The following is a 57,671-nucleotide window of genomic DNA, read 5'->3' on the forward strand; positions in this document are numbered from 1 at the left end:
CGTACGGCGGCTGGACGGCGGCGGGGCCACCCAGCACCGCCCGCCCCCCGGCGGCGATGGCCTCGTCGATGTGCCGGCGGATCACGTCGAGCTGGCTCGGCATGGTGATCGGGCCGAGGTCGGCGGAGTCCGCGCCGACGGTCAGCCGTTCGGCGCGGGCGACCACCCGGGCGACGAACTCGTCGTAGACCGGTGCCACCGCGTAGACCCGTTCGATGCCGATGCAGGTCTGGCCGGCGTTGGTGAGCGCGCCCCAGACGCAGGCGTCGGCGGCGGCGTCCAGGTCGGCGTCGGCGTCCACGATCATTGCGTCCTTGCCACCGGCCTCCAGCAGCACCGGGGTCAGCGACTCGGCGCAGGCCGCCATCACCGCACGGGCGGTCGCCGTGGAGCCGGTGAAGGCCACCTTGTCGACGCCCGAGCGGCACAGTGCCGCGCCGACGTCGCCCAGGCCGTGCACCGCCGTGAACACCGGCTGCTCCGGCACCACCTCGGCGAACGCGTCGACCAGCCACTGCCCGGCCACCGGGGTGTACTCGCTGGGCTTGAGGACCACCGCGTTGCCGGCGGCCAGCGCGTACGCGGCGGAGCCGACCGGGGTGAAGACCGGGTAGTTCCACGGGCCGATCACCCCGACCACGCCGTGCGGCTGGTATTCCAGGTGGCCGGAGAACTCGGCCAGGATCAACCGGGACCGGACCCGGCGCGGCCCCAGCACCCGGCGGGCGTTGCGGGCCGCCCAGTCGATGTGCTCGATGGCGGTGAGGATCTCGACGACCGCGTCACCGACCGGTTTGCCGCCCTCGACGTGGAGCAGTTCGGCCAGTTCCTCGATCCGCTGGGCGAGCAGGGCCCGCCAGCGTAGCAGGCGCGTCCGGCGGCCGTCGAAGCCGAGCCCGGCCCACCACTGCCCGGCCGTGCGGGCGCGGTCGACCGCGCGCTGCACCTCCTCGGCGGTGGCGACCGGCAGCCTGCCGGCTTCCGCGCCGGTGGCCGGGCTGGTCGAAATCAACTGACCATCGCTGATTACCGGGGCACCCGGGACCTGTACAGCCGTCATGGCGGAAGTCTAGACCCGGAAGCTACCGGCTGGTAGTTGTGAGTGCTGCTCGTCTATTGCTTCCGCCGCCGCCTGTTCGGTGGACGGTCGATGTCCGCCAGGGGTCGCGGAGGTGGCCGGGCGGGTGGTGAGCTGGTCACGCGGAGCTGGCAGGCTGGGCGCGAGGCGACGGCGGATGGGGAGCTGACTGTCCATGCAGGATCATCCGGAACTGATGCCGCTGTTGACGGTTGCCGGCGGGCCGATGCGGGGGGCGAGTTTCCGCGTCCGGCCCCGACCGCAGGTGATCGGCCGGGCGCCGGACGTCGACATCCCGGTGGCGGACGCGCACCTGAGCCGGCGGCACGCCGAGGTGCGGCTGACCGGGGACGGGGTGGTCCTGGTCGACCTGGGGTCGACCAATGGCACCTGGCTCAACGACCGGCGGATCACCGACGCCGAGCCGCTCACCGACGGCGACGTGATCCGGCTGGGCCGTACCGAGCTGCGCTACTTCGACCCCGGGCTGGCCACCACCGACCCGGTCGGCCTGAGCTTCACCGGGGGCATCGGCGGCCGTCGGGACCACCGGCCCACGCTGCCGCTGCCGCCGCGTGCCCCCGGCCCGGCCGACGCCGTGGCCGGTCGCCCCGTCGCGGCGGTACGTGGCGTCGACACCTGACCGCGGTGACACGGTCGACCGCCGGGCTTCCGCCGCCGGGCCGGCCTGACCGGTTGCCGCCTCGGGTTCGATAGCGCTACCCCGGCCGGTGCGACGGTGCGGCCCTGGCTGGTGCGGCGGCCCGGACTGGTGCGACGGCCCTGACCGGTTCGGCGGCGCGGCCCTGGCTGGTGCGACGGCACTGACCAATGCGGCGGCGCGGCCCGATGGGTTCGACGACGCGGCCCCGATGGGTTCGACGACGCGGCCCGACCGGTGCGGCGGGGCGGCCCCGGCCGGGTGCGGGAAATCTCCCAGGGCGTCGCGACGGCGCACCGCCGCGTGGCACACTCCGACGGATAACCTTAGCGTTCGTTCATGTGCGCAGCGTCCGTCCGTGTCGGCGGCGGCGGAGTCAACCAGGGGAGGCCGGTCGTGGCGCGGGAGTTCACCAGGGTGGGCGTGGTCGGTCTGGGCACCATGGGTGCCGGCATCGTCGAGGTGTTCGCCCGCAACGGTGTCGACGTGGTCGCGGTGGAGGTCTCCGAGCCGGCCCTGGCGCGGGGGCGGGCCACCCTCGCGCGGTCGACCGACCGGGCGGTGGCCAAGGGCAAGCTGGCCGAGACCGACCGGGACGCCCTGCACTCCCGGGTCGACTTCCAGGTCGGGCTGGAGGCGCTGCGCGCGGTGGACCTGGTGGTCGAGGCGGTGCCCGAACACCTCGACCTGAAGCGACGGCTCTTCGCCGAGCTGGACCGGATCTGCCGGCCCGACACCATCCTGGCCACCAACACCTCCTCGCTGAGCGTTACCGACATCGCGGTCGCCACCGACCGGCCCCAACAGGTCGTCGGCCTGCACTTCTTCAATCCGGCGCCGGTGATGAAGCTGGTCGAGGTGGTTCGTACGGTGGTCACCGCCGCCGACGTGGTCGACGACGTCGAGGCGCTCTGCGCCCGGCTCGGCAAGGTCGACGTCACGATCAGCGACCGGGCCGGCTTCATCGCCAACGCCCTGCTGTTCGGCTACCTCAACCAGGCGGTCGGCATGGTCGAGGCCCGGTACGCCACCCGGGAGGACATCGACCTCGCGATGAAGCTCGGTTGCGGCCTGCCGATGGGCCCGCTCGCCCTGCTGGACCTGATCGGCCTGGACACCGCGTACGAGATCCTCAACACCATGTACCGGCACGGCGGGCGGGACCGGCGGCATGCCCCGACACCGCTGATCAGGCAGATGGTCACCGCCGGGTTGCTCGGGCGCAAGTCCGGACGCGGCTTCTACACCTATGACAAACCGGGCTCTGCGAAGGTCGTACCCGACGGGCAGACGCCGGCCCCGACGCGGACGGTGCCCGACAGCGCGCCGGTGACCACGGTCGGCGTGGTCGGGGCTGGGGCGCTGGCGGCCGGCCTCGTCGAGGTCTTCGCCCGGGCCGGCTACCCGGTGCTCTCGGTGGACGGCGACACCGGCTCGTCGGCCGGGATCTCCGACGCGGTCCGGACCGCGCTCGACGAGGACGTGGCCCGGGGCGCGCTCGACGCGGCCGACCACGAGGCGACCCTGGCCCGGATCACCTGGTCGGCCACCCTGGAACAGCTCGCCGACGTCGACCTGGTGGTCGAGGCGGTGGCCGAGGAGTCGAGCGTCAAACAGGCCCTGTTCGCCCGCCTCGACGAGGTCTGCAAGCCGGGCGTGCTGCTCGCCACCACCACCTCGTCGCTGCCGGTGATCGAGGTGGCGATGGCCACCCAGCGTCCGGCCGACGTGCTCGGCCTGCACTTCCCCGACCCGGCGGCGAGGCGACCGCTCGTCGAGGTGGTACGCACCATCCGTACCTCGGCGGAGGCCACCGCCACCGCCACGGCGGTCTGCGCCGCGCTCGGCCGGACCACGGTGGTCTGTGGCGACCGGGCCGGCTTCGTGGTCGACGCGCTGCTCCTGCCCTACCTGAACGACGCGGTGCGGATGCTGGAGGCGGGCTACGCCTCCGTCGACGACATCGACCACGCGATGAAGCTCGGCTGTGGTTACCCGACGGGCCCGTTCGAGGTGCTCGACGCGATCGGCCTGGACGTGGCGCTGGCGGGCCAGCGGGCGGTGTACCGGGAGCAGCGCGAGCCGGGCCTCGCCCCCGCGCCGCTGCTGGAACACCTGGTCACCGCCGGTTACCTGGGTCACCGGTCCGGCCGGGGCTTCCGGGACCACTCCGGGCGCTGACCGGGGCGACGGTCGGCCACCCACCGCTGATCCGGGCCGCCGCACCGCTGTCGGGCCGGGCGGCGTACCTCACCGCGCAGCAGCCCGGGAACTGACCGTAACCTTGGCAAGGTGAGCCCCCGTCGCAACCGTCCCCGCCGCGAGGACACCACCCAGTTGGACGCCGACCGGGCCCGCCACGGCGTGGAATCGGTGCAGCAGTGGCGCGACGGCGAGTGGCAGGTACGCGGGATCAGCGGCGGGGCGTCGGTCAAGACGTACCGCTGCCCCGGATGTGACCAGGAGATCCGACCCGGGGTGGCGCACCTGGTGGCCTGGCCGGCCGACGGCGCGGGCGACCTGACCGACCGGCGGCACTGGCACAGCGGCTGTTGGCGGGCCCGGGACCGGCGGGGGCCCAACCTGCTGCGCGGCCGGGGCGCACCCCGCTACGGCTGACCGGCCCGGCCGACGGGCGCTGCCCGCCGGCCGGCGGATTCCCGGTGGGCGGCGGCCGGTGGGGCCGGTCGGGCGATCCTGGTCACCCCGGTTGCGCCCCGGGCGCGCGGCGGCGACGACTTCGCGGCAGACTTGGGCGGTGAGCACACCGATCCGCGCGTCGTCGATCCTGCCCGGCCACCGGGAGGACATCGAGCTGCACACCGCCGACGGCCTGCGCCTCGTCGGCGAGCTGGCCCGCCCGGCCGACCGGGACCCGGTGGGCACCCTGGTCTGTCTGCACCCGCTGCCCACCCACGGCGGGATGATGGACAGCCACGTCTTCCGTAAGGCGGCCTGGCGGTTGCCCGCCCTGGCCGACCTGGCGGTGCTCCGGTTCAACACCAGGGGCACCAGCAGCGTCCGGGGCACCAGCGAGGGGGCCTTCGACAACGCGGTGGGCGAGCGCTTCGACGTCGCCGCCGCGATCGAGTACGCCGAGTTCCACGAGCTGCCGAACGTCTGGCTGGTGGGCTGGTCGTTCGGCACCGACCTGACCCTCAAGTACGGCTGCGACCCGGCGGTGGCCGGGGCGATCCTGCTCTCCCCGCCGTTGCGTTTCTCGAACCCTGCGGACCTGGCCGTCTGGGCGGAGTCGGGCCGGCCACTGACCGCGCTGGTGCCCGAGTTCGACGACTACCTGCGCCCCGACGAGGCTCGGGAACGCTTCGCGGCGGTGCCGCAGGCCGAGGTGGTCGGGGTGCCCGGGGCCAAGCACCTCTGGGTGGGCGACGCCGAGCGGGTGCTGGACGAGATCGTCCGGCGGGTGAACCCGGCGGTGCCGCTGCCGCTGCCGACGAGCTGGGACGGCCCGATGGAGACCGGAGACGTCAGCGCGTACGCCGACCGCACGGTGGCCGCCTTCGCCGACACCCCCGTGCCGGGTCCCGCCGCCGGCTGAGCCCCCCCTCCCGCCGCCCCGCCTCCCGCCGTTCTTTCCCTCCTGCCGCCCTGCCCTCCTGCCGCCCGCTCCGCCTTCCCTGACCGCGTGCGGCGGTCCAAGGTCGTGCTCGATCCATGTTGTAGTGGCCTCCTGGCCGGAGGATGCCACTACAACATTGTTGTTGTGGCCGGAACCCGGCGGGCTGGGCGTGGGGGTTGTCCGGGTGGGGCGGGTCGGGGTGAGGTTGGTCAGCGGCGTTCCTGGCGGGGGAGCACCACCTCGCGCAGGATCAGTTGGAGGGCGGCCACCACCGGGATGGCGATCAACGCGCCGACCACACCCATCAGCGCCACCCCGAGCAGTGCGGCGAGCAGGGCGGCCACCTCGTTGACCTCCACCGACCTTCGCATGATCTTGGGGTAGATGAGATAGTTCTCCACCTGCTGGTAGAGCACGAAGAAGACCACGCAGGCGATGCCGACCGGCAGCCCGGTGGCGAACCCGACCAGGCTCACGATCACCGCGCCGAGGGTGGCCCCGATCTGCGGGATCAGGTCGGTCACCGCCACCACCACGGCCAGCGCGAACGGGTAGGGCAGCTCGACGACCAGGGCGAAGACGAAAGTGGTCGCGCCGGCCAGCACGGCGATGCTCAGCGCCCCCACCATGTACGCGCCGACCTTGGTCAGGATCTCGTCGCCGATCAGGCTGACCCGTTGCCGGCGGGACCTCGGCACCAGCGCGTACCCGAGGTCACGCAGCTTGTCGAAGTAGGCCAGGAAGTAGATGGTCAGCACCAGCACGGTGAGCACCCGGAAGAGGGTGCCGAAGATCAACTGGGCGCCGCCGAGGACCCCGCCGAGCGCCCGACCGACGGTGTCGGCGTTGGCCAGCTCCTGCACCCGCTGCATCACGTCGTACCGCACCACCAGGTCGTTGACGGTACGGTTGCGGCGCAGCTCCTCGACATAGCTGGGTAGTTGTTCGATGAACTGCCCGGTCTGGGTCACCACCGGCGGCACCAACGCCACCAGCCCCGCGATGATCAGCAGCACCAGGGTCAGCACCACCACCGTCACGGCCAGGCCGTGCGGCAGCCCCCAACGGCGCAGCCGCACCACCGCCGGGTTGAGCCCCACCGCCAGAAAGAGCGCGATCACCACCAGCACCAGGATCCCGCTGGCATTGCGGATGCCCAGGAACACGGTGTACGCCAGCAGCACGCCGAGCGCGCCGGTGAAGCCGACCAGGAAGCTGCTGCGGCGCAGTGGCCGGCCGGGCCGACCGAACCGTCCCGAACCGGTGGCAACCGACCCGGGTTCCCCCGGTTCGACCTGCTCCGTCGCGGCACCCGCCGCTGCCTTCGCCCCGACGGCGGTGCCGGTGTCCACGGCGGTGGCGGTGTCCCTGGCGGTGCCGGTGTCCTCGGTGGTGGTGGGGTCTTCGGTGGTGTCGGAAGCTGTGCGGGAGTCGGCGACCGGCCCGAGGCTCGCCGCGCCGGCCAGGGCGGTGGACGACGCCCCGCCCGTGATCTGGTCCGTCGTACCGGTGCGGTCCGCCGCTGGTACAGCCCTCGAACGGTCCGCGGCCGGTGCCACCCCCGAACGGTCCGACGGTCCGCCGGCAGGGAGGTCGTCCCCCGTCACGTCGTCGCGCGCCGGGTCGTGCTGTGCCACCGAGCCTCCCCATTCCGCCCCGGCGCTGCTCACCGGAGTGGATCACCATGCCGTCCGGTGAACACCTACCGTACGGGCCTCCGCCCGCAGGGTAGTGGGGTCCGGTGCCGCCAGCCACCCCGGGTCACCCGGCAGCGCACCTACGGTTCGTGGTCACCCGGTTCGCGGTCGCGCGGTTCGTGGTCACCCGGTTCGCGGTCGCGCGGTTCGTGGTCACTCGGACTCGACGGTCACCGTGCTCGGGGTGGCGCTGCGCTCGTCGGTGGTCGGCTTGGTGGGTCGCTTGCCGTTCTCACCGGTACTGGTGATCTTTGTCGGGGTGGCCTCCCGGCCGGCGGTGCCGGGGACCGCGGCGACGGTCGGTTCGCCGTCCACCCCGGCGCTGGCCGTCCCACCATCCACCGTGGTCACCGGCTCCGCCTTGGGCTTCGTACCCGTGCCATCCGGTCGGGTGCCGTTGGTGGCCGGGGCACCCGTCGGCTTCGTGACCGCCACGGCTGAATCCGGCCTGCCGCCGGCACCCACCGGCTCCGGTGCCGGCTCGCCGGTGCCAGGGGTCGGCTTCGGCTTCGGCTTCGTGCCGTTGCCGCGTACGCCAGCCCCGGGCCGGTCGCCGTCCGGTGACGGTGCCACCGCGTCGGGGCCCACCGGCGTCGCGGCGTGCATCCGGAGCGCGGTGACGTCCCGCTGCACCTCGTCGTGCTCCTGCCGCGCCTGCCAGGTTTCCTGACGCAGGTCGGCGAGCTGCTGCTGAGCCTGGGCGATCTCCAACATCACCCGGGCGAGCTGCTGCCGGCCGGCCGCTGCCTCCTGCTGGGTGGTGGCGAGGTGCTGCTGGGTGGTGGCGAGGTGCTGCTGGGTGGTGGCCGCGTACTCGTCGAACTGCCGACGCGAGGCGGCGACGTGCTCGTCAGCCTGGCGACGCTTGTCGGTGCTCTCCCGTTCGGCCCGGTCGAGCAACTCGGCGGTCTCCTGCTCGACCCGCCGACGCAGCTCGCCGGTCTCCTGCTCGGCCTGCCGGCGCAGCGTCGCCGCGTCCGCCTCGGCGGAGCGGCGGATCTCCGCCGCGCCCTGCTCGATCTCGTCACGCCGGGCGGCCCACTCCCGCTCCAGCTCCTCCTGCCGGGTCCGGTGCTGCTGCTCCAGCTCGTTGTGCCGGGTCTGGTGCTTGCGGTCCAGCTCGTCGCGGCGCTTGGCGAACTCCTGCTCGGCGGCGGCGCGACGCTGGGCCAGCTCCCGATCGGCGGCCTCCCGCCGGCCGTTGACCTCCTGCTCCACCCCCGCGCGCCAGGCACCCAGCTCCTGCTGCGTCTGGGCGCGGGACTGCTGCACGTACGCCTCGGTCTCGGTGCGCATCCGCTGCACGTACGCCTCGGCCTCGGCCCGGCTGCGCTGCGCCGCCTCGGTCGCCTCGGTGGTCAGCCGGTGCGCCTCCTGCTGGGACCGGGTCCGGGTCGCCTTCGCCGCCCCCTCGGCGTCGTCGGTGACCTGCTTGGCCTCCTGGAGCGCCTTGGCTCGGGTGGCCCGGCTGGCCTCGGTGGCCGACTCGGTGAGCCGCCGGGCCTCCTGCTGCGCCTTGGTGTGCACCTCCTTGGCGGCCTCACGCAGGTCGGTGGCCTCCTTCTGGGCTGTGGCCAGCGCCGCCTTGGCCGCCTCACGCAGCTTCGCGGCCTCCTGCTGGGCCCGGGTGTGGATCTCCCGAGCGGTGTCGCGCAGCTGGGTGGCCTCCTGCTGGGCGCGGCTCAGAGCCTCCTGGGCCGTGGCCCGCAGCCGGTTGGACTCGTCCTCGGCGGTGGCCCGCAGCAGAGTCGACTCGTCCTTGGCGGTGGCCCGCAGCCGGGCGGCCTCCTCCTTCGCCGTACGCACGGCGGCGTCCGCCTCGGCCTTGCGGGCCGTGGTGTGCCGTTCCTCCTCGGCACGCCGCGCGGCGAGGGCGATCTCGAAGTCCTTGAGCGCCCGGGCGGCCTGCTCACGGGCCTCGTCGATGATGTGTTCGGCGGCGGCCCGGCGGGCCTCGATCTCCTCGTTGGCGGCGGCCAGGATGGCGTCCGCCTGCTCTTCAGCGAGGGCGAGGATCTGCTCGACCCGGGGGCCGAGGTGCTTGAAGGAGGCCCGGTCCACCACGCCGATCTGCTTGCGCACCTGGGCGAGATCCCGCTGGAGATGCTCGACCTGGCCGGCCAGCTTGTGGATCTGGGTGTACGCCTGCTCCCGCTCACCCGTCAGGGTGGTGATCTCGTGCTCCGCACGAGCGACGTACCGGTCGACCTGTCGTTTGTCGTATCCACGCAGGGCGGACTCGAAGCTGGGCTCCGTCGTCACGTCCCCGCCGAGAGCGAACAGTTCCTCGCCGTGCGACATGCCCCCATCCTCACACGCATCCTGCCCTCCGGGGGCGATACGGACGCCGCTGTGGGGAGCTGTTTCACTGTGGTCGCGCGACAGGGTGTCACAGGGCCGGAACGCGTACGGCGCGGGGGTCCACCGGTTACCCGGTGTCATCCCGCGCCGTGACACATGCCCCGTCGGTGCAGCCGGTCAGCTGGCGGTCTCCGCGGTGGCCCGCGAGTCGGCGTCGGCCTTGGCCGGCTCCGACTTGGCCGGCGCGGCGGCCGGCTGCTGGGCCGGAACGCCCGGCACGATCCCGGCCAGGCCGGAGAGCATCTGACCGAGCTGCGAGGTGACCGCGTCCTTCTGGCGGGTGAGGTCCTCCACCTCGCGGCGGGCCGCCTGGGTGGTCAGGTCCGCCTCGGTGCGCGCTTCGGTGAGCAGCCGCTTCGCTTCGGCCTTGGCCTCGTTGAGGGTCTTCTCGGACAGCGCCTTGGCCTTGTCGACGGTCTCGTTGGCGGTGCGCTCGGACTCGACCCGGCGGGCCTCGGCGCGCTGCTCGATCTCCTTGGCCCGCTCCTGGGCGGCCCGGGCCCGCTGCTCAGCCTCGCCGACCAGCTTCTGGGTCTGCGCCACCTGGGCGGCGTGCCGCTCGGACTCCTCGCGCTCGGCCTTCTCCCGGCGCTCGGCGAGCTGGAGCTCCAGGGCCTGGAGGTCCTTGTCCCGCTTGTCACGGGCGTCGGTGAGCAGCTTCGTCGCCTCGGCGCGCTTCTCCTCGGCCTCCCGGGCGGCCTTCGCCCGTTGCTGGGTGATCTCCCGCTCGGCGGTGGCGCGCAGGGTGGCGACCTCCCGCTCGACGGTCGACTTCAGCTCGGCCACCTCGTGCGCGGTGACCGTACGCAGCTGCTTGGTCTCCCGGTCGGCGTCGGCGCGCAGCGTGTCGGCCTCCCGGCGGGCCTGCACCCGGGCCTCGGCGGCCTCCCGCTCGGCGGCGGTACGGACGGTGCCGGCCTCCCGCTCGGCGGTGGCCTTCATCGCGGCGGCTTCGGCGCGCGCCTTGTCGGTGATCTCCCGCGCCTCCAGCCGGGCAGCGGAGAGGATCCCTTCCGACTCGCGCTTGGCCTCGTTGCGGTGGTCGTTGGCCTGCTCCTCGGCCAGCCGGAGGATCTGCTCGACCCGGGTACCGAGACCGGAGAGGGTCGGCCGGCTGTTCTCCTCGAGCTGCTTGTTGGTGTCGGTGAGCTTCTGCTCGAGCGCGGCCTGCCGCTGCTCGGCCTGGCGAAGTCGACGCTGGGCGTCGTTCATCCGCTGCTCGGCCTCGGCGCGGGCCTGCTCCGACTGGGTCAGCGCGGCCGTCATCCGGCCGAGAAAGTCGTCGACCTGGTGGGTGTTGTAGCCGCGTAGGCCGACCGTGAAGTCCGGCTGCGAGTTCGCGTTATCGAAGAACGCGAGAGGGGAGGACTGCTGCTGGGGCATTGGGACATACTTGCAGACCCCCCGGGGTCGTTCGCAAGAGCGGTGCCGAGCTTTCGTGTCCTCTTTACAGGGTCCACCGGGTCGTCCCGTCGGCCCCGACCAAACGGCGATCTTGGCAGGTCCGGGCGGACCCGCCGTCACGCGAAGTAACGAAACTGAGGCCCCGCCCCCGCCCCCGGCGCCCTTTCCACCACCCCCAATTGGCAAGCCACCGCAATACGCCCACCACCCCCGCCCAAAACCCAATCCCACCCCACCCCACCACCCCACCCGGCCCCGCCCCCCCCGGCCCGCCCCACCCGGCCCGGCCCTGGTGATCAAGAGGTTTAGGTCAGTTTGATCTCCAGATCTGACGCAAACCTCTTGATCACCGGGGCGAAGTAGGCCAGGGCGGGGCGAGGCAGGGCGGGCCGAGGGCCGGGTGGAGCGGGGGAGCGGGGGAGCGGGGGCGGGGGAGTGAGGGGGTGGGGTTAGTGGGGGGTGGTGGCGGGTTGGACGAGTTCGACGAGGACGCCGCCGGCGGCCTTGGGGTGGACGAAGTTGACCCGGGAGTTGGCGGTGCCGCGCTTCGGGGTGTCGTAGAGCAGTCGTACGCCACGTTCGCGCAGGGTCGCGCAGGCCGCGTCGATGTCGGCGACCGTGTACGCCACCTGCTGCACCCCGGGTCCGTTGCGGTCGAGGAACTTGGCGATGGTCGACTCCGGCGACAACGGGGCGAGCAGCTGCACGCAGCCGCCCTCGGCGGTCGGGCCGACGGCCAGCATCGCTTCACGTACCCCCTGCTCGGTGTTGGTCTCCTGGTGTATGCAGCGCATCCCGAAGGTGCGCTGATAGAAGTCGATCGCGGCGTCGAGGTCGGCGACCGCGACCCCGACGTGATCGATACGGAGCAGCCCGATGTCTGTGACGTAGTCGGCAGCGGGCTCGACGGAGGAGTTTTCAGCCATGCCGCTAGTCTGGCCGAACAGGCGTTAAGGCGTACAGGTTGGTACCCCCCCTCGGAGGCAGGCAGTGGCATCGGTGATCGTCAGCGGCGCGCGGACCCCGATGGGCCGGCTGCTGGGCAACCTCAAGGACCTCCCGGCGACGAAGCTCGGCGGCATCGCGATCAAGGCGGCGCTGGAGCGCGCCGGGGTGGCCCCGGACCAGGTGCAGTACGTGATCATGGGTCAGGTGCTCCAGGCCGGTGCGGGGCAGATCCCGGCCCGGCAGGCGGCGGTGGAGGCGGGCGTCCCGATGTCGGTGCCGGCGCTGACCATCAACAAGGTATGCCTCTCCGGCCTGGATGCGATCGCCCTGGCCGACCAGCTCATCCGGGCCGGTGAGTTCGACATCGTGGTGGCCGGTGGCATGGAGTCGATGACCAACGCCCCGCACCTGCTGCTCGGCCAGCGCGCCGGTTACAAGTACGGCGACGTGACGGTCAAGGACCACATGGCCCACGACGGGCTCAGTGACGCCTGGGACTGTTGCTCGATGGGGGAGTCCACCGAGCGGCTCGGCGGACGGCACGGGATCACCCGCGAGGAGCAGGACGCGTTCGCGGCGGCCAGCCACCAGCGGGCCGCCGCCGCGCAGAAGAACGGTCACTTCGCCGACGAGATCACCCCGGTGGTCATCCCGCAGCGCAAGGGTGACCCGCTGGTGATCAGCGAGGACGAGGGCATCCGCCCGGACACCACCGTCGAGTCGCTGGCGAAGTTGCGCCCGGCGTTCGCCAAGGACGGCACGATCACCGCCGGCACCTCGTCGCCGATCTCGGACGGTGCGGCGGCCGTGGTGGTGATGAGCAAAGCCAAGGCGAACGAGTTGGGCCTGACCTGGTTGGCCGAGATCGGCGCGCACGGCAACGTGGCCGGCCCGGACAACTCCCTGCACTCGCAGCCGTCGAACGCCATCCAGCACGCCCTGAAGAAGGGCGGCCTGAGCGTCGAGGACCTCGACCTCATCGAGATCAACGAGGCGTTCGCCCAGGTCGGCATCCAGTCCACGCGGGACCTCGGCGTCAGCACCGACAAGGTCAACGTCAACGGTGGGGCGATCGCGCTCGGGCACCCGATCGGCATGTCCGGGGCCCGGCTGGTGCTCACCCTCGCGCTGGAACTCCAGCGCCGTGGTGGTGGCACCGGCGCGGCGGCGCTGTGCGGCGGCGGTGGCCAGGGTGACGCCCTGATCATCCACGTACCCGCCGACACCGGGAACTGACCGGCCGTCGGGCCGGATGGCGCGGAGCGTGGTCGTGGGTCCGGGTCGGTGCGGCGAAGACAACGGTCGGGGGCGGGAACTTCCCAGCTCACGGTCGTCGGGTGAGGTGGGCGTGTGAGTGCGAGGAGTGAGTGGGGTTGGCGAGCACCGCAGTCGTGGGCGAAGGTGACCCGGTGAGTGTCGAGAACGCCCCCACCCCCGCCGCTGTCCCGGTGCGCCGCAGTCGGGACGTACCGATGCTGGTGGAGAGGGCACGCGAGGGTGACCCCCGGGCGGTGGCCCGGCTGATCACCCTGGTCGAGTCCGGTGACGAGATGCTGCCGCAGGTGGCGGCGGCGCTCGCGCCCTATGCGGGGCAGGCCCAGGTGGTCGGGTTGACCGGCTCCCCGGGGGTGGGCAAGTCGACCACCACCAACGAACTGGTCCGGGCGTTGCGGGCGGGTGGGCACCGGGTCGGGGTGCTGGCCATCGACCCGTCCAGCCCGTTCACCGGCGGCGCGATCCTCGGCGACCGGGTCCGGATGCAGGACCACGCCACCGACCCGGGCGTCTACATCCGGTCGATGTCCAGCCGGGGGCACCTCGGTGGGCTGTCGTCGGCGACCCCGCAGGCGGTCCGGGTGCTGGAGGGCGCCGGCTGCGACGTGGTGCTGGTGGAGACCGTCGGGGTCGGCCAGGCCGAGGTCGAGGTGGCGTCGCTCGCCGACACCACGCTGGTGCTGCTCGCCCCGGGGATGGGTGACGCGATCCAGGCGGTCAAGGCCGGCATCCTGGAGATCGCCGACGTCTTCGTGGTCAACAAGGCCGACCGCGACGGTGCCGACAACACCGTCCGGGACATCCAGGGCATGATCGCGTTGGGCGAGCGCGGGCCGGGGCAGTGGCGTCCGCAGGTGGTGCGGTCGATCGCCGCCCGCGGCGAGGGGATCGACGACATCGCCGCCGCGATCGACAAGCACCGTGCCTGGCTGGAGCAGCACGACCAGCTCCGCCTGCGTCGGGAGAAGCGGGCTGCCGCCGAGATCGAGGCGATCGCGCTGGGCACCCTGCGCGCCCGCATCGGCTCCCTGCGCGACGGTACGGAGTTGCCGGCGCTCGCCGCGAAGGTCGCCGATGGGGCCCTCGACCCGTACGCGGCGGCCGACGAACTGCTCGCCCAGATCGGCACCTGAGCCGTCCACCCGGGGCGCGCGCCTGACACACGGTGGAATTCGGTGGTGCCCGGGCCACGCAAGATCTGACGCGGAAGTGGTCCGGCACGAGGGTACGGCCGATCGGTCGCCGGAGCATTTCCGGCCGATCAGCCGTACCCTCGCTGCATTTCTGCTTCCGCCGGCAATGATCTGCCAGGGTCAGCGGCCGGTCCTCAGGACTCGAGCTTCCATTCGTCGACCCGGGCGGTTCGGGGAGCGTTCGCGCTGGCTCCCGAATAGTTGGTGAGGAATTTGCACTGCGCGACGTTCCAGGTCTGCTTCTTCACCACAAAAGAGCGAGACTCCTGAAAGAGCCGCATCCTGCGACGTTGCCCACTCGGCACTTCCAGGGCGTAACTGAAGCCGGCAGTCCATGAGCGTCCGGCTGTCACCGACACCCCGATGGACGTGCTCGCCTTCGCGAAAACGACGCCGGCTTCGGCGGATACCGTCGCCGACGCCGTCGCGGCGACGTTGGCGGTCTCGTTCTCGCTGTAGGAGATGGTGCCGGGGCCAGTGATGTAGGCGCTGTAGACGTCGGTCGGCCGCGTCGACTTGCTGATGTTGGTGAAGGTGTAGAGCGGGTTCTCACCCTCGGCCGGGCAGCCCTGCGGACCTGCCAGGGCCGGGGCCTGGAGGGCCACCACGGGCAGCGGCAGAACCGCAATCGCCGACACGACACTCAACATACGTTTCCTGAAGTTCAAGCTGTCTCCCCGTGGATGCGCGGGGCGGCTCTTTGATTAGGCCGCCGCGAATGCCGCCAAGATATCAGGGGAAGGTCGGCATCGTTGTCCCTTGACTTGCTCAGGCCCATTCTGTATCATCGCGAAAAAGCTATTAATGCGAAACGGGTGACAATGAAAGACAGAGTTTCGGGGATCTTGCTTTTATTTGGATTGTCGCTTAGCGTCACCGTTTCCCTCGTAGGTTGTTCCGCGGGGCCGGAAGATGCTTCTCCTGATTCTTCGCCCGCCACGGAAGTCTCGGAGACTCCCCGGCAGGCGGTGTCCGAGGTCCCGAGCGAGCTTCCCGTCTTCGGCCCCGACGCCGTCCGTGTCGTGGCCGTGCGTAGTGCTTCGGCCGAAGTGCGCTTCGACGTGGTCGGCCCGAAGGGCGCCCGGTACGGCCTGCGCGACGCTGCCGGAAAGAAGGGTGAGTGCCGTCAGGTGGAGTTGGGTGAAGTTGCGTCCCGCCCGCCGGGCCTGCCGGCGACTTCCAACTGGCAGACGGAATTGATCTGTGCCGGCAGGGAGAAGGTCACGAAGGCGAGTCGGGTGCTCGTCAAGGTCGCGCTGGACAGCTTCACCTACGACTTCGAGGTGCCCGCACTGCCGGCGGCCTGACTCCGCTCGCCTCCCTGCACGGTGCTCGGCGGGCTACCGGCGGGTACGAGCTTCCTTAGCGATCGTTCAGGCTTCGTTCTACACTCGGGGTTCGGTCGAGGACTCGAGGAGGAGCCCCGCGGATGAACGCCGACGAGATCGCCGCCGGACGGGCACGCTGGCAGGCCCGGTACGACGCCGCGCGCAAGCGGGACGCGGACTTCACCACCCTGTCCGGCGTCACCGTGCAACCGGTGTACGGGCCGCCCGAGGGCACCGCCTACCCCGGGTTCGAACGGATCGGCTGGCCGGGCGAGTTCCCGTACACCCGGGGGTTGCACCCGACCGGCTACCGCGGTCGGGCCTGGACGATCCGGCAGTTCGCCGGTTTCGGCAACGCCCAGCAGACCAACGAGCGGTACAAGATGATCCTCGGCGCGGGCGGCGGTGGGCTCTCCGTCGCGTTCGACATGCCGACCCTGATGGGGCGCGACTCCGACGACCCGCAGGCGCTCGGCGAGGTCGGCCACTGCGGGGTCGCGGTGGACACCGCAGCCGACATGGAGACGCTCTTCGACGGCATCGACCTGGCCGGCGTCACCACCTCGATGACGATCTCCGGGCCGGCGGTGCCGGTGTTCTGCATGTACCTGGTCGCCGCCGAGCGGCAGGGCGTCGACCTGTCCCGGCTGGACGGCACGTTGCAGACCGACATCTTCAAGGAGTACATCGCGCAGAAGGAGTGGCTGTTCGACCCCGAGCCGCACCTGCGTCTGATCGGCGACCTGATGGAATACTGCGCCGCCGAGATCCCCCGCTACAAGCCGCTGTCGGTCTCCGGCTACCACATCCGCGAGGCCGGTTCCACCGCCGCGCAGGAGCTGGCGTACACCCTGGCCGACGGGTTCGGCTACGTCGAGCTGGGGCTCTCGCGGGGGTTGGACGTCAACGTCTTCGCCCCCGGGCTGAGCTTCTTCTTCGACGCACACCTGGACTTCTTCGAGGAGATCGCCAAGTTCCGGGCCGCCCGCCGGATCTGGGCCCGCTGGCTGCGCGACGTCTACGGCGCGACCAGTGAGAAGGCCCTCTGGCTGCGGTTCCACACCCAGACCGCCGGGGTGTCGCTGACCGCGCAACAACCGGTCAACAACGTGGTACGCACCGCCGTGGAGGCCCTCGCCGCCGTGCTCGGCGGCACCAACTCGCTGCACACCAACGCCCTCGACGAGACCCTGGCCCTGCCCACCGACGAATCGGCCGAGATCGCCCTGCGTACCCAGCAGGTGCTGATGGAGGAGATCGGGGTGACCAACGTGGCCGACCCGCTCGGCGGTTCCTGGTACGTCGAGGCGCTCACCGACGCCATCGAGGCCGAGGCGGAGGCGATCTTCGCCCGGATCCGGCAGCTCGGCGGCGAGGGCCCGCACCAGATCGGCCCGATGACCTCCGGCATCCTGCGCGGCATCGAGGACGGCTGGTTCACCGGGCACATCGCCGAGTCGGCCTTCACCTACCAGCAGGCGCTGGAAAAGGGCGACAAGAAGATCGTCGGGGTCAACTGCCACACCGGCACGACCGCCAAGGAGCTGGAGATCCTGCGCATCTCGCACGAGGTGGAGCTGGAGCAGCGCCGGGTCCTCGCCGAGCGCAAGGCCGCCCGTGACGACGCCGCGGTGACGGCGGCGGTGCAGCGCATGGTCGAGGTCAGCCGCACCGGCGGCAACATGATCCCGCCCATGCTCGACGCCGTCCGCGCCGAAGCCACCCTCGGCGAGATCTGCGACGCCCTGCGCGCCGAATGGGGCACCTACCGCGAACCCGCCCGCTTCTGACCCACCCCACCCCCGAGCCCACCCTCGGTCGATCATGGAGTTGTGGTGGTGGCATAGCCTCATAAAAGGGGCGCTACGCCCACCACAACTCCATGATCGACGGGGTGGGGGGCGGGAGTGGGGGGTGGGGGGTGGGCGGGGGAGAACGGGAGGTGAGAGTGGCAACTGTGGGCGTTGTGGCTGAGCCGGGGACGGTGGGGATCGTGCGAGACTAGATAACCATGAGCGACCCACGGATCACCTCGTCGATCTTCACCCGCGGCGCGGTCGACCTCAGCGCGCTGCGCGGCACCGCCCCGGCCAGTTCCCGTCCCGCCACACCGAGCCAGACCGGTGCCTCCACCGGCCTGCCGGGCGGTCCCGCCACAGGTGGCGCCGCCGCCGCGCTCGACGTGACCGAGGCGAACATCCAGTCCGAGGTGCTGGAACGGTCGATGACCACACCCGTGGTGGTCTTCTTCGGCGCGGCCGGCTACCCGGACAGCGACCAGTTCGCCCCGGTGCTGGAGCGGTTGGCGGCCGAGGGCGCCGGCCAGTGGGTCCTCGCCCGGGTCGACGTCCAGGAAAACCCGCGGATCGCGCAGATGTTCCAGATCCAGGCCATCCCCACCGTCTACGCGATCGTCGGCGGGCGGCCCATCGACGCCTTCCCCGGGGTGATCCCCGAGCCCCAGCTGCGCCAGTGGCTCGCCGCCGTGCTCAAGGCCGGTGGCGTCACCGTGGCCGAGCCGGAGGACCCGCGCCTCGACGAGGCCGACGACGCGTTGATGAGCGGCGACCTGGACGCCGCCGAGCAGGCGTACCGCAAGATCCTCGCCGAGTCCCCGGCGGACGCCGCAGCCGAGGCCGGGCTGGCCCAGGTCGGGGTGGCCCGGCGGGTCGCCGGCGCGGACCCGCAGGCCGCCCTCGCCGCCGCGCAGGCCAACCCCGACGACGTCGACGCCCAGCTGCTCGCCGCCGACATCGAGGTGCTCAGCGGGATGGCCGAGCAGGCGTACGCGCGGCTGGTCGGGGTGGTCCGGCGGACCGCCGGTGACGACCGGGACAAGGCCCGCCAACACCTGATCGCCCTGTTCAGCATCGCCGGCCCGGACGACCCCGCCGTGGCCTCCGCCCGACGCGCCCTGGCCAGCGCCCTGTTCTGAACCCCTGACACCCCCGCGCGGGCCGGCCCCCCCGGCCGGCCCGCCACCCATCGAGGACGGGAGCCTGTGATGCGCCGAATCGCCGTCCTCGACGCGCCGACCAACCTGGGTCTGCGCCCACCCACCTCCACCTCCGTCCCCGGCTGCGGCAAGGCCCCCGGCGCGCTGCGCGACCACGGGCTGCTGGCCCGGCTGGGCGCCCGGGACGCCGGCTGCCTCACCGCCCCCCGGTACGACCCGGGCGACTGGCGGCCCGGTGACGGGGTCTGCCACGCCCGGGAGATCTCCGGCTACTCGACGGCGCTGGCCGACCGGATCGGCGCGATCATCGACCGGGGCGAGTTCCCCCTGGTCCTCGGCGGGGACTGCTCGGTGCTGCTCGGCTCGGCGCTGGCCATGCACCGGCTCGGCGAGGCGGTCGGCGGACGGATCGGGCTGGTCTTCGTCGACGGCCACTCCGACTTCCGGCACCCCGGCAACGCCTCCTACGTGGGTGCGGCAGCCGGCGAGGACCTCGCCCTGGTGACCGGGCGCGGCCAGGCCGACCTGGCCGCCATCGAGGGGCGCCGACCGTACTTCCGGGACATCGACGTGGTGGTGCTCGGCATCCGGGCACAGGACGAGTACCGGCTCGACCTCCAGGCCGCCGGGATCACCACCCGACCGGTGCCGGCCCTGCGCGCCGAGGGCGCCGCCCGCAGCGCCCAGTGGGCGCACGAGCAACTGGCCGACTGCGCCGGCTACTGGGTGCACATCGACGTCGACGTGCTCGACCCGGCGGTGATGCCGGCCGTGGACGCCCCGGACCCCGGCGGGATCGCCTTCGCCGAGCTGGAGATCCTGCTCGGCGGGCTGGTGGACACCCCGCACTGCCTCGGCGTCGAGCTGACCGTCTTCGACCCCGACTACGACCCGGACGGTGCGTACGCCGCCGAGATCGTCAACACGGTCGTCGCCGGACTGGCCCCGGTGGTCGCCACGGACGCCGTCGCGCCCCGACTGCTGCCACCCCAGCCACACCCCACCGACCCCGGCCCGTCCCACTCCGGACGAGCCGTCCCGGGGCCGTCCGTCCCCGAGCCCTTCGCCTCCGGGCCGGCTGTTTCCGGGCCGGCCGACGTGCCGGGGCGTGCCGAAGAGCCGGTCGCCTGAGCACGATCCCCGGAAGGGTCGACGTTGCGCTCCACCGCCCCGACAACGCCCGCCGGGGCGGGTCAGGGGCGGGCGCGCAGGAAGCGTTCGACGATCGGGACGGCGCTGGCCGTACTCGACCCGCCCTGCTCGACGAAGACGGCGAACGCGACGTCCCCCCGCCACCCGACGAACCAGGCGTGGGTGTGCGCCGGGTCGTTGTCGTACTCGGCGGTGCCGGTCTTGCCGTACACCGGGCCACCGGGCACGTCGGACAGCGCCTTGCCGGTGCCGGCCGTGACCACCTCGCGCATCATCGTCTTGAGCCCCGCCACCGACTCGGCCTTCAACGGCGGGCCGGCCTCGGCGGGTGCGGCCGGGGCCGGGTCGAGCACCAGCTTCGGCTGCTCCCAGCGGCCCCGGGCGACGGCGGCGGTGGCACCGGCCATGGCCAGCGGACTGACCACGGTGGTGCCCTGACCGATCGCCGCGGCGGCCTGCTCGGTGGGGGCGCCGCCGGTGGAGACCTTGCCGGTGAAGACGTCCGCGCCGAGGTCCCAGCTGCCCTCCAGGCCGAGGGTGCGGCCGGTGGCGGCCAGCCCGTCCGGGCCGAGTTGCGGGGCCAGCGCCACGAAGGCCGTGTTGCAGGACTTGGCGAAGTCGGTGCGGAACGGCACCTTGCCGAGGACGAAGTCGTCGGAGTTCTTGAACGGCCGACCGTCCACCGCGCGGGTCTTGGGACAGTCGACGATGGTCTGTGGGGTCACCGCGCCCTTGTCCAGCAGGGCGAGGGTGCTGACCGTCTTGAAGGTGGAGCCCGGCGGCACCTGGGCGGTGAAGGCCAGGTTCTCCCCGGCCGCTCCGGGGCCGTTGGCGGCGGCGAGCACCGCGCCGTCGCTGATCCGCACCGCGACCAGGGCCGACCGTCGCTTCTCCGCCCGCAGTGCGCCGTCGGCGGCGTTCTGGACGGCCACGTCGAGGCTGGTGCGGACCGGCTCACCGGCGGTCGGTTCCTGTCGGAACGCCTCGGTGACGACGGTGCTGCCGCCCTCCGGGGTGGGTCGGCGGATCTCCACGATGGTGCCGGGAGCACCGCGCAGCCGCTCGTCGTAGCGGCCCTGCAGACCACCGTGGCCGACCAGGTCACCCTTGGCGTACCGGTCGGGGTGGGCGGCCAGGTCGTCGGCCTGCGCCTGGTCGACCGTGCCGAGCAGGGCGCGGGCGAACTCCCGGGTGGGGGCCAGGTCGAGCTTCTCGGCCCGGAACTTCGTCCCCGGCAGGTCGTAGATCCGGGGCCGGATCTGCCGGTACGCCTCGTCGCGTAACGTCACCACCTCGACGAAGGCGCCCGGATCGGCGTTGCGCAGCCGTTGCGGCAGGTCGCTGAGGTCCACCGGTGGGCTGATCGGCGGCTTGACCGCCTTGAACGCGGCATCGAGCCCTCCCACCAGGGCCTTGGCGTCGGTGACCTCGCCCGGCTGCACGCCGATGCGGACCACCGGGCGGGGCGCCACGATCGGCTGCCCCGCGCCGTCCAGCACCCCGGCCCGGGGCGCGGCGGTCCGCCGCAGCGCCAGCCGGTCGCCCTTCTCCAGTTGCTCGTGCAGCACCTGGGGTTCCCAGATCACCTGCCACCGGTCGTCGCCGCTGTTCTGCCGCAGCCGGACCGGCCGCTGGTAGGCCCAGGTGGCCCCGCCCGGCAACGCCCAGCTGATGTCGACCTTCGCGGTGGCGAGGTTCTTGGTGACCTCGGCGTCCCCGGCGCGACCCAGGGTGGGCGCGGTGGCGGCGAGATCGCCGGAGAGTGCCTTGATCTGCTCGGTGACGGTGGCGGCGGGCACTCTCGCCCCGGTCGGGTCGACAAATCCCACCTTGTCCAGCTTGCCGCTGCGCCAGCCGGCGAGGAACGCGTCCACGCTGCCCGCCAGGTCGTCGTCGCCGGAGCAGCCGACGAGGGCACCGGCCGCCAGCACCGTGGCCGCCACGGCCGCGAGAGCCCGCCGCAGGGGAGTGCCGGGGCGGTGGTACGGGTACGACAGGGGCATGGAGCTGGCACCTTCCGGGTGGCGGGCTGCCCTGCACGCTAGTACGCGGCGGCCGCCCGTACCGCCCCGCGCGGCCGGACCGGATCGCCGGGCGGGAGCGGTCGACGCCCTTCCCGCCCCGGTGGGCAGGGCGAAGAGGTGGGCCCCCGGGTGTTGTGAACATCCCACAGCGGGGTACTCGGCAGCCGGCCGACGTGGATCTGCAACAGGCGACCGGCCCAGAGTCGCGGACCGGACGTCCGGCCGACGGTCCGCCGACCGATGACCGGAACGGCAGGGCCTAAGGTGGGGCGGCAGAGTGACCCACAACGCGGTGGGTCGTCGAGGGGAGTGGCACCCATGGACCGGCGTCCGGCGATCAAACCGGGACCCGACCTCCGGCAGACTGACACCGGCCGGGACGACAGCTTCGATTCGGCGACCGACGGGGACAGCCCGCCGATCGACGGGGACGGCTACGGTCGACTCGACACAGGAGTGACCGGGTTGACCGGTTCCAGCATCGACACCCTCTACGACCTGGGGCTTCCGGTGGAAGCGCTCGGTGACGACGTGGAGGACGCCGAGCTCGACGAGCCGGTGCCCAACGCGGAGCGCCTGGTGGCCCAGGCGGTGGCGTTGGCCGGTGACGACCACGACGCGGCGACCCTGGTGGGCCGGTTCTGGCGGTTCGCGCCGGACGAGGAGCTGATCGGGTTCACCGCCGAGGAGATGCTCGACGCCGCCCGGGCCCACCGTGACCTGGCCCAGCAGCGGGTGCCGGGTGAGCTGAAGCTGCGCATCCTGCCCCCCGACGCCGACCAGCACCACACCGTCGTCGAGATCGTCACCGACGACATGCCGTTCCTGGTCGACTCGGTGACCGCCCTGCTCAACGCACACCACCTCGACGTACACCTGCTGGTGCACCCGTTGGTGGTGGTGCGGCGGGAGCCGCTGGGCCGGCTGACCGAGGTCTCCGCCGACGTGGAGCCGGACGACGCGATCGCCGGTGACCTGGTCGAGAGCTGGATGCGGATCGAGATCGACCCGGTCCGGGACGCCGACCAGCGGGACAAGCTGCGCCGCGAGTTGCAGCGGGTGCTCACCGACGTGCGGGAGGCCGTCGAGGACTGGCCGAAGATGCGGCAGCGGGCCCTGGCGCTCGCCGACGAGCTGTCCACCGCCCGGACGGCGAACGACCGCCCACCGGTGCCGGAAAAGGACATCACCGACTCGGTGGAGCTGCTGCGCTGGCTGGCCCACGACCACTTCACCTTCCTCGGCTACCGGGAGTACCGGCTGGTCGACTCCGGCGGGCAGGGCGGCCCGGCGCTGGAGGCGGTGCTCGGCACCGGCCTGGGCATCCTGCGGTCGGACTCGCCCGAGGCGCGCGCGCTGTCGTCGATGACGCCGGAGGCGCACGAGAAGGTGATGGAGAAGCGGCTGCTGATCATCACCAAGGCGAACTCCCGGGCCACCGTGCACCGCTCGGCCTACCTGGACTACATCGGCTTCAAGATCTTCGACGAGGCCGGCCGGGTGGTCGGCGAGCGGCGGTTCCTGGGCCTGTTCTCCACCGCCGCCTACCGGACCAGCGTGCGGGAGCTGCCGGTGGTCCGCCGCAAGGTGGCCGAGGTGCTGGACCGGTCCGGGCTGAGTCAGCGCAGCCACTCCGGCAAGGACCTGCTCCAGATCCTGGAGACCTACCCGCGCGACGAGCTGTTCCAGATCAAGACCGACGACCTGTACCACGCGGTGGTCGGGGTGCTGCGGATGGCCGGCCGCCGGCAGCTGCGGGTGTTCCTGCGCCGCGACGCGTACGGGCGGTTCATCTCCTGCCTGATCTACCTGCCCCGGGACCGGTTCACCACCCAGAACCGGCTGCGCATGCAGGACATCCTGCTGCGTGAGCTGAACGGGGTGGGGGTGGACTACACCACCCGGGTCACCGAGTCGATGCTGGCCCGGGTGCACTTCATCGTCCGGACCGACCCGAACCGGCCGCCCGGGGAGATCGACGCCGACCTGCTCGCCGAGGAGCTGGCCGACGCCACCCGGCTCTGGGACGACGACTACCGGCTGGTGCTGGAGCGCAAGCTCGGCGACGAACAGTCCAAACGGCTCTTCGTCCGGTACGCCGACGCGTTCCCGGAGGGTTACAAGGACGGGCACACGCCGTACGAGGCGATGAAGGACCTGGCCAAGCTGGAGCTGCTGGAGGAGCCCGGCCAGCTGGAGATGCACCTGTTCCGTAAGCAGTGGGCGCCCCGGCCGGGGCAGCGCGACGCCGGGGCCGACGAGGCGATGGACGTCCGGTTCAAGGTCTACCGGTACGGCGAGCCGATGATGCTCTCCGCCGTGCTGCCGGTGCTGCACTCGCTGGGCGTACGGGTGGTCGACGAGCACCCGTACGAGGTGGACCGGATCGACGGCCGGGTCTTCCTGTACGACTTCGGGCTGCGTCTGCCCGAGGGGCACCAGGAGCTGGCCGAGGTGCGCCCGCACGTGGAGAACGCCTTCGCCGCCGCCTGGCGGGGTGAGGCCGAGGTGGACGGCTTCAACGAGCTGGTCCTGCGCGGCGGCCTGACCTGGCGGCAGGTGGTGGTGCTGCGGGCGTACGCGAAGTACCTGCGGCAGACCGGGGCGGTCTTCTCCCAGGAGTACATGGAGCAGACCTTCATCGCGTACCCGCGGATCGCCGCCCTGCTGGTGGAACTGTTCGAGGTGCGGTTCGCCCCGGACGGGCGCGAGGCGGAGCAACGCCGGGAACGCAGCGGCGAGCTGGTCGACGCGATCGGTGTCGCGCTGGACGACGTGGCCAGCCTCGACCAGGACCGCATCCTGCGCGCCTACCTGACGTTGATGCAGGCCACCCTGCGGACCAGCTTCTACCAGAAGCGCGCCGACGGGCGACCCAAGCCGTACGTGGCGTTCAAGCTGGACCCGCAGGCCATTCCGGACCTGCCGGCGCCCCGACCCAAGTTCGAGATCTTCGTCTACTCGCCCCGGTTCGAGGGCGTGCACCTGCGCTACGGGGCGGTGGCCCGGGGCGGGCTGCGCTGGTCCGACCGGCGGGAGGACTTCCGCACCGAGGTGCTCGGCCTGGTCAAGGCGCAGATGGTGAAGAACGCGGTGATCGTGCCGGTGGGTGCCAAGGGCGGCTTCGTGTTGAAGCAGAAGCCGGGGGACCGGGACGAGGCGGTCGCCTGCTACCAGGAGTTCGTCGGCGCGATGCTCGACGTCACCGACAACATCGTCGCCGGGGACATCGTGCCGCCGGTGGACGTGGTGCGGCACGACCCGGACGACCCGTACCTGGTGGTCGCGGCGGACAAGGGCACCGCGACGTTCTCCGACATCGCCAACCAGATCTCGGCGGCGCACTGCTTCTGGCTGGGCGACGCGTTCGCCTCCGGCGGTTCCGCCGGCTACGACCACAAGAAGATGGGCATCACCGCCCGGGGTGCCTGGGAGTCGGTCAAGCGGCACTTCCGCGAGCTGGGCCACGACACCCAGACCGCTGACTTCACCGTGGTCGGCGTCGGCGACATGTCCGGCGACGTGTTCGGCAACGGGATGCTGCTCTCCGAGCACATCCGGTTGGTGGCCGCGTTCGACCACCGGCACATCTTCCTCGACCCGGACCCGGACGCCGCGACGTCGTTCCAGGAGCGCAAGCGCCTGTTCGACCTGCCCCGGTCGTCCTGGGAGGACTACGACCCGAAGCTGATCTCCGAAGGTGGCGGGATCTTCCCGCGCGGGGCCAAGTCGATCCCGATCACCCCGCAGGTGCGCGCCGCCATCGGCCTGGCCGACGACGTCACCCAGCTCAGCCCGGCGGAGCTGATGAAGGCGATCCTCACCGCGCCGGTGGACCTGTTCTGGAACGGCGGCATCGGCACCTACGTGAAGGCGTCCAGCCAGACCAACGCCGAGGTGGGCGACAAGTCCAACGACGCGATCCGGGTGGACGGCAAGAGCCTGCGCTGCCGGGTCGTCGGCGAGGGCGGCAACCTGGGCTGCACCCAGCTCGGCCGGATCGAGTACGCAATGACCGGCGGCCGGATCTACACCGACTTCATCGACAACGCGGCCGGGGTGGACTGCTCCGACCACGAGGTGAACATCAAGATCCTGCTGAACACGGCGGTCGCCGACGGGGCGCTGGACGTCCCCGCCCGTGACGAGCTGCTGGCCCAGATGACCGACGAGGTCGCCGAGCTGGTCCTGCGGGACAACTACGACCAGGCACGGGCGATCAACAACTCGCAGGCCCAGGCCGCCTCGCTGCTGCCGGTGCACCGCCGGATGATCAGCGAACTGGAGCGGGCCGGTCAGCTCGACCGGGCGCTGGAGGCGCTGCCCCCGGACGAGGAGCTGGCGGTACGCACCGAGTCCGGGCTGACCGCGCCGGAGTTCGCGGTGCTGCTCGCGTACGTCAAGATCGTGCTGGAGCGGGAGATCCTCGCCGAGGGCCTCGCGGACGAGGAGTGGACGACCAGGGTGCTGGTCGACTACTTCCCGACGCCGATGCGCGAGCGGTTCGCCGACCGGATGGCCCAGCACCGGCTGCGTCGGGACATCGTCACCACGGTCCTGGTCAACGAGGCGATCAACCGGGGCGGCATCTCGTTCGTCTTCCGGGTCGTCGAGGAGACGGCCGCGTCGGCGGCCGACGTCATCCGGGCGTACGTGGTGGTCCGGGAGGTCTTCGGGCTGCGGGAGCTGTGGGACGCGGTCGAGGCGCTGGACAACCAGGTCTCGCCGGAGTTGCAGACCAGCGTCTACCTCGACACCCGGCGGCTGCTCGACCGGGCGGTGCGCTGGCTGGTGACCAACCGGCGCTCGCCGATCGACGTGCCGGCCGAGATCGAGCGGCTCCGCGACGGGGTGGCCCGGCTACTGCCCGACCTCCAGGACCGGTTCCACGGCAGCGAGCGGGAGTCGTTGCGGGAGCACATCGACGCGATGACCGCCCGGGGGCTGCCGGCCGACCTGGCCGAGCAGGCGACCCGGCTGATGTACAGCTTCGGTCTGCTGGACGTGGTGGAGACGGCGCGGACCAGTGGCCGCGACGTCGGTGAGGTGGCCTCGGTCTACTTCGTGCTCTCCGACCGGTTCCGGGTCGACTCGCTGCTGTCGAAGATCTCCCTGCTGCCGCGCGAGGACCGCTGGCAGACGTTGGCCCGGATGGCGCTGCGCTACGACCTGTACGCCGCGTTGGCCGCGCTCACCGGTGAGGTGCTCGACTCCACCTCGGGTGACCTGCCGCCGCAGGAGCGGGTGCTCCAGTGGGAACAGTCGAACGCCACCTCGATCCACCGGGCGCACCGGGCGATGGGGGAGTTCGACGAGTCGCGGGCGGACCTCGCCTCGCTGTCGGTGCTGCTGCGGCAGATCCGCACCCTGGTCCGGACGTCCGCCGCCGCCTGACCGTGACACCGGCCGCGCCTGCGGGGGGATCCTCGTCCCGCCGCAGGCGCGGCACCGGTGTGGTCGGCCGGCGGTGTCCCGCCGGGAGGTGCGGTAGGGGTCAGGACGTCAGGGTGGCGAAGACGATCACGTTGTCCTGGTAGCTGCCGGCCCCCTGGTCGAACTGGCCGCCGCAGGTCACCACCCGCAGTCCGGGTCGGTCGTTCGGGCCGTACACCAGCTCGGTGGGGAACTGGTCCTTGGGATAGGAACGCACCTCGTCGACGGTGAAGATGGCGACGCCGCCGTCGGCCCGGGACACCGTGATGGTGTCGCCCGGCAGGAGCGCGCCGAGTTGGAAGAAGACCGCCGGCCCGAGCTTCGCCGAGTCGACGTGCCCGACGATCACCGCATTGCCGGTCTCCCCGGGGCTGACGCCCGGCTCGTACCAGCCGGCGCGCTGGGCCTGGTCCAGCGGGGGCACCTGGACCGTGCCGTCCGGGTTGGTGCCCAGCGGCATGATCTCCGCGTCGACCCCGATCCGCGGGATCACGATGGCGGTGGGGGCGGCCCGGAGCAGCGGATCGGGGCCCGGTGGCACGCTCGCGTCGGCGGGGACCTGGGCGTCCGGGTCGTCGACCGGCCCGGTCTCTCCGGCGGGGGTGGTCGCCGGGGTGGTCTGCGGCGCGGCCTGGGCCGCCGGCTGTGGGGGACGCGGCGGGGGCGTGGTGCGCAGTGACGCGCCGACCATGCCGGAGCCGGCCATGGCGAGCAGGACGACGACGGCCGCGCCGGCGGCACGCCACGGTCTCCCGTGACGGCCGCCGGCCCGTGTCGCCGTCGGGTCAGCCGAGCTCATCGGCCCGACGCCGACGCATCAGCACGATGCCGCCGAGGGCAGCCGCGCCGATCATGCCCGCTCCGCCGACGGCCATGCTCCGGTCGGCGGCGGTGGTGGTCATCCCACCGTCACCGCCGTCGACGTGGCCCTTCGGCAGGACGACCAGTTCGCCTTCGCCGCACGAGCCCTTCAGCTCGTACCGGCCCGGACGGGCGTGCTCGGAGACCTCGGCCTCGCCGTAGTAGACGAAGTCCTTCTTGTGCTCCCAGCCACCCTCGTCCTTGCCGTATCCGTACTCCTCGTCCTGGCCGTACTCGTCGTGGCCCAGCCAGTCGTCCTCGTCGGACTCCTCGCCGTAGCCCGGCTTGCCGTGCTCGCCGGACTCCTCGCCGGGCTTGCCGTGCTCCTCCTCGGCGCCGGGCTTGCCGTGTTCGCCGGACTCTTCGCCGGGCTTGCCGTGCTCTTCGCCGGGCTTGCCGGACTCCTCGCCGGGCTTGCCGTGCTCTTCGCCGGGCTTACCGGACTCTTCGCCGGGCTTGCCGTGTTCGCCGGACTCCTCGCCGGGCTTGCCGTGCTCGCCGGGCTTGCCGTGCTCCTCGCCCTTGCCCTCGTCGCCCTTGTCGCCCTGGTCCGGCCCCTGGTCGGCGGCCATGAAGCCACCGCCCCGGCCGTCGGCCGGGGGCTGCCCGCCGTCAGCCGGGGGTTGGCCACCCTCGGCCGGCGGCTGCGGCTTGGGGCCGTTGTCGTCGGGGCCCTTCCCGTCGGGGCCCTTGCCGTGGTCCTCGCCCTTGCCCTCTTCGCCCTTGCCGTGCTCGTCGCCCTTGCCCTCTTCGCCCTTGCCGTGGTCCTCGTCCTTGCCCTCTTCGCCCTTCCAGCCGCCGTGGTCCTCGCCGCGGCCCTCGGGCTTGAGCTTGACCTTTCCGGTGACCTTGGACCAGACGAAGGCGTGTTCCTGTGCCTCCGGGCAGATCTCGATGAGCTTGACCTCGTCGCCGGGCTTGACGACGTGTGGCTTGGCGATGACCTTGCCGTCCCGGCTCTCGCCGTCGTGGTGACCGTCCGCGAACGCGATCCCCGGCGTGAACACCAGAAGGGACGCGCCACCGAGAGCGGCACCCGCGACAACCTTCCCGAGCATCTTGTTAGCCATGACCTGCGTCACTCCATCCCCTGTTGTCCTGAGCCCGACGACAGTCGAGCTATGACCGACGTTAGACCGTTTCACGACTTATTCGGGGAAAGATTCGTGTTTTCGGCTTTACCGATGATGCGGGGCTTAAGGGAGCTAGAGCGCTTGTGTCGTCATTTGCCGCCTCGGTGGGTGGTTGGTGCACTGCCGGCCGAGCTGGGCGGGGATAGGCTCGCCAGGGCCCGAGTGTCGGTCCGGGCGTTGCCGCCAGGTTGCCGCGAAGTATCGAGCCATTGCCATGGAAGCGCTCCCATGCAAGAATCGCTGCACGCGGTTCGGGGAGCCACACCGCGCACGGCAGATGTCGAGGGCAACCGGTGCACCGGACGACGTCGCCGCCGACCGGTCCCACGGGGCCGGTGCAGCTCGCCACCACCATGCCCGCCCTCCGGGTCGGGCACCCCCCGAGATGTCCCGTTGGCGCCGGGGTCGTCCGTACCCCAGGACGCTCACGCGCCACTTGCCGGTCCCCACGCGGTGCCGGTCTCGCCCAAGGAGTGCAAAAGGCATGAATCTGTGGAGAAGTCTGTCCGCCCGACGCCGGGCGTTCGCCCTCACCGGGGCGAGCGTGCTGGTCGCGGGCGGGCTGGTGACCATCCCGGTCACCGCGGCGCAGGCCGCCACCCAGTGCAGCATCGACTACAGCACCAACGACTGGTCCGGCGGTTTCACCGCGAACGTCACCATCCGCAACGTGGGTGACCCGATCAGCAACTGGACCCTCGGCTTCACCTTCCCCAACAGCAGCCAGCGGGTCACCCAGGGCTGGTCGGCCAAGTGGTCGCAGAGCGGCCAGAACGTGACCGCCACCAACGAGTCCTACAACGGCTCGCTGGGTCGCGGCGGCAGCACCACCCTCGGCTTCAACGGCTCGTGGAGCGGCAGCAACCCCAAGCCGGCCTCGTTCACCCTGAACGGGGTGGTCTGTGGCGGCGTCACGCCGACGACGCCTCCGCCCACCACGCCTCCGCCGACGACGCCGCCGCCCACGACGCCTCCGCCCACCACCCCGCCGCCCACGACGCCTCCGCCCACCACCCCGCCGCCCACCACGCCCCCGCCGGGGCAGAAGGTGGACAACCCCTACGTCGGGGTCAAGGGCTACGTGAACCCGGAGTGGAAGGCCAAGGCGGACGCCGAGGCCGGTGGCAGCCGGGTCTCCAACAACCCGACCGCCGTGTGGCTGGACCGGATCGCCGCGATCAACGGCACCACCGACAGCAGCTCCAACGGTGCGATGGGCGTCAAGGACCACCTGGACGCGGCCCTGGCCCAGGGTGCCGGCTACATCCAGTTCGTGATCTACAACCTGCCCGGCCGGGACTGCTCGGCGCTCGCCTCCAACGGTGAGCTGGCCGCCGACGAACTGCCGCGCTACAAGGCGGAGTACATCGACCCGATCGCCGCGATCCAGAGCCAGGCCAAGTACGCCAGCCTGCGGATCGTCAACATCATCGAGATCGACTCGCTGCCGAACCTGGTCACCAACACCTCCGGCAACGCCGGTGGCACGGTGCAGTGTGACGTGGTGAAGGCCAACGGCGCCTACGTCAACGGTGTCGGCTACGCCCTGGCCAAGCTGGGTGCGATCGGCAACGTCTACAACTACATCGACGCCGGTCACCACGGCTGGCTGGGTTGGGACACCAACTTCGGCCCGACCGCCGACATCCTGAAGACCGCCGCCGTCGCCTCCGGCAGCAACGTGAACTACGTGCACGGCTTCATCACCAACACGGCGAACTACTCCGCCCTGAAGGAGCCGTACATCAAGATCACCGACACGGTGAACGGCCAGACCGTCCGCCAGTCCAAGTGGATCGACTGGAACTTCTACGTCGACGAGCTGTCGTTCGCCCAGGCGTTCCGCACCAAGCTGATCTCGGTCGGCTTCAACAGCAACATCGGCATGCTGATCGACACCTCCCGTAACGGCTGGGGCGGCACCGCCCGGCCCACCGGCCCGGGTGCGACCACCAGCGTCGACACCTACGTCAACGGTGGTCGTGTCGACCGTCGCTTCCACGCCGGCAACTGGTGCAACCAGGTCGGTGCGGGTCTCGGCGAGCGGCCGAAGGCCAACCCCGAGCCGGGCATCGACGCCTACGTCTGGGTGAAGCCCCCGGGTGAGTCCGACGGCTCCAGCTCCCTCATCCCGAACAACGAGGGCAAGGGCTTCGACCGGATGTGCGACCCGACCTACACCGGTAACGCCCGTAACGGCAACAGCATGAGCGGCGCCCTGCCCAACGCGCCGATCTCCGGCGCCTGGTTCTCCGCCCAGTTCCAGGAGCTCATGAAGAACGCCTACCCGGCGCTCTGACGAACCAGCCCGCCGCGGCTGGAGTGAGGCACTGACGCGGCGGGCGCACCCGGGCCCCCGGTCCGACCGCGAGGTCGGGCCGGGGGCCCACCCGTCTCCCCGGGCCCCCGGTCCGGGACCGGACGGTCGTCATGTGGGGCCCGTGGTCTCCCGGTCCCCGGTCTCCCGGTCCCCGGTCTCCGGTTCGCCGCACACCCCACCGGGCGCGAGGCGACCGCGGCGGAACTCAGGGCACGGTACGTTCCACCGCCGCCCGACCCAACTCGGCCAGGTCCCGGCGGGCCCGCTCCAGGTTCTGCGGCGTCAGGTCCTGCCCGCGCGCCATGACCAGGTCCTCCGGCTCCCAGGGCTGCTCGGCCCCGGTGCGGATGTTGTCCCCACCGGCCCCCGTGCCGGTCCCGGTGGCCCCGGTGCCCGCCGCGTACGGGTCACCGATCAGCTCCTCGGTCGACGCGCCGGGCTGGTCACCGGGCGCGACGAACGACGGGTCGGCCGGCCCACCGCCGCCCCGGGCCAGCTGCGGCACGGTGGAGTCGTCGTCCACCGCGGCGGCCACCTCCGGGCGTTCCTCCAACGGTCGGTTCGGGTCACGATCGGTCATGGTGCCGCCCTCCTATCCCAGACGCGTTCCGCGCCCCGGGTACCCCGTCCGGGCGACCCCATGCCGGAGCGGATCAGACCTCCCGGGCCTCCTCGGTGGTGGGCGGCACCACCGGCCGCAGCCACTGCCAGGCCAGCATGAACAGCCCGAAAGCCAACATCGCCAGCCCGGCCCACAGGTTGATCCGGACGCCCTGCGCCTTGTCGATCTCGGCAGCCGAGTCGAAGAGACCGACCAGGCCGACGATCACCCCGTACACCACGAAGAGACCGCCGATGACCCGGCGGATGTCGAACAGCCGGGCGGCGGCGGACCGCTTGCGCTCGTTCTCCGTCTCGACGACCTGCGGGTCGTTCGCCCGCTCGCTGTGCTGGTCCACGCCTGCGCCTCCCTCTCGTGACGGACCGGGCTCAGAAGACCGGGATGTAGAAGAGCACGGCCAGCACCAGCGCGATCGCGCCCAGCAGCACCGGCGAGCGCCACCAGACCTGGTCCCCGGCGAGCACGTCGCCCTTCAGGTCGATCCCGCCCATGCCGTAGACCAGACCCTGCAACTCCTCGGCCCGCTTGGGTCGGGTCAGCGGGGTGACCACCGCCGCCACCACGGCGACCGTGACGAAGGCGATGCCCGCGCCCCAGAAGCTCTCCTCCAGGTCGGAGTTGAAGTGCACCACGCCGGCCTTGTAGAGCAGGTAGGTCGCCAGCGCGGCCAGGGTGCCCGCCAGCAGCGACCAGAAACCGGCCAGGGCGCTCATCCGCCGCCAGAACATGCCGATGATGAAGGTGGCGAACAGCGGGGCGTTGAACAGGGAGAACAGCGCCTGGATGTAGTTCATGATGTTGCTGAACCCGGCGGCGATGAACGCGGTGCCGATGCCCACCACCACCCCGGCCACGGTCGCGATCCGCCCGATCCGGATGTAGTAGTCGTCGGAGCGCTCCTTGCGGACGTACGCCTGCCAGATGTCGTAGGTGAAGACGGTGTTGAAGCCGCTGACGTTGGCCGCCATGCCGGCCATGAACGAGGCGACCAGGCCGGTGACCGCGATCCCGAGCACCCCGTTGGGCAGCAGGTCGCGCATCAGCAGCGGAATCGCGTTGTTGTAGACCAGGTCACCGGACTCGGCTCCCAGCCCTTTGACGGTGACAAGCGCGATCAGGCCCGGGACCACGGTCACCACCGGGATGACCAGCTTCGGGTACGCGGCGATGATCGGCGTACGCCGGGCGGCGCTCATGTTCTTGGCCGACAGCGCCCGCTGCACCTCGGCGAAGTTGGTGGTCCAGTAGCCGAAGGAGAGCACGAACCCGAGCCCGAACACGATGCCCAGCCAGTGCGCGCCGAGCGGGTTGGCGGTGCTGCCGGTGCCCTCCCAGGCGTGCAGCCCGGCCTCGCCCAGCTTGGAGTCGCGGACCGAGTCCATCAGGCCGGCCCAGCCGCCCACCTTGACCAGGCCGATGACGGTGATCGGCACCAGCCCGGCGATGATGACGAAGAACTGGAGCACCTCGTTGTAGATCGCACCGGTCAGCCCGCCGACGGTGATGTAGGCCAGCACGATCGCCGCCCCGATGACGATCGCCAGCCAGAGCGGCCAGCCGAGCAGCGCCTGCATGATCAGCGCCAGCGCGTACAGGTTGACCCCGGCGATCAGCACCTGGGCCACCGCGAAGCTGATCGCGTTCAGCAGGTGGGTCGGCCGGTTGAACCGCAGTCGCAGGTATTCCGGGACGCTGCGCACCCGGGAGCCGTAGTAGAACGGCATCATCACGATGCCCAGGAAGATCATCGCCGGTACGGCGCCGATCCAGTAGTAGTGGACGGTCATGATGCCGTACTGCGCGCCGTTGGCGGCCATCCCGATGATCTCCAGGGCACCCAGGTTGGCCGAGACGAAGGCCAGGCCGGTCACCCAGGCGGGCAGCGAACGCCCGGAGAGGAAGAAGTCGACGCTGGTGCGGATCGCCCGACGGGCGGCGAAGCCGACCCCCAGCACGGTGACGAAGTAGAGCGCCAGGATCCCGTAGTCCAGCACGTTCATGTTCAGTCTGAGCCCGGCACCGTCCATCGCCCGCCACCCCTCTGATCGCGCCGTCGGCACCCGCCGAGCGCGCTATTACCCACCGTGCGGGGTTTCACACCGTCCGTGTGGATTCGGCGGGTGGTTCCGACGACGCCCCGGCCGGAGTGCTCCGGCCGGGGCGTCGAGTGGTGCCGCGGTGGTCGTCAGGGTCGGCGGTGGTCGTCATGGTCGGTCGGTGGATCGGCCCGGGTGGACCGGCGCCGTCGGGGCGTAATGGTCCGCGCGGGGCGACAGCCGGCTGTCCCGGGTCGGCTCAGCGACCCAGCACCCGGTCCAGGAAGTCGCGGTACTGACGGACCGCCACCCGGAGCTGCTCGGTGTCGGCCTCGCCGGCACCCTGCCAGCCCCCCAGCTTCTCCTTCTGCGCGGCGAGCGCTTTGGACAGCGCCCCGATCGCCTCCTCGACGAGCGACTGCGCCTCGCCGGCGGCCGCCCGGGGATCGTCGACGAACCGCAGCTGGACGTCGCGCCAGCGGTCCCGGAAGCCCTGCGCGGCGTCCGCCTCGAACAGCGTGGCGGCGTCGCTGGGCACGGTGCTGTTCGCCGACCGGCCGGCGTCGGCCGAGGCGACCGCGCCGGCCGCGCCGCCTGCTGCTGCCGCCGTCACGACGCCGCCGGCCGTGGTGCCCGGCTCGGTGGTGGTGTCCGGGCCGGTGGTGGTGTCCAGGTCGCCCGTGATGTCCAGGTCGGCGGTGGCGCGGTCCGTCGTGGTGTCCGGGTCGGCGGTGGTGGCGTGGTCGGCGGCCGGGAGGTCGGTGTCCTCGGCGGTGGGGTGCGGGTCGGTGGCCCCGGACGACCAACGGTCCCGGTCGTGGATCCGGTCCGCCGCGGTCGGGTCGGCCCGCTCGTCGTCGAACGGCCCGGTCTGCCCCGGCGCCCCGTCGCCGGGCGCGACGGTGTCCTCGTCCCGGGCGTCCCGCTCGTCCTGCGGTCGCCCGCCGGCCAGGGCCGAGGCGGCCACCGCGTCACCCACGCTGGTCGCGCCGAAGGCGGTCGGCAGGGGCGCCGGCTCGTGGAACTCCGGCCGCCGGTCACCGTCGGGACCGGTCACGTCGTCCCGGTCGGTCAGCGCGTCCCGGTCGCTCACGTCGTCCCGGTCGGTCAGCGCGTCCCGGTCGTGCCGGTCGTCCAGCCCGTCCCGGTCGGCGTCGCCCACGGGGTACGGGCGGGTGGTGTCCAGGTCGTCGTCGGCCTCCGGGTCGTCGAAGGTGCCCCGGTCGTCGAGCGCGTCCTCGGGCGTCCCGGCGTGCCGGTCCCGGCCGTGCCGGCCGGCGGTGTCGGTGTCCTCCGCGTCCGGGGGTGGCACCGCCACCGGGGTGGACCGGACGACCTCCGGGTGGTCGGTGTGGAGCTGCTGCTCGTCCTGGCGCATGGTGGGGTTCTCCTCAGCGAGTGGTGGCGTCCTGCGGGCGGTCCGGGTGCTGCTGCTGCGCCGGGCGGTGCCCGACCGGGTCCTCGCCGAGCAGGTCGGCGAAGAGCGCCCGGTAGTGGACGACGGCCTGGCGGAGGTCCTCGGTGCCGGCCTCACCGCGCTCGTTGCGCAGCCGGATCTCGTGCGCCTCCCGGAAGTGGGTCAGCGTGCGGGCGTGCTCCACGGAAAGGTGGGCGACCTGCTCGGTGAACTCGCCGGTCGGGTAGCCCCGGTCGGCGATCAGCTGGCTGACCAGCTCGTCGGCGTCGCCGACGGTCTCGGCCGGCGAGTCGACGAAGCGGACCTGCAACTCTTCCCAGGCGGCGGCGTACCGGGCCCGGTCCTGCGGGCTGAGCGGGGTCAGGGTCAGCTCCGCGTGCCGGCGCTCCCGCTCGCGCAGTTCGCGTTCGGCGGCGCTGCGGCTGTCCTGTTCCGCGACCACCCGGTCGTACTCGGGGCCGAACCGGGACCTGAGGGCGCGTCGTCGGTTGGCCACGACGGCCACGGCGACCAGCGCCGCCACCACCAGGACGACGAGAACCAGTAGGACTATCTGCGTGGGCGACATGGCCTCCTCCTTCACCCTCCGGTATTCCCTCCCCGCACTGATCACCAATCCCGATCCGGCGAATTTCCTTCGCCGGTTCGCACCGGACCGTGACGAACCGGTCACGTCGTACGTCCGGGGTCGATCGGGGCGGGCGGTCCGGTCACGTTTTTTCCGCCGGTCCCCGGGGCCGGCCGACGGGTCGTCGGTGGTCGTGGTGGGTGTCGTCGATGCCTGATCAACCCGGGTGCGACCCGGTCCGCCGGGCCGCGACGGCGGGTCCGGCGGCGGCGACGCAGCGGTGACGGCGGGAGACGCACGGTAGTGCTGAGCGTCAGGATTACGTATCCTGCCCAAGGCGCCGTGCCGGTGCCCGGCGTCGATGCCGGACCGCCCGGCCGGTACCGGCGTCACCGCCGACACTCCCGCCCGGGCGAGGAATCATGGACACCCGCGACTGGCCGATCCGCGCCAAGCTGACCGCCCTGGTCGTCACCCCCGTGGCCGCCCTGCTGGCGCTCTGGATCTTTGCCACGACGTTGACCTTCGGGCCGGCTCTCGACCTGCTCGCCGCCCGGACCCTGCTGTCGGACTTCGGTCGGCCCGGCGAACAGGTGGTGGCCGAGCTGCAACGGGAGCGCCGGGCCTCGGTGATCCACCTGGCCGGCACCGACACCCTGCCCGCCCTGGCGCAACAGCGGCGACGCACCGACGAGGCGATCGTCGAGCTGCGTCGGCTGATGGCCGGGGAGCAGCTACGGGACGCCGCAGGCGACCTGCTCAACGCCCGGCTGGACGCGCTCGGCGCCGCCCTGGAGGCGCTGCCCGCCGGTCGGGGGTTCATCGACCGGCGGCAGGTCGACCGGGCCGGCGCGATCGGGCTCTACAGCGGCATGATCTCCTCGGCGTTCCAGGCGTTCGCCGCCACGGCGGCCCTGCCCGACGCGGAGCTGAACCGGCAGGCGCTCGCCCTGACCGCGCTCGGCCGCTCCCGCGAGCTGCTCGGCCAGACCGACGCGGTGCTGGCCGGTGCGTTCGTCACCGGCCGGTTCACCGAGGGCGAACACCTGCGGCTGGTGCAGACCATCGCCAACGAGCGGTTCGTCGCGGAGTCGTCCGTGGCCGACCTGCCGGCCGCCGACCGGGCCGCCTACCAGCGGTTGGTGGAGGGGGAGGCGTTCGTCCGGCTGCGCACCATGCAGGAGCAGCTGCTGACCGTCGGGCCGTCCGCCGTCCCGCCGATCGACGCCCGGACCTGGCAGGCCAGTCAGGAAGCGGTGCAGCAGGAGCTGCGCGACTTCGAGCTGAGCCAGGCCGACGGGCTGGCCGAGCGTTCGGTGCCGGTCGCCGTCACGATCCTGGCCCGGCTCGGTGTGGCCGGGGTGCTGGGGCTGGCGGCGATCGTGGCGTCGCTGCTGGTCGCCGTCCGGGTCGGCCGGACGCTGGCCCGCCGGTTGTCCGCGGTCCGCGCCGCCGCGCTGGAACTGGCCGAGCACCGGCTGCCCGACGTGGTCACCCGGTTGCGCCGGGGTGAGCAGGTCGACGTGGCCCGGGAGGCCCCGCCGCTGTCCTACGGCGCTGACGAGATCGGCGACGTCGGTCGGGCGTTCACCGAGGTCAGCCGGGTGGCGGTCCGGTCGGCGATCGACGAGGTGACGCTGCGACGGGGGTTGAACGAGGTCTTCCTCAACCTGGCCCGGCGCAGCCAGGGGCTGGTGCACCGGCAACTTGCGGTGCTCGACCGGATGGAACGCCGCGCCGAGGACCCGGACGAACTGGCCGAGTTGTTCCGCGTGGACCACCTCGCCACCCGGCTGCGCCGGCACGCCGAGGACCTGGTCATCCTGGCCGGCGCGGCCCCGGGGCGGGGCTGGCGGCAGCCGGTCGCCCTGCTGGACGTACTGCGCGGCGCGATCTCCGAGGTCGAGGCGTACGACCGGGTGGACATCGGCCGGGTCGGGCCGGCCGGGCTACTCGGCCGGGCCGTCGCCGACGTCATCCACCTGCTCGCCGAGCTGATCGAGAACGCCACCGCGTTCTCCCCGCCCGAGCGTCGGGTCGAGGTGACCGGGACGCCCGTCGTCGACGGCTACCTCGTCGAGATCACCGACCACGGGCTGGGGATGTCGCCCCAGGCGATCGAGGACGCCAACCGGCGGCTGGCCACCCCGCCGGAGTTCGATCCGGCCGACAGCGCCCGGCTCGGCCTGTTCGTGGTGTCCCGGCTGGCCGCCCGGCACGACGTCAAGGTCACCCTGCGGGCCGGCACGCCGGTCGGGCTCACCGCGCTGGTGCGTATCCCCGCCGACCTGGTCACCGAGGAGCCGCCGATCGCCGCGCCCACCCGGGACCGCCCGGCGGCGTCGGTGTCCCGGCTGACCACGCTGCCCCGACCACGGACCACCCGGACCACCCGGGAACGGCCGGAGCAGACCGTGCTGCCGTTCGCCCCGGCCCGTACCTCGTCGGTGGAGGCCGCCCCCGACGGCGACGGTCTGCCCCGTCGGGTCCGCCGTCGGGGGCCGGCCGCCCACCAGCTGCCCCCGGCCAGTCAGGACGCGCCCGCCACCCGCTCTCCCGAGGAGGTACGCCGGCAGATGTCGGCCCTCCAGGCCGGTACCGCCCGGGGGCGCCTGGACAGCAGCGGCGTCCACCCGGCGCCGCCGGCCCGGCCCGACCCGACCGCCGGCGACGAGCCGGGACGGACCGACGGCGTCGGGGTGCCACCGTCACCGGCCGGCCCGGCGGCGACGTCCGATTCGACCGCGACTGAGAGGGACGCCTAGTGGTGCACACGACACGGCAGAACGCTGATCTCGGCTGGTTGCTCGACGAGCTGGTGGAACGGGTGCCGGCGGCCCGGCAGGCGGTGATCCTCTCCGCCGACGGCCTGCTGCTCGGCGCGTCCGCCGAGTTGGACCGCTCCGACGCCGAGCACCTCTGCGCACTGGCCTCGGGCTTCTCCAGCCTGGCGAAGGGGGCCAGCCGGCAGTTGGCCGCCGGTGGCGTCCGGCAGACCGTGGTGGAGATGGAGGAGGCGTACCTCTTCGTGACGGCCGCCGGTCAGGGGGCCTGCCTGGCGGTGGCCTGCGCGGCGGACGCGGACATCGGCCTGGTGGCGTACGAGATGGCGATGCTGGTCGTCCGGGTCGGCGAGAACCTGACCGCGCCGGCCAGGGCGGCGGCGGGGATCGCCGATGCGGGCTGAGCAGCCGGGTCACCAGCACGAGTGGTTGGACGGCGCAGCCGGGCCGGTCGTGCGCCCGTACACCCTCACCGGTGGTCGGGTGCGGCCCGCCGTCGGCGGCTTCGACCTGGTGGCCTTCGTGCTGGCCGCGGCGGGCGTCGACCCGTACGGCCAGCCGGGGTTGCAACCCGAGCACCGCCGGCTGGTGGAGTGCGCCCGGCAACCGGTGGCGGTCGTGGATCTCGCCGCCGACCTGGACCTCGCCCTCGGCGTGGTCCAGGTCCTCCTCGGTGACCTGCTCGCCCGTGGGCTGGTCACCGTGCACGAACCGCCGGCCGCCGCCGGCCTTCCCGACAACGACATTCTCAAGGCGGTGGTCAGTGGACTACGTGCGCTCTGAGCGCGACCCCTCACCGGCCCGGTTGCCCCTGGCCCTCAAGATCCTCATCGCCGGTGGCTTCGGTGCCGGCAAGACGACGCTGGTGAGTGCGCTCAGTGAGGTCCGGCCGTTGCAGACCGAGGAGGTGCTGACCGACGCCGGCATCGGCACCGACGACCTCTCCGGGGTGGAGGGCAAGTCGACCACCACGGTGGCGATGGACTTCGGTCGGATCACCATCACCGACGACCTCCAGGTCTATCTGTTCGGCACCCCGGGGCAGGACCGGTTCTGGTTCCTCTGGGACGAGTTGGCCTTCGGCGCGCTCGGCGCGGTGGTGCTGGCCGACACCCGCCGGCTGCCCGACTGTTTCCCGTCGATCGACTACTTCGAGCAGCGCGGCATCCCGTTCGTGGTGGGCGTGAACTGCTTCGAAGACACCCGTCGGTTCGGCGCGGAGGCGGTCCGGCAGGCGCTGGACATCGAGCCGGAGGTGCCCGTGGTGCTCTGTGACGCCCGGGACCGGCAGTCCGGCAAGCTGGTGTTGATCTCGCTGGTGGAGCACGTGGCCCGCCAGCGTGGGGAACCGGTGCCGGTGGGCTGAACCGGCCGGCCGGGTCCCGCCGGCGAGGAAAACCCGGAAATCAGGGGTGACGGCCGGGGATTGCGGGAAGCCTGGAGATCGACGGCGGATTCGGCGGAGGGTGGTTCGGTGACGGGCACGATCGTCCACATCGGCGGTTACACGGCACGGTCGGGCGGGCGCGGGGAGGGCATCGTCGCCGCCCGACGCGATCCGGAGTCGGGGCAGTTGACCCTGCTCGGCACGGTCGCGTCGACCCCGTCACCGTCCTTCCTCGTCCGCCACCCCACCCGGCCGGTGCTGTACGCCGTCAACGAGTTGCCCGAGGGGCAGGTGAGCGCCTTCGACGTCGGCCCTGACGGCGGGCTGAGCCCGCTGGGGGTGTGGTCGACCGGGGGTGCCGAGCCGGCCCACCTGGCGGTCGCCCCCGACGGCGGGCACCTCTTCGTCGCCAACTACGGCGGGGGCAGCGTCGCCGTCCTGCCGCTGGACGGTCGGGGGGTGCCCGGGGAACGCACCGACCTGGTGATCCACCAGGGGCACGGTCCGGACCCGGAGCGGCAGGAACAGGCGCACTGCCACATGGTGTCGCCCGACCCCGGCACCGGCCCGCTGCTCGTCGTCGACCTGGGCACCGACTCGATCTACCGGTACGACCTGGACGCGGCCTCCGGCCGGCTGACGCCGCGGGCCCCCCGGGTGCGGACGGCCCCCGGCACCGGCCCCCGGCACCTGGCCCGGCATCCCGACGGGCGGCGCTGCTGGCTCGCCGGTGAGCTGGACGCGACGGTGACCGCCTACGAGGTGACCGCCGAGGGGGTGCTGCACCAGCGGGGCCGGGTGGACGCGAGCGCGCGGGCCGGCCACGTCCAGCCGTCGGAGATCACCGTGGGGCCGGACGGCCGGTTCCTCTACGTGGGCAACCGCGGGGTGGGCACGGTGGCGGTCTTCGCTCTCGACGGGGATCTGCCGCGGCTGGTCGACGAGGTGGACACCGGTGGGGAGTGGCCCCGGCACTTTACGTTGAGCGGGCGGCACCTCTATGTGGCCGACGAACGGGCCGACATGATCCGGGTGTTTTGGGTCGACCCGGACTCGGGCGTGCCGTCGCCGGTGGGTGAGCCGGTGTCGACCGGCAGCCCGACCTGCGTACTGCCCTGACAGATGCCGGTTGTCCAGGGTGGATTCGGGCCACGTCACGAAACGGTCTGATTACGCAGAGTGCGGAAATAGTGATCAACTGTTTCTCCTGCGTAACTTTCGTCCGAACGGTTGTGGCAGTAAGCGCACGAGATACGCAAGATGGTCAGCGTGTCTGGCCGCCATCGCATGCGTTCAAGTATCCGTGGAGCGGGCGCCGCCGCGGCGGCGACCGCGCTCGTCGTCGTGGTCGGCGGCTCCTGGGTCGGTTACCAGCAGCTGGCCGGACCGTCCTGCTCAGGGGGGATCCAGCTCGGCGTGGCCGCCGCGCCCGAGGTGGCACCGGCCGTCGAGGCGGCGGCGGCCCAGTGGGTGGCGGACGGCGCGGCGGTCGGTGGCACCTGCATCAAGGTGAACGTCGTCGCCTCCGAGCCGGTGGAGGTGGCCGCCGCGGTGGCCAGTAAGCACGGGGCCAGCCTCGCCGGGGTGGGACAGGCCAGCGGCACCGCGGTCACCCCCGACGTCTGGATCCCGGACTCGTCGACCTGGCTGCTGCGCCTCAAGAGCGGCGGCGCCACCGCGTTCGCGCCCGGCAACGGCGCCTCCATCGCCCGCAGCCCGGTCGTGGTGGCCATGCCGCAGCCGGTCGCCACCACCAAGTTCGGCTGGCCGGACAAGAAGCTCACCTGGAACGACATGCTGCGCGCCGTCCGCAGTGACAAGCCGCTGCGGGCCGGCATCGTCGAGCCGACCCAGGACGCCGCCGGGCTCTCCGGCCTGCTCTCCCTGACCGCCGCCGCGAGCGGCGGAGGCGGCGACGCCCAGCAGGCGACCACGGCCGCCCTGCGGGCGCTGGCCACCGGCCGGTCGGCGCTGCGACAGGACCTGCTGGCCCGGTTCCCGCGCTCCAACGACCCGACCTCCATCGCCAGCGCGCTCGGCGCCGCCGCGCTGTCGGAGGAGGACGTCATCGCCTACAACAACACCAAGCCGCCGATCCCGCTGGCCGCGCTCTATCTGGAGCCGTCGCCGATGCCGCTGGACTACCCCTACGCGGTGCTGCCCGGGATCGACCAGACCAAGGCGTCGGCGGCGAAGGTGCTCTTCGAACTGCTCACCACGCAGGGCTTCAAGAACCGGCTGGCCGTGCAGTCGCTGCGTGCCCCGGACGGCAACTGGGGTGACGGCTTCAAGGCACCGCAGGGTGCGCCGAGCCCGGCCGGCGGCGGTACGGCGGTGCCGCCGTCCGGCGGGACCGCCGCGGGTGGCCTGGACCCGGTGGCGATAGACCGTGCGGTCTCCGGCTGGTCGATCGCCACCCAGTCCGGGCGGATGCTCTGTGTCATCGACGTCTCCGGGTCGATGAAAGCCCCGGTCCCGTCGGCCAACAACGCCAGCCGCGAACAGGTGACCGTGGCGGCGGCGAGCCGGGGGCTGAACCTCTTCGACGACTCCTGGTCGATCGGGCTGTGGACGTTCTCCACCGAACTGGTCGGTTCGCGGGACTGGCGGGAGATCGAGCCGATCAACCCGCTCTCCGGCAACCGGGCCAAACTGGAGCAGGGGCTCGCCGGCATCCGTCCGTCCAGCGGCGACACCGGCCTGTACGACACCATGCTGGCGGCGTACAAGACGGTCCAGGACGGTTGGGAGCCCGGCCGGGTCAATTCGGTGGTGCTGTTCACCGACGGTAAGAACGAGGACAAGAACGGCATTTCACAGAGTGCATTGATCACCCGGCTCAAGCAGCTCAACGATCCGGAGCGTCCGGTGCAGGTGGTCATCATCGGCATCGGCAGCGAGGTCTCCAAGACCGAACTCCAGTCGATCACCAGCGTCACCGGTGGTGGCGCCTTCGTCACCGAGGACCCCTCCAAGATCGGTGACATCTTCCTGAAGGCCATCGCGTTGCGTCCGAACGCGCCGCGTTGAGCCATCGCACAGGGCAAACAAATCGCTGCATTCGGTGAGAAATAATGCGGTGATGGGATTCCACCATCTCGGCGGCGAAAGAAAACTGACAGTAATGCGTCCGAAGCAATAGGTGAGCATCATTGTGGGGCAGGATGTCGGGAGCGCTCCGGCCGGCAGGCCCCGCCAGCGGTGAGCATCGGGCTCGGAGCCGACAAGTGTGATGTGGGGGAGGTTGGGTGACCTCGGCAACGCTGTCCACGCCCGTCCGTACCCCGCCGTCGGCGCCAGGTCGCCGATCGGCGGGTACCCGTTCCCAGGCCAACCAGCGGGGCTACGTCCGCACCCTGGTGGTGCTGGACACCGCCGTGCTGTCGCTGGCGGTCCTCGCCGGCTACGCCACCCGCTTCGGCGACGCGGTGCCGCGCGGCTCCGAGATCCCGTACGTGGTGGTGGCACCGGCCCTGGTGCTGGTCTGGTTGGTCTCGCTCAAGGCACTGCGCTGCTACGACGACCGGGTGCTCGGCTACGGGGCCGACGAGTACCGGCGGGTCAGCGGGGCCAGCCTGCGCCTGGCCGGTGGGGTCGCGATCGCCGGTTACATCTTCGACGTCGGGGTCTCCCGGGGTTTCCTCGGCATCTCCTTCGCCGTCGGCACGGTCGGGCTGGTGGTCACCCGGTTCGCCGCCCGTAAGGCGCTGCACCGGGCCCGCTGCCGGGGCGACGGATGGTCCCGTCGGGTCCTCGTCGTCGGGGACACCGCGCACGTGCTGGAGTTGGTGCACACCCTGCGTCGGGAGCCGTACGCCGGCTACCACGTGGTCGGCGCGTGCATCCCCGACGCGCTGCTCGCCCCCGTGCCGCAACGGCTCAGCGACGTGCCGGTGGTCGGCTCCCTGCGGGGCATCCCGGAGGCGGCCGCCGCGATCGGCGCGGACACCGTCGCGGTCACCGCGTCCGGCGAGTTGACCGCGACCCGGCTGCGCCGGCTGGGCTGGCAGTTGGAAGGCACCGGGATCGACCTGGTGGTCGCCCCCGCGCTCACCGACGTGGCCGGGCCGCGCATCCACACCCGGCCGGTGGCCGGCCTGCCGCTGATCCACGTCGAGGCCCCCGAGTTCCGGGGGGCCCGCAAGCTGGTCAAGGAACTCGTCGACCGGTCGGCCGCCGCGGTGGCGCTGGCGCTGCTGCTGCCGCTGGTGGCGGTGATCGCGCTGGCCGTCAAGCTGGACAGCCGGGGCCCGGTGCTGTTCCGGCAGACCCGGGTCGGGCAGGGCGGCCAGGAGTTCGGGGTGCTGAAGTTCCGCACCATGGTGGTCAACGCCGACGCGCTCCTCGCCGAACTGGCCGCCCGCAACGAGACCAACGGGCTGATGTTCAAGATGCGCGACGACCCCCGGGTCACCCGGATCGGCCGGCTGCTGCGGAAGTGGTCGGCCGACGAGCTGCCCCAGCTGGTCAACGTGCTGCTCGGGCAGATGAGCCTGGTCGGCCCCCGTCCGCCGCTGCCCTCCGAGGTGGCCCGCTACGACGGCGACGTGGCCCGCCGCCTGCTGGTCAAGCCCGGCATGACCGGCCTCTGGCAGGTCAGCGGCCGGTCCGACCTGAGCTGGGAGGACGGCATCCGGCTGGACCTCTACTACGTGGAGAACTGGTCACTCGCCGCCGACCTGACCATCCTGTGGAAGACCTTCGGCGCGGTGCTGCGCGGGCGCGGGGCCTACTGACCCGGCCCCCGCGGCCCGGCCCGCACTCCGATTCACGGGTGCGGGCCGGTCCAGTCCAGGCAGACGACCACCGCGTCGTCGACCAGGTCACCGGCCACGAAGGCGCGCAGGTCACCGATGAGCGAGCGGACCGCGTCCAGCGGCGTCATCGGTCCGGTACGACGCAGGAAGCGCTCCAGCGCCGTCTCCCCGTACCGGACGTGCCGGTCCGTCGCGTCGAGCACGCCGTCACTGAGGACGAAGAGCCGGTCACCGCGGCGCAGCTCGAAACGCTGGTGCTGGTAGTCGGTGCCCTCGAACATGCCCAACGGGAACTGTTTGTCCAACACCTGCTCGGTGACCTCGCCGTCGCGCAGCAGCATCAACCGGGGTGACCCGGCGTCCACCGCGGTCAGTACACCGCTGCCCAGATCCAGCTCCATGACCAGGGCGGACAGGTGCTGCTCACCCCCGTGCAGGGCATAGATCGCCTGGTCGGCGAGGGCGACCTGGTCGGCGAGGCCCAGTCCGCCCCGGCGGGCGTTGCGCAGCGCGTGGGTGGCCAACGCGGTGAGCATCGAGGCGGCCACCCCCTCACCCGTCCCGTTGATCGTCGACAGCCACAGCCGGTCACCGTCGTCGGACCAGTCGAAACTGTCCCCGCGCACCGCGTACGCCGGTTCGAGCTGGCCGGCGAGGCGGAACGACGGCCGGTCCCGGCTGCGCCCCGGCAGCAGTTCCCACTGCATCTCGGCGGCCAGGGTGAGCCGGCGGGCCCGGCGCGAGGTGCGGTACACGTCGGTGCCGGCGGTGACGGCGGCCAACTCGTGCCCCAGGGCGGTGGCGATGCGGGCCAACTCGTCGACGGTGGCCCGGTCGTCGGGCACCGGGGTCAACCGCAGCACCCCGCGCCGTTCACCCCGCATCCCGACGGGGAACCAGCCCACCCCCTCGGTGAGCACCGGCTGCTGGTGGTCGAAGCAGCGCCAGGCCGGGTGACCGGGGCCGCTCACGGGCTCCCCACCGGCCAGCGGCAGCAGCACCGACAACCGGTAGTCGACCTGGAACAGCTCCACGTCGGTGATCCGATAGGCCCGTGTCAGCTCCCCGGCGAGCCGGTCCAGCAGCAGGTCCGCCGGAGATTCGGTCAGCACCTGCCGGGCCCGGGCCTCGGGTCCGCTCGTCATCACGCCTCCTGAAAGCGCAGATCCCCTGGTACGGGGGGTAGTCTCGGGCCCACCATGGCCGAAGAGAGTGGTCCTTACGGATCAGACGTGAGTATGGCCGCCGAGTTGGACGGCGCGACAGGGACCCTGCTGTCTGTGTGGGAGGCGGCCCGGGAGAACACCACCAGCCGGCTGTCCGGCGCGCAGTTACGCGCCGTCATGGTGGTCGAGCGGTACGACGGGATCAACCTGCGCCGGCTCGCCGCCCTGCTGAACATGTTGCTCTCCTCGGCGAGCCGGCTCTGTGACCGACTGGTCGCCGCCGGCATGCTGGAGCGGGAGCCGGGCCGGTCGGACCGACGGGAGATCGCCCTGCACCTGACCCCGGAGTCCATCCGCCTGCTCGCTGAGCTGCGGCGGGACCGCCGGCAACGGCTCGCCGACGTGCTGGCCGGGATGAGCGGCGAGGGGCGGCAGGCACTGCTGCGCGGTCTGGTGGAGTTCGACCGGGTGGCGCGGGCCCGGGAGGGGGAGACCGGGCCGGCGGTGGAGTTCCGGTCGGCACCGCACCCACCCACCCAGCCCGGTCCGGGCTCCGCCGAACCACCGGCGGCCCGCTCGGCCTGACCCGGGCCGGTCACGGTGGCGTGGCCAGTGCGGCCAGTGCGGTCCGGGCCGGTCACGGTGGCGTGGCCAGTGCGGTCCGGGCCCGGTGCAGGTGGTCGGCCGAGCGGGGATGCTCGGTCAGCGCGGTGGCACACACCCGCAGCACGTCGTCCAGCAGCCGGGCCCCGTCCCTGGTGTCGAGCACCCCCGCCTGCCAACGGACGAACTCGACCAGCAGCTGCGGGTCGCCGATCCGGATCGCCGCAGCCAGCGCGTCGACCAGTTGGGCGACGACCCCGGCGACCTCCTCTGCCCGTTCCGCCACGGGGGTGACCTCGCGGAGCACGAGCTGGACGAGTTCCCGGCGGCGACGCAGCACCGGTACGTACTCGTCGGAGCCGGCCGTCGGCGCGGCACCGGTGTGCGGGGCCGCGAGCAGCGGGCCGGACAGCAGCCGGACGGCGTCCCGGGCGGTGGCGCCCCAGCCGGCGGCACCGACCGTGGTGGCCCAGCGGCCCTCGGGGCCGAAACCGGGCCCGCCGGCCACCACCGGCACCCCGGCCGCCCGGCACGCCTCGACCATCCGCCCCGCCCGCACCAACCGGCTCGGCTGCACGCAGCTCAGCAGCACCGCGTCCGGGCCGGTCTGGTGCAGGTAGGAGACCAGTTGCCGGACCGGCACACTGGCGCCGAGGAAGGTGACCCGCCAGCCGGCGGCGCGGACCACCTCCATCACGATCCGGGCGGCCAGCGCGTGCCACTCGCCTTCGACACAGGCCAGCACCACGTGGCCCCGGTCGTCCGTCGGGGCGGTGTGGGCGGCGACCACCTCGACCACCTGCTCGCTGACGTGGGTGGCCGCGTGCTCCTGGGCGATGCTCCACCGGCCGGACAGCCAGCGCAGCCCCACCTCGCGCTGCGCGACGGCGACCAGGTCTACCAGGACGTCGGCCACCGAGGCACCCGCGTCCAGCAGCCCGGTCGCGAGCCGGGTGGCGCCGACCAGGTCGGCCCGGTCCAGGCAGCCGAGGTACGCCTGGACGACACCCGGTGCGACCCGCCCCGGCCCGTCCGGTGTGACCCGCCCCGGATCTTCCGGTGGCAGTCGGCGCGTACCGGCCGGTTCCTCGCCGGTCGCCCGGCCCGGTTCCTCCCGGGTGGGTTCGTCCGGGGTCGGTCGGGTCACGCGGGGTCCGCCGCGCAGACGGCCAGCATCGCGATGTCGTCGTGGCTCTCGCCGTCGAGCCACTCGTCGACGAGCTGGAGTAACCAGTCGATCACGGCGGACGGCGGCAGCCCGGCCACCGAGGCGAGCGCCTGCCGGAGCCGGTGCTCGCCGAACATCTCGACGGCCGCCGATCCACCGCGCGCCTCGGTCACCCCGTCGGTGTACGCCAGCAGCAGTTCCCCCGGGGCGAGCCGCACCTCCACCTCGGCGAACGTCGCCGTGGCGAACGCACCGATCGGCATCCCGCCCACCCGCACCTCGACGATGCTCCCGTCGGCGCGTACCACCAGGGGGGACGGGTGCCCGCCGCCGGCGATCCGGACCCGGACCCCGCCGTCGGACCCCGGCTCGGTGGTGCCCAGCAGCAGGGTGGTGAACTGGCTACGCCGGGCGGCGTCGGGGGAGTCGAACAGTGCCCGGTTGAGCAGTTGGACGAGTTCGTGGGGGCGCTGCTCGACCAGCCGCAGGGTCTGCAACGACTGGCGTACCCGGCCGGTGAGCACGGCCGCGCCGACCCCTTTGCCGCAGACGTCGCCGAGGGCGAACAGGGCGCCGGTGGCGGTGGGGAAGACCTCGTAGAAGTCGCCGCCGATGCGCAGGCTGTCCCCGGCGGAGCGGTAACCTCCGGCGAGGGTGACGCCGGGCACCGGGGGCAGCTGCGGGGGGAGCAGGCTGTGCTGGAGCACCCGGGCCAGGTGCGCCTGTTCGCCGTAGAGGTCGGCGGCGGCGACCGCGGACCCGGCGCGGGCGGCGAACTCCCTGGTCAGCTCGATGTCGCGCGGGTCGAAACCGGCCCGCCCCGCCCGCCGGACCAGGATCAACGCGCCGGCCGGCCCACCCGCGCTGAGCATCGGGCTGATCAGCACGGTCCCGGGGCGGCCGAAGGTCTCCGGCAGGACGGCGGTCAGGTCGGCCAGCTCGGCGTCGAGCCAGGGGCTGGGATCGGTGGACTCGCCGTCGAGCGCCTCGACGAGCCCGGGGACCGCGCCGGCCAGTTGCCGGCTGGCGACCCCGCCGACCGGGCCGGGTTCGCCGTCGGCGTACCGCAGCCAGTGCGGGAGGTCCTCGCCGGGCTGTGGTGACCGGTGCACGACCAGCGCGACGTCCGCGAGGTAGGGCACCGGCAGGGTGACGGTGGCCCGCAGGGTCTGCTCGCGGTGCAGGGACAGCCCGAGCCGGCTGCCGGCGCGGGCCAGGAAGGCGGTGCGGGAGCGCTCGGCGAGCAGCGCGTCGGTGCGGGCCTGTTCGTCGGTGACGTCGCGGACATACCAGGCGCAGCCGCCGGCGGCGAGGGGGCGGCAGACGCCGCGCAGCCGGCGGCCGTGGTGTTCGGCGTCGAACGTCCCGGTGCCCTCGGTGACCGCCCGGGTCAGCGCCGGCACGGTGTGCGCGGCCAGGTCGACGCCGGGGGCCAGTTCGGGCAGGAGCCGCCCGGCCATCGCGTTGACCAGGGTGACCCGCCCGGCAGGGTCGGTGGTGACCACCGCCTCGGCGAGACCGTCGAGCAGCTCCCGGGCCAGCTGGGGGTCGGCCGGCAGCGACTGGTCCGCCGGCGGTCGGGCCGGCGCGTGCGATACCCGGCCATCCCCGCTGACCGGGCCGGCGTGCCCGTCCCGACGGGTGGTCGTCACCGTCGGTCGCCGGGCGCGTCGGTCTGTCGACCTCTGCGCATGCTGGGAGTGCTCTCCTCGGTAGGAATCGTTGCCTCAGGGAAAGCGTACCGAGGTGGGGTGACGATCGCCCAGCCGACAACCGGGGGTCAGCGCGGGTGGGACAGCCAGCCGGACGGCCGGGCGATGATCCGGCGGACGACCGAACCGGCCCCGCCGACGGCGGCGGATTCGGCCCCGAGCGCCGCCGGGCGGACCGTCACCGGGGACCAGCCGCTGGTGAGCACCCGGTCGTCGAGTTCGGCCAGCACCGGTGGGCACAGCCACGGCGCGAGGGTCGCGTATCCGCCGCCGAGCACGACGGTGTCCAGGTCGAGCAGGTTCACCACCCCGGCGACGGCGACCCCGAGGGCGGTGCCGGCGGCGTTCAGCGCGGCGAGCGCGGCCGGGTCACCGGAGCAGGCCAGGTCGGCCAGCCGGCGGGCGGCGGTGTCGGCGGGCAGGTCCGCGCCCGCCAGCCCGGCCGCGGCCAGCACGGACTCCTGCCCGGCGTACGTCTCCAGGCAGCCCCGGGCGCCGCAGCGGCAGGTGGGACCACCCGGATCGACAGGTACGTGGCCCAACTCGCCGCTCCAGCCCCGGGAGCCACGGAACAGCGCCCCGTCGAGCACGATCCCGGCACCGATGCCGATCTCGCCGGAGACGTGCAGGAAGCTCTGTGGGCCGCCGGGGCGGGCGTGCAGTTCGCCGAGCGCGGCGAGGTTCGCCTCGTTCTCCACCACCAGTGGGGGCACCCCGTCGACCGGGTCGGTGAGGGCGGGGTGACCGGCGAGCAGGGCCGGCACGTCCACGTCCCGCCAGCCGAGGTTGGGGGCGAGTCGGACCAGGCCCCGCGCGTCGACCAGCCCCGGCACGGCCAGGGCCGCCCCGGCCAGGCCGAGTCCGGCGTCGGCGGCGACGGTACGCGCCCGGCGGGCCAGGGCGACCAGGGCGGTGAGCGCGTCGGCGGGGGAGAGGGGCCGCAGGTCGATCCGGCGTACCTCGTGGTGCCGGACGGCGCCGGTGAGGTCGACCACGCAGGCTGCGAGGTAGTCGACGTTGACCTCCAGGCCGAGCCCGGCCGGGCCGGTGTCGCCGAGCAGCAGCCCTCGGGCGGGCCGGCCGGCTCCGGTGCGGGGCGCGGGATCGGCCTCGGTGACTAGCCGGCCGGCGATCAGGTCGTCGACGACCGCGGACACGGTGGCCCGGGTCAGGCCGGTGTCGGCGGCGATCTCGGCCCGGGAGGGTGGCCGGTCGGTGTCGGCGATCCGCCGCAGCACCACGGCGAGGTTGAGTTCGCGCAGGCTTCCCTGGCGGACCGCGCCGACGGTCCGGGTCTCGGTCACCCCTTGACAGTGCCACAGCACGGCCATTTAATTCAACCACTGAACAAATTGCGGGCGACACACCCACCGCCACCACCATCATCCCCACCGGAGGTCTGCCATGGCACCCCGTCCCACCCCCGCCGACAAGTTCTCCTTCGGGCTCTGGACGGTGGGCTGGCAGGCCCGTGACCCGTTCGGCGACGCCACCCGCCCCGAGCTGGACGCCGTCGAGGCCGTGCACCGGCTCGCCGAGCTGGGCGCGTACGGCATCACCTTCCACGACGACGACCTGATCCCGTTCGGTGCCGACAACGCCGCCCGGGAGGCCCAGCTCGCCCGGTTCCGCAAGGCCCTCGACGAGACCGGGCTGGTCGTGCCGATGGTCACCACCAACCTCTTCACCCACCCGGTGTTCAAGGACGGCGGTTTCACCAGCAACGACCGTGACGTGCGGCGCTACGCGCTGCGTAAGGTGCTGCGCAACGTCGACCTCGCCGCCGACCTGGGTGCCAAGACCTTCGTCATGTGGGGCGGCCGGGAGGGCTCCGAGTACGACGTGGCCAAGGACATCCGGGCCGCGCTGGACCGCTACCGCGAGGCCGTCGACGTGCTCTGCCAGTACGTCGTCGACCAGGGCTACGACCTGCGGTTCGCCATCGAGCCCAAGCCGAACGAGCCGCGCGGCGACATCCTGCTGCCCACCGTCGGGCACGCGCTGGCGTTCATCTCCGAGCTGGCCCGCCCCGAGATGGTCGGCCTCAACCCGGAGGTCGGCCACGAGCAGATGGCGGGCCTGAACTACGCCCACGGCATCGCCCAGGCGCTCTGGCAGGGCAAGCTGTTCCACCTCGACCTCAACGGCCAGCGCGGCATCAAGTACGACCAGGACCTGGTCTTCGGCCACGGCGACCTGATGAACGCGTTCGCCCTGGTCGACCTGCTGGAGAACGGCGGCCCCAACGGTGGTCCGGCGTACGACGGCCCGCGGCACTTCGACTACAAGCCCTCCCGCACCGAGGACATCGCCGGGGTGTGGGCGTCGGCCGAGGCCAACATGGCGACCTACCTGCTGCTCAAGGAGCGGGCGGCGGCGTTCCGGGCCGACCCGGAGGTCGTCGAGGCGCTCGCCGCCAGCAAGGTCGGCGAGCTGGCCAGCCCGACGCTGGGCGACGGTGAGGGCTACGCCGGGCTGCTCGCCGACCGGTCCGCGTTCGAGGAGTTCGACGTGGACGCGACGGCCGCGAAGGGCTTCGGCTTCGTCCGGCTCAACCAGCTCGCCGTCGAGCACCTGCTCGGCGCGCGCTGAGGCGGCCCGGCATGCCGCTCGTCGCCGGGGTGGACTCGTCCACCCAGTCCTGCAAGGTGGTGATCCGGGACGCGGAGACCGGCGCGCTGGTCCGGGAGGGCCGCGCGCCGCACCCGGACGGCACCGAGGTCGACCCACGGGCCTGGTGGGATGCCCTGCTGGCCGCCGTCGAGGCGGCCGGCGGGCTGGCCGACGTGGCGGCCGTGGCGGTCGCCGGCCAGCAGCACGGCATGGTCTGCCTGGACGAGGCGGGCGAGGTGGTCCGGCCGGCGCTGCTGTGGAACGACACCCGGTCGGCCGACGCGGCCCGGGACCTGATCGCCGAGGCCGGCGGCGGGGAGACCGGCCGCCGGTTCTGGGCCGACGCGGTCGGGCTGGTCCCGGTGGCCAGCTTCACCGCCACCAAGCTGCGCTGGCTGGCCCGGCACGAGCCGGAGCACGCCGCCCGGGTCGCCGCCGTCTGCCTGCCGCACGACTGGTTGACCTGGCGGTTGGCGGGCGCCCCCGGCCTGGCGGCGCTGCGCACCGACCGGGGTGACGCCAGCGGCACCGGCTACTGGTCGCCGGCCACCGGGCAGTACCGACCCGACCTGCTGGAACAGGCGTTCGGTCGGGTCGTCGAGGTGCCCACGGTGCTCGGCCCGGCCGAGCAGGCCGGGGTGCTCGACCCGGGCGTGCTGGCCGGTGGTCGGGCGGTCCCGGGCGACGCCGCCGACCGGCCCGACGCGGCCCAGCGCCCGTCGTCGCCGGGCGGGGACGTCCTGCCCGGTCCCGGCACGGGGGAGATCCTGCTCGGCCCCGGCACCGGGGACAACGCCGCCGCCGCGCTGGGCGTGGGCGCGGGTCCGGGCGACGTGGTCGTCTCGATCGGCACCTCCGGCACCGTCTTCGCGGTGGCGGACACCCCCGCCGCCGACGCCGGGGGCGCGGTGGCCGGCTTCGCCGACGCCACCGGCCGGTTCCTGCCGCTGGTCTGCACGCTCAACGCGGCCCGGGTGCTCGACTCGGCGGCGACGCTGCTCGGCGTCGACCTCGACGCGTTGTCCGAGTTGGCGTTGAGCGCCCCACCCGGGGCGGACGGCCTGGTCATGGTGCCCTACCTGGAGGGGGAGCGGACCCCGGACCGGCCCACCGCCACCGGCTCGGTGCATGGCCTCACCCTGCGCACCGCCACCCCGGCCCACCTGGCCCGGGCGGCGGTCGAGGGGATGCTCTGCGCGTTGGCCGACGGCCTCGACGCGCTGGTCGCCCAGGGGGCCACGGTCGAACGGGTGATCCTGGTCGGTGGCGGGGCCCGCTCGGCGGCGGTCCGCCGGATCGCGCCGCAGGTCTTCGGTCGCCCGGTGCTGGTGCCCCCGCCCGGGGAGTACGTCGCCGACGGCGCGGCCCGCCAGGCCGCCTGGCTCGCCCTGGGTGGCGCGACCCCGCCCACCTGGGCGCCGAGGGACACCGAGGAGTACGCGGCGGAGCCCGTCCCCGCCATCCGGCAGCGGTACGCCGAGGCCCGCGACCACACCCTCGACCGGGTGGCCGCGACCGGGGAGTGATCCACCCGACCGGCGACGTCGACCGGTGACCGGCGCACGGGGGCCGGTCACCGGTCGACGACCGGGTCCCCCGTGGTCCTGCCGGTCACCTCCGACGAGGGCCCGGCCGCCCGTCGGGCGTGGTGATCCCGCAGGGACGGGGTCGGCGGTGCCGCCCCGGCGGGGGTGCCCGTCGGGCCGGGGGACCCACCTGGTTGGCTGCCGGACATGACCGGCAGCAGGATGCCCCGGCGCGGAAACACGGCGCACCGCCTCTACAGCGTCGTGGTGTTCGTGGTGCTCGCCTCGCTGGACAACGTGGCGATCGGCCTGGTGCCTCCGCTGTACGGGCCGATCTCCGGGGCGCTGGGGGTGCCGCAGCGGATGCTCGGCCTGGTCACGGCGGTGAGCTTCCTGGTCAGCGCGGTCGCGGCGGTGGCCTGGGCGTACGTCGGCGACCGGACCAACCGCAAGCCGCTGCTGATGGTGGGCACACTGGTCTGGGCGGCCGGCACCGGCGGCAGCGCGTTCGCCACCGGCTTCCCGACGTTCCTCGCCGCGCAACTGGTCGCCGCGGTCGGGTTGGGCGCGGTCGGCTCGGTCGGGTTCTCGGTGGTGACCGACCTGATCTCCCCGCGTCGCCGGGGGCTGGTGATGAGCTTCTGGGGGCTGTCCCAGGGGGTCGGCACCCTGGCCGGTACGCTCACCGGCGGGCTGCTCGGCGCGACTGACTGGCGACGCCCGTTCCTGCTGCTCACCGTGGTCGGTCTGGCCGCCACGGTGGCCTACCTGCTGACGTACGACATCCGGCGCGGGCAGAGCGAACCGGAGCTGGCCGGGGCGATCGAGGCGGGCGTCGAGTACGACTACCGGATCACCCGGGCCGACCTGCCGCGCATCCTGGGCCGGCGGACCAACCGCTGGCTGATCATGCAGGGCCTCACCGCGCAGGCGGCGTTCGGCTCGCTGGTGTGGCTGCCGGTGCTGTTCGCCGAGCGGGCGCAGGGGCAGGGCTACTCGGCGGCGACGGCGGTCGTGGTGGGCAGCGTCTTCGCCACCCTGTTCCAGCTCGGCGGGGTGTTCTCCATCGTCGGCGGGCTGGCCGGGGACGCGCTGCAACGGCGTACCCCCCGGGGGCGGGCCCTGGTCGCGGCGGTCGGCATCCTCGCGGCGCTGCCGTTCTACCTGGTGCTGTTCTTCGTGCCGATCCGGATCGACGTGCCCGACGGCGGCGGCACCGGCGCGGTGGTGGGTGCGGTGCTGGCCAGCGTGGTGACCGAGCCGACGGTCGGGCTGAGCCTGCTGACGGCCCTGGTGGCGTTGGCGCTGACCTCGGCGAACTCGCCGAACTGGTTCGCCCTGATCGCCGACGTCAACCCGCCGGAGCACCGGGGCACCGTCTACAGCCTGGGTAACCTCGTCAACGGGGTCGGCCGGGCAGCCGGCAACGGGCTGGTCGGGGCGGCCTTCCACGCGTTGCGGGTGGCCTTCCCGCCGCCGTTGAACTACGCGGTCGGGCTCGCCGCGTTCCAGCTCTTCTTCATCCCCACCGGGCTGATGTACTGGCTGGCCTCGCGCACCTCACCCCGTGACATCACCGCGGTCCGCGACCTGTTGCACGATCGCGCCGCCCGCCGCTGACCTGCCCGCCGCTGACCTGCCCGCCGGGGCCCGCCTGGCGGGGTCCGCCTACCGGGGCCTGCCTACCGGGGCCTGCCTACCGGGGCCTGCCTGCCGGGGCCGGGTCGCGGAGGTGGGGTCGCGGAGGCGGGGCGGTCCGGCCGCCTCCGGCTTAGCTGGGCACGGTCGGACCGCTCGCGTGTGGTCGGGCCTGGTCGCGCGGCTCGTGTTCGCGCTGCTCGCGTTTGGTCGGGCCCGGTCGCGCTGTTCGGGTGTGGTTCGCGCTGTTCGGGTGTGGTTCGCGCTGTTCGGGTGTGGTCGGGCCGGCCGCGCGGCTCGCGCGTGGTTCGCGCTGTTCGGGTGTGGTCCGCGCCGTTCGGGTGTGGGCGGGAACGGGCCGTGTCGCTCCCGCTCGGTCGGGCCGGGCAGGTACACCCCGTCGCGTCCTTTCGAGCTGATGACGTTGACGGATCACCAGCCAGCCCGAACGCGTCGCCGTCCGTGGCCCGTCGTCGTGCCTGAGAGGCCGGTGCGGGCGGGACGGGACTTCCGGGCCGATCGGCTTGGGGCGGGCCTTCCGCCGCAGAGCTGCTGTCGTCACTTTGGTGGGTGCATGTCATCCGGGTCGGTGAGTCGCTGACGTCATCAGCTCGAAAGGACGCGACCGGCAGTACCCGGGCCGGTCCCGTCCCGCCCGGCAGGTGTCACCGGTGAGCCCGAGCGCCGGGCACCGTCGGGGAGCTGCACCGCCCGAGCGCCGGGCACCGTCGGGAGCGAAGCCGCCCGAGCGCCGGGCACCGCCGGGCGTTGCACCAACGGTGGATGCAGCGCCCGGCGGTGCCGGAGTGGGTCAGGAGTGCCGGACCCAGACCGTGACGTCGGTGGGAACCCGGCCGTCAGCGTCCAGCGGCGCGCTGCTGTGCAGCAGCTCCCCGGCCGGCGGCGGCACCGCGGCCGTGCCGAAGTTGGTCAGCACGGTCAGCCCGGCGTTGCGGAAGATCAGCGTCTCGTCGCCGGAGGAGAGCCACTCCAGGGTGCCCCGGCCCAGGCCGTGCTCGCGGCGCAGCCGCAACGCGGTCCGGTACGTCTCGTACGTCGAACCGGCCACCCCCTGCTGCCGGTCCAGGGCGTACTCGGCCCACAGCGGCGGTTGCGGCAGCCAGCTGGCGTCGGTCGGGCCGAAGCCGTACGACGGGGCGTCGGCCTCCCACGGGATCGGCACCCGGCAGCCGTCCCGGCCCCGCTGGGTGTGGCCGCTGCGCTCCCAGGTCGGGTCCTGCCGGGCCTCGTCGGGCAGCGTGGTGTGCTCCGGCAGCCCCAACTCCTCGCCCTGGAAGAGGTAGGCCGAGCCGGGCAGGGCCAGCATCAGCAGGGTGGCCGCCCTCGCCCGGCGCAGGCCCAGCGCGGCGTCCGGCTGGGGGTCGCCGATGCCGATTCCGTTGGGTCGGCCGCCCTGGGCGGACAGGCCCATCCGGGAGGCGTGCCGGATGACGTCGTGGTTGGACAGCACCCAGGTGGTGGGGGCGCCGACGGCGTCGGTGGCCTCCAGCGAGCGGGTGATCACCGCGTACTGGGCGGGGGCCGTCCAGGCGGCGAGCAGGTACTCGAAGTTGAACGCCTGGTGCATCTCGTCGGGGCGGACGTAGCGGGCGATCCGTTCGGCCGGCTCCACCCACGCCTCGGCGACCAGGATCCGCGCGCCGTCGTAGGAGTCGAGCACCTGCCGCCAGTCCCGGTAGATCTCGTGGACGCCGTCCTGGTCCCACATGGGTGGGCGCGGCTTGTCCGCCTCGTTGCCGGAGAGGATCTCCTGCGGCTCCTCCCAGTTGGCCAGGTCGGCCTGCTTGATCAGGCCGTGCGCCACGTCCACCCGGAAACCGTCGACCCCCCGGTCCAGCCAGAACCGGAGCACGTCCAGGAACTCGGCGCGGATCTCCGGGTTGTCCCAGTTGAGGTCGGGCTGGGCGGTGTCGAACAGGTGCAGGTACCACTGGCCGGGCCGGCCGTCGGGCTCGACGAGCCGGGTCCAGGCGGGGCCACCGAAGACGCTCTGCCAGTCGTTGGGCGGCGTCGCGCCGTCCGGGCCGAGGCCGTCGCGGAAGACGTACCGGGCCCGCTCGGGGCTGCCGGGGGCGGCGGTGACGGCGGCCCGGAACCAGCGGTGCGCCGACGAGGTGTGGTTGGGCACCAGGTCGACGATCACCTTGAGGCCCTTCGCGCGGGCCTCGGCGATCAGCGCGTCGGCGTCGGCCAGGCTCCCGAACAGCGGGTCGACGTCGCGGTAGTCGGCGACGTCGTAGCCCGCATCGG

Annotated in this window: 41 protein-coding genes and 1 pseudogene (2 of these 42 only partly in view); 23 read left to right on the top strand and 19 right to left on the bottom strand. The window is 72.8% G+C overall.

The window, feature by feature from the left end; all coding sequences use genetic code 11:
• A protein-coding gene (locus AB0B63_RS06075; RefSeq protein ID WP_208568422.1) for an aldehyde dehydrogenase family protein crosses the window boundary here: on the bottom strand, positions 1–1,060 show its 5' portion. 440 nt of this gene lie to the left of the window's left edge; the window shows 1,060 of its 1,500 coding nt (coding positions 1–1,060); its start codon is at positions 1,058–1,060; its stop codon lies off the left edge, out of view.
• A gap of 193 nt (positions 1,061–1,253) precedes the next feature.
• On the opposite strand from AB0B63_RS06075, the gene AB0B63_RS06080 reads away from it, so the two are divergent.
• The 4 genes from AB0B63_RS06080 (at position 1,254) to AB0B63_RS06095 (ending at position 5,298) form a co-directional block, all read left to right on the top strand.
• Complete coding sequence (locus AB0B63_RS06080; protein WP_357014977.1) at positions 1,254–1,721, top strand: FHA domain-containing protein; 468 nt, start codon at positions 1,254–1,256, stop codon at positions 1,719–1,721.
• A gap of 414 nt (positions 1,722–2,135) precedes the next feature.
• Positions 2,136–3,920, top strand: coding sequence for a 3-hydroxybutyryl-CoA dehydrogenase (locus tag AB0B63_RS06085; protein ID WP_357015170.1), 1,785 nt, complete (start codon positions 2,136–2,138; stop codon positions 3,918–3,920).
• Positions 3,921–4,031: 111 nt separating this feature from the next.
• Positions 4,032–4,358: a hypothetical protein gene (locus AB0B63_RS06090; RefSeq protein ID WP_208568424.1), complete on the top strand. Its 327-nt coding sequence runs from the start codon at positions 4,032–4,034 to the stop codon at positions 4,356–4,358.
• A gap of 139 nt (positions 4,359–4,497) precedes the next feature.
• Complete coding sequence (locus AB0B63_RS06095) at positions 4,498–5,298, top strand: alpha/beta hydrolase (RefSeq protein ID WP_219464427.1); 801 nt, start codon at positions 4,498–4,500, stop codon at positions 5,296–5,298.
• Between the two features lie 230 nt (positions 5,299–5,528).
• Here AB0B63_RS06095 and AB0B63_RS06100 read toward each other — a convergent pair whose 3' ends face one another.
• The 4 genes from AB0B63_RS06100 to mce all read right to left on the bottom strand — a co-directional run bounded on the left by AB0B63_RS06100 (position 5,529) and on the right by mce (position 11,707).
• Complete coding sequence (locus tag AB0B63_RS06100) at positions 5,529–6,812, bottom strand: AI-2E family transporter (RefSeq protein WP_357015172.1); 1,284 nt, start codon at positions 6,810–6,812, stop codon at positions 5,529–5,531.
• Positions 6,813–7,169: 357 nt separating this feature from the next.
• Positions 7,170–9,317 (bottom strand): hypothetical protein, encoded by a 2,148-nt coding sequence (locus tag AB0B63_RS06105; protein WP_357014980.1) that lies wholly within the window; start codon positions 9,315–9,317, stop codon positions 7,170–7,172.
• Positions 9,318–9,494: 177 nt separating this feature from the next.
• Positions 9,495–10,760 (bottom strand): DivIVA domain-containing protein, encoded by a 1,266-nt coding sequence (locus tag AB0B63_RS06110; RefSeq protein ID WP_219464425.1) that lies wholly within the window; start codon positions 10,758–10,760, stop codon positions 9,495–9,497.
• A 470-nt stretch (positions 10,761–11,230) separates the two neighbouring features.
• The gene (gene mce, locus AB0B63_RS06115; RefSeq protein WP_208568428.1) at positions 11,231–11,707 is read right to left on the bottom strand and encodes a methylmalonyl-CoA epimerase; all 477 of its coding nucleotides are present in this window, start codon (positions 11,705–11,707) and stop codon (positions 11,231–11,233) included.
• Positions 11,708–11,771: 64 nt separating this feature from the next.
• On the opposite strand from mce, the gene AB0B63_RS06120 reads away from it, so the two are divergent.
• Both AB0B63_RS06120 and meaB read left to right on the top strand, forming a co-directional pair.
• A complete protein-coding gene (locus AB0B63_RS06120; RefSeq protein WP_208568429.1) occupies positions 11,772–12,965 on the top strand; it encodes an acetyl-CoA C-acetyltransferase in 1,194 nt (397 codons plus the stop codon).
• Positions 12,966–13,201: 236 nt separating this feature from the next.
• On the top strand, positions 13,202–14,137 hold the full coding sequence (gene meaB, locus AB0B63_RS06125; RefSeq protein ID WP_357015174.1) for a methylmalonyl Co-A mutase-associated GTPase MeaB: 936 nt from the start codon (positions 13,202–13,204) through the stop codon (positions 14,135–14,137).
• A 194-nt stretch (positions 14,138–14,331) separates the two neighbouring features.
• On the opposite strand, the gene AB0B63_RS06130 is transcribed toward meaB, so the two are convergent.
• On the bottom strand, positions 14,332–14,835 hold the full coding sequence (locus tag AB0B63_RS06130) for a hypothetical protein (RefSeq protein ID WP_208568431.1): 504 nt from the start codon (positions 14,833–14,835) through the stop codon (positions 14,332–14,334).
• A gap of 330 nt (positions 14,836–15,165) precedes the next feature.
• Here AB0B63_RS06130 and AB0B63_RS06135 point away from each other — a divergent pair, with 330 nt between their 5' ends.
• The 4 genes from AB0B63_RS06135 (at position 15,166) to AB0B63_RS06150 (ending at position 19,612) form a co-directional block, all read left to right on the top strand.
• A complete protein-coding gene (locus AB0B63_RS06135) occupies positions 15,166–15,504 on the top strand; it encodes a hypothetical protein (protein WP_357014983.1) in 339 nt (112 codons plus the stop codon).
• 122 nt (positions 15,505–15,626) lie between these two features.
• Entirely contained in the window at positions 15,627–17,315 is a 1,689-nt protein-coding gene (locus AB0B63_RS06140) for a methylmalonyl-CoA mutase family protein (RefSeq protein ID WP_357014985.1), read from the top strand.
• 221 nt (positions 17,316–17,536) lie between these two features.
• Positions 17,537–18,460, top strand: coding sequence for a tetratricopeptide repeat protein (locus AB0B63_RS06145; protein ID WP_357014987.1), 924 nt, complete (start codon positions 17,537–17,539; stop codon positions 18,458–18,460).
• 66 nt (positions 18,461–18,526) lie between these two features.
• Positions 18,527–19,612 (top strand): arginase family protein, encoded by a 1,086-nt coding sequence (locus AB0B63_RS06150; protein ID WP_307799431.1) that lies wholly within the window; start codon positions 18,527–18,529, stop codon positions 19,610–19,612.
• 62 nt (positions 19,613–19,674) lie between these two features.
• Here AB0B63_RS06150 and AB0B63_RS06155 read toward each other — a convergent pair whose 3' ends face one another.
• The gene (locus AB0B63_RS06155) at positions 19,675–21,636 is read right to left on the bottom strand and encodes a penicillin-binding transpeptidase domain-containing protein (RefSeq protein WP_357014990.1); all 1,962 of its coding nucleotides are present in this window, start codon (positions 21,634–21,636) and stop codon (positions 19,675–19,677) included.
• 339 nt (positions 21,637–21,975) lie between these two features.
• Between AB0B63_RS06155 and AB0B63_RS06160 the strand changes: the two genes are divergently transcribed.
• Positions 21,976–27,051 carry an NAD-glutamate dehydrogenase gene (locus AB0B63_RS06160; protein ID WP_357014992.1) on the top strand — a complete coding sequence of 1,692 codons (5,076 nt, stop codon included), beginning with the start codon at positions 21,976–21,978 and terminating at the stop codon, positions 27,049–27,051.
• Positions 27,052–27,151: 100 nt separating this feature from the next.
• Here AB0B63_RS06160 and AB0B63_RS06165 read toward each other — a convergent pair whose 3' ends face one another.
• Together AB0B63_RS06165 and AB0B63_RS06170 are read right to left on the bottom strand one after the other, a co-directional pair.
• Positions 27,152–27,889, bottom strand: a complete 738-nt coding sequence (locus tag AB0B63_RS06165; protein WP_208568437.1) for a class F sortase — start codon at positions 27,887–27,889, stop codon at positions 27,152–27,154.
• Complete coding sequence (locus AB0B63_RS06170; protein ID WP_357014995.1) at positions 27,876–29,021, bottom strand: hypothetical protein; 1,146 nt, start codon at positions 29,019–29,021, stop codon at positions 27,876–27,878. Before AB0B63_RS06170 ends, AB0B63_RS06165 begins: the two co-directional genes overlap by 14 nt.
• A gap of 547 nt (positions 29,022–29,568) precedes the next feature.
• On the opposite strand from AB0B63_RS06170, the gene AB0B63_RS06175 reads away from it, so the two are divergent.
• Entirely contained in the window at positions 29,569–31,383 is a 1,815-nt protein-coding gene (locus AB0B63_RS06175; protein WP_357014997.1) for a glycoside hydrolase family 6 protein, read from the top strand.
• A 226-nt stretch (positions 31,384–31,609) separates the two neighbouring features.
• On the opposite strand, the gene AB0B63_RS06180 is transcribed toward AB0B63_RS06175, so the two are convergent.
• The 5 genes and pseudogenes from AB0B63_RS06180 to AB0B63_RS06200 form a co-directional block, all read right to left on the bottom strand.
• On the bottom strand, positions 31,610–31,984 hold the full coding sequence (locus tag AB0B63_RS06180) for a hypothetical protein (protein WP_219464415.1): 375 nt from the start codon (positions 31,982–31,984) through the stop codon (positions 31,610–31,612).
• A 73-nt stretch (positions 31,985–32,057) separates the two neighbouring features.
• Positions 32,058–32,363, bottom strand: coding sequence for a hypothetical protein (locus AB0B63_RS06185; protein ID WP_208568441.1), 306 nt, complete (start codon positions 32,361–32,363; stop codon positions 32,058–32,060).
• 31 nt (positions 32,364–32,394) lie between these two features.
• Positions 32,395–34,053: a sodium:solute symporter family protein gene (locus AB0B63_RS06190; protein ID WP_208568442.1), complete on the bottom strand. Its 1,659-nt coding sequence runs from the start codon at positions 34,051–34,053 to the stop codon at positions 32,395–32,397.
• Positions 34,054–34,894: 841 nt separating this feature from the next.
• Positions 34,895–35,107, bottom strand: a pseudogene (locus AB0B63_RS06195) (hypothetical protein); the annotation flags it as partial.
• Positions 35,108–35,453: 346 nt separating this feature from the next.
• Complete coding sequence (locus tag AB0B63_RS06200) at positions 35,454–36,047, bottom strand: hypothetical protein (RefSeq protein WP_357015001.1); 594 nt, start codon at positions 36,045–36,047, stop codon at positions 35,454–35,456.
• Between the two features lie 422 nt (positions 36,048–36,469).
• Here AB0B63_RS06200 and AB0B63_RS06205 point away from each other — a divergent pair, with 422 nt between their 5' ends.
• From AB0B63_RS06205 to AB0B63_RS06235, 7 genes are all read left to right on the top strand, one after another.
• Positions 36,470–38,812, top strand: a complete 2,343-nt coding sequence (locus tag AB0B63_RS06205) for a nitrate- and nitrite sensing domain-containing protein (RefSeq protein WP_357015003.1) — start codon at positions 36,470–36,472, stop codon at positions 38,810–38,812.
• Complete coding sequence (locus AB0B63_RS06210; protein WP_208568446.1) at positions 38,812–39,234, top strand: roadblock/LC7 domain-containing protein; 423 nt, start codon at positions 38,812–38,814, stop codon at positions 39,232–39,234. Before AB0B63_RS06205 ends, AB0B63_RS06210 begins: the two co-directional genes overlap by 1 nt.
• A complete protein-coding gene (locus AB0B63_RS06215; RefSeq protein WP_208568447.1) occupies positions 39,224–39,613 on the top strand; it encodes a DUF742 domain-containing protein in 390 nt (129 codons plus the stop codon). Before AB0B63_RS06210 ends, AB0B63_RS06215 begins: the two co-directional genes overlap by 11 nt.
• On the top strand, positions 39,594–40,196 hold the full coding sequence (locus AB0B63_RS06220) for an ATP/GTP-binding protein (RefSeq protein ID WP_208568448.1): 603 nt from the start codon (positions 39,594–39,596) through the stop codon (positions 40,194–40,196). Before AB0B63_RS06215 ends, AB0B63_RS06220 begins: the two co-directional genes overlap by 20 nt.
• A gap of 108 nt (positions 40,197–40,304) precedes the next feature.
• The gene (locus tag AB0B63_RS06225) at positions 40,305–41,336 is read left to right on the top strand and encodes a lactonase family protein (RefSeq protein ID WP_357015007.1); all 1,032 of its coding nucleotides are present in this window, start codon (positions 40,305–40,307) and stop codon (positions 41,334–41,336) included.
• Between the two features lie 168 nt (positions 41,337–41,504).
• Complete coding sequence (locus AB0B63_RS06230; protein WP_357015009.1) at positions 41,505–43,247, top strand: substrate-binding domain-containing protein; 1,743 nt, start codon at positions 41,505–41,507, stop codon at positions 43,245–43,247.
• A 233-nt stretch (positions 43,248–43,480) separates the two neighbouring features.
• The gene (locus AB0B63_RS06235) at positions 43,481–44,953 is read left to right on the top strand and encodes a sugar transferase (RefSeq protein WP_244252763.1); all 1,473 of its coding nucleotides are present in this window, start codon (positions 43,481–43,483) and stop codon (positions 44,951–44,953) included.
• A gap of 32 nt (positions 44,954–44,985) precedes the next feature.
• On the opposite strand, the gene AB0B63_RS06240 is transcribed toward AB0B63_RS06235, so the two are convergent.
• The gene (locus AB0B63_RS06240; protein WP_357015012.1) at positions 44,986–46,119 is read right to left on the bottom strand and encodes a PP2C family protein-serine/threonine phosphatase; all 1,134 of its coding nucleotides are present in this window, start codon (positions 46,117–46,119) and stop codon (positions 44,986–44,988) included.
• A 93-nt stretch (positions 46,120–46,212) separates the two neighbouring features.
• Between AB0B63_RS06240 and AB0B63_RS06245 the strand changes: the two genes are divergently transcribed.
• Positions 46,213–46,725, top strand: coding sequence for a MarR family transcriptional regulator (locus tag AB0B63_RS06245; protein WP_357015176.1), 513 nt, complete (start codon positions 46,213–46,215; stop codon positions 46,723–46,725).
• Positions 46,726–46,777: 52 nt separating this feature from the next.
• Here the strand turns inward: AB0B63_RS06245 and AB0B63_RS06250 are convergent, their stop codons facing one another.
• The 3 genes from AB0B63_RS06250 to AB0B63_RS06260 all read right to left on the bottom strand — a co-directional run bounded on the left by AB0B63_RS06250 (position 46,778) and on the right by AB0B63_RS06260 (position 50,954).
• Positions 46,778–47,890 (bottom strand): cobalamin-dependent protein, encoded by a 1,113-nt coding sequence (locus tag AB0B63_RS06250; RefSeq protein ID WP_357015014.1) that lies wholly within the window; start codon positions 47,888–47,890, stop codon positions 46,778–46,780.
• Positions 47,887–49,563 (bottom strand): PP2C family protein-serine/threonine phosphatase, encoded by a 1,677-nt coding sequence (locus AB0B63_RS06255; protein WP_357015016.1) that lies wholly within the window; start codon positions 49,561–49,563, stop codon positions 47,887–47,889. Before AB0B63_RS06255 ends, AB0B63_RS06250 begins: the two co-directional genes overlap by 4 nt.
• A 128-nt stretch (positions 49,564–49,691) precedes the next feature.
• The gene (locus AB0B63_RS06260) at positions 49,692–50,954 is read right to left on the bottom strand and encodes an ROK family protein (protein ID WP_357015018.1); all 1,263 of its coding nucleotides are present in this window, start codon (positions 50,952–50,954) and stop codon (positions 49,692–49,694) included.
• Between the two features lie 73 nt (positions 50,955–51,027).
• On the opposite strand from AB0B63_RS06260, the gene xylA reads away from it, so the two are divergent.
• The 3 genes from xylA to AB0B63_RS06275 all read left to right on the top strand — a co-directional run bounded on the left by xylA (position 51,028) and on the right by AB0B63_RS06275 (position 55,382).
• On the top strand, positions 51,028–52,215 hold the full coding sequence (xylA, locus tag AB0B63_RS06265; RefSeq protein WP_208568456.1) for a xylose isomerase: 1,188 nt from the start codon (positions 51,028–51,030) through the stop codon (positions 52,213–52,215).
• Between the two features lie 11 nt (positions 52,216–52,226).
• Entirely contained in the window at positions 52,227–53,762 is a 1,536-nt protein-coding gene (locus AB0B63_RS06270) for an FGGY family carbohydrate kinase (RefSeq protein WP_357015021.1), read from the top strand.
• 207 nt (positions 53,763–53,969) lie between these two features.
• Positions 53,970–55,382 (top strand): MFS transporter, encoded by a 1,413-nt coding sequence (locus AB0B63_RS06275; protein WP_219464399.1) that lies wholly within the window; start codon positions 53,970–53,972, stop codon positions 55,380–55,382.
• An 829-nt stretch (positions 55,383–56,211) separates the two neighbouring features.
• Here AB0B63_RS06275 and AB0B63_RS06280 read toward each other — a convergent pair.
• Positions 56,212–57,671 carry the 3' portion of a glycoside hydrolase family 13 protein gene (locus AB0B63_RS06280; protein WP_208568459.1) on the bottom strand. Its footprint extends 181 nt past the window's final position, so the window shows 1,460 of its 1,641 coding nt (coding positions 182–1,641); the start codon falls outside the window, past its right edge; it ends in the stop codon at positions 56,212–56,214.

Origin of the sequence: Micromonospora sp. NPDC049081 (genome assembly GCF_040648835.1) — a bacterium.
GTDB classification, from domain to species: domain Bacteria; phylum Actinomycetota; class Actinomycetes; order Mycobacteriales; family Micromonosporaceae; genus Micromonospora; species Micromonospora antibiotica.

Coding starts and splice junctions, on each gene's coding strand:
- AB0B63_RS06270 (WP_357015021.1), top strand. CDS start 52,227: ATGCCGCTCGTCGCCGGGGTGGACTCGTCCACCCAGTCCTGCAAGGTG.
- xylA (WP_208568456.1), top strand. CDS start 51,028: ATGGCACCCCGTCCCACCCCCGCCGACAAGTTCTCCTTCGGGCTCTGG.
- AB0B63_RS06140 (WP_357014985.1), top strand. CDS start 15,627: ATGAACGCCGACGAGATCGCCGCCGGACGGGCACGCTGGCAGGCCCGG.
- AB0B63_RS06080 (WP_357014977.1), top strand. CDS start 1,254: ATGCAGGATCATCCGGAACTGATGCCGCTGTTGACGGTTGCCGGCGGG.
- AB0B63_RS06165 (WP_208568437.1), bottom strand. CDS start 27,889: ATGAGCTCGGCTGACCCGACGGCGACACGGGCCGGCGGCCGTCACGGG.
- meaB (WP_357015174.1), top strand. CDS start 13,202: ATGCTGGTGGAGAGGGCACGCGAGGGTGACCCCCGGGCGGTGGCCCGG.
- AB0B63_RS06240 (WP_357015012.1), bottom strand. CDS start 46,119: ATGACGAGCGGACCCGAGGCCCGGGCCCGGCAGGTGCTGACCGAATCT.
- AB0B63_RS06260 (WP_357015018.1), bottom strand. CDS start 50,954: ATGGCCGTGCTGTGGCACTGTCAAGGGGTGACCGAGACCCGGACCGTC.
- AB0B63_RS06230 (WP_357015009.1), top strand. CDS start 41,505: ATGCGTTCAAGTATCCGTGGAGCGGGCGCCGCCGCGGCGGCGACCGCG.
- mce (WP_208568428.1), bottom strand. CDS start 11,707: ATGGCTGAAAACTCCTCCGTCGAGCCCGCTGCCGACTACGTCACAGAC.
- AB0B63_RS06180 (WP_219464415.1), bottom strand. CDS start 31,984: ATGACCGATCGTGACCCGAACCGACCGTTGGAGGAACGCCCGGAGGTG.
- AB0B63_RS06145 (WP_357014987.1), top strand. CDS start 17,537: ATGAGCGACCCACGGATCACCTCGTCGATCTTCACCCGCGGCGCGGTC.
- AB0B63_RS06215 (WP_208568447.1), top strand. CDS start 39,224: ATGCGGGCTGAGCAGCCGGGTCACCAGCACGAGTGGTTGGACGGCGCA.
- AB0B63_RS06155 (WP_357014990.1), bottom strand. CDS start 21,636: ATGCCCCTGTCGTACCCGTACCACCGCCCCGGCACTCCCCTGCGGCGG.
- AB0B63_RS06110 (WP_219464425.1), bottom strand. CDS start 10,760: ATGCCCCAGCAGCAGTCCTCCCCTCTCGCGTTCTTCGATAACGCGAAC.
- AB0B63_RS06205 (WP_357015003.1), top strand. CDS start 36,470: ATGGACACCCGCGACTGGCCGATCCGCGCCAAGCTGACCGCCCTGGTC.
- AB0B63_RS06200 (WP_357015001.1), bottom strand. CDS start 36,047: ATGTCGCCCACGCAGATAGTCCTACTGGTTCTCGTCGTCCTGGTGGTG.
- AB0B63_RS06245 (WP_357015176.1), top strand. CDS start 46,213: ATGGCCGCCGAGTTGGACGGCGCGACAGGGACCCTGCTGTCTGTGTGG.
- AB0B63_RS06275 (WP_219464399.1), top strand. CDS start 53,970: ATGACCGGCAGCAGGATGCCCCGGCGCGGAAACACGGCGCACCGCCTC.
- AB0B63_RS06105 (WP_357014980.1), bottom strand. CDS start 9,317: ATGTCGCACGGCGAGGAACTGTTCGCTCTCGGCGGGGACGTGACGACG.
- AB0B63_RS06190 (WP_208568442.1), bottom strand. CDS start 34,053: ATGGACGGTGCCGGGCTCAGACTGAACATGAACGTGCTGGACTACGGG.
- AB0B63_RS06160 (WP_357014992.1), top strand. CDS start 21,976: ATGGACCGGCGTCCGGCGATCAAACCGGGACCCGACCTCCGGCAGACT.
- AB0B63_RS06175 (WP_357014997.1), top strand. CDS start 29,569: ATGAATCTGTGGAGAAGTCTGTCCGCCCGACGCCGGGCGTTCGCCCTC.
- AB0B63_RS06170 (WP_357014995.1), bottom strand. CDS start 29,021: ATGGCTAACAAGATGCTCGGGAAGGTTGTCGCGGGTGCCGCTCTCGGT.